Raw genomic sequence first — 55,560 nt, forward strand, 5'->3', positions numbered from 1 at the left:
CAGCGCCCTGAACCGGATCGAGGCCCACTCCGAGACCTCGGTGATGATCGGCGACCGGATGGACACCGACATCATCAGCGGCCTCGAAGCCGGCCTGCGCAGCATCCTGGTGCTGTCCGGCTCCACCGGCGAACACGAGGTCGAGCGGTTCCCCTACCGCCCCACCCGCATCGTCGAGTCCATCGCCGACGTCGTCCCACTGATCGCCGCGCTGTCCTAGCGCACCCGCGTCAGCGCACCGGTTTCAACGCACGGTCGTCACAGCACCTGGGAGAGGAACTGCTGCAACCGCGGTGACTCCGCCGCGGTGAACAGCTTCTCCGGTACGCCGGCCTCCACCACCACGCCGCGATCCATGAACGCGACCTGGTCGGCCACCTGCCGGGCAAACCCCATCTCATGGGTGACGACGATCATCGTCATGCCCGCCGAGGCGAGGTCGGCCATCAGCCCGAGGACGCCCTTCACCAGTTCGGGGTCGAGCGCCGAGGTCGCCTCGTCGAACAGCATCACCTCGGGCTTCATCGCCAGCGCCCGGGCGATCGCAACCCGTTGCTGCTGGCCACCGGAAAGGTTGCCGGGTCGCGCCGACTCCTTCTCCTTCAGGCCGACCAGCTCGAGCTGCACCCGTGCCGCCTCGACCGCGCCGTCGGTGGTCAGCTTCTTGATCTTGCGCAGCGGCAGGGTGATGTTCTCCAGCACCGTCATGTGCGGGAACAGGTTGAAGTGCTGGAACACCATCCCGATCCGCCGGCGCAGCACGTCCGGGTTGGTCCGCAGCACCGATTCGCCGCCGAGTTTGATGTCGCCCGCCGACGGTTCGAGCAGCCGGTTGGTGGCCCGCAGCAACGTCGACTTGCCGGACCCGGACGGCCCGATCACACAAGCTGTCTTGCCGGCCGGTACTGCGAGGTCGACCCCGCGCAGCACCTTGTTGTTGCCAAAGGCAAGCTCGATACCGGTCAGTTCCAGGCTGGCCGCGGCCTCAACGATGGTCGGCATGAGTGAGCTCCTCGACCTCGAGTTCGGCAGGACGGCCCTCGCGCAGCCGCTTGTCGAAGTAGTTGACCAGGTGCGTCAGTGGCACCGTGATGATCAGGTAGAAGATGCCCGCGAGCAGCAGCGGCGACAAATTGCCGTTGGTCGCCGCGGCGTCCTGCCCGATCCGGAACAGCTCCCGCTGACTGGCGAGCAAGCCCAGGAAGTAGACCAGGCTCGACTCCTTGATCAGGGCAATGAACTGGTTGACCAGGGCCGGCAGCACCCGGCGTACGCCCTGCGGGATGACGACCAGCCACATCCCGGAGGTGTAGCTGAAGCCGAGCGCCCGCGACGCCTCCAGTTGCCCCTTCTCGACGCTCTGGATGCCGGAGCGGAAGATCTCGCCGATGTACGCCGCCGCGATCAGCGACAGGGCAAGGATCCCGAGCGGGTAGGGATTCGGCCCCCACCACTGCCGGGTGATCGGCGACAGTCCCTGGCCGATCAGCAGGATGGTCAGGATCGCGGGCAGGCCGCGGAAGATGTCGGTGTAGATCTTCGCGGGCCACCGCAGCCACCATCTGCGGGACAGCCCCATCACCGCCACGACCATGCCGAGCACAGTGCCCAGCACGACCGAGGCGGCGGCGAAGATGAGGGTGTTGACCAGCCCCACCTTCAGCATCTCCGGCAGGACTGCCTTCATCGACTCCCAGTCGAGGAAGGTGTCGTTCAGGGTGGACCAGATGTCCATCAGCCGGCGGCAGGGGCGCTGCTGCTGGCCTTCGGCGCGGTGAACTTCACGCTGCCACTACCCGGCTTGAAGGTCTCCGGCACCGGACGACCCGGGTAGTACTGCTCGACCAGCTTCGTCCAGGTGCCGTCGGCAATGACCTCGTCGAGAGCCTTGTTGACGGCCTCGCGCAGCTTATCGTTGCTCTTGGCCACGGCGAACGCGGTCGGCGCGGAGCTGAGCTCCTTGGCGGCCAGGATGACCACTCCGCCACCCTGCTCCTTGGCCATCTTCTCGCCGATCTCGGCAGGCGAGATCCAGGCGTCCGCAGTACCGGCCTTGAGTTGGCCGACAGCGGCGTTGTAGTTCGGCACCCGGACCGGGTCGAGGCTCTTCTGGGTGGCGTAGTCGTCCTGGACGGTGCCCTGGACCACGACCACGCGCTTGCCGCCGAGCTGGTCGAACTTGCTGATCCCCGACGTCTTGGTGGTGTTCAGCCCGAGGTAGCCGAAGTCATATCCATTGCTAAAGGCAACCGTCTTCTTGCGGGCCTCGGTGATCGTGATCGACGAGCTGCCGAGGTCGAACTGGCCGCCGTTGACCTGCGACAGCAGCGCGGAGAAGTCGGTGCCGACGAACTCGGGCTTCAGGTTCAGCTTCGCCGCGACCGCGGTGATCAGGTCGTTGTCGAACCCGGTGAACTTGCCGTCCTTGAGGTACACGTTCGGCGGCGCGTCGGTGAGGGTGCCGATCCGCAACGTGCCCGACTGGATCAGCCCCAGATCGGGGCCGGAGGCATCGGTCTTGTCATCACTGCCGCAGGCTGCCAGCGCGACGGCCAGGGTGACGGCCGTACCAAGAGCGGCAAGACGGCGGAAGGCGCTGAAGGCGCGCACGGGTATCTCCTTTGAAAAAAGCGATTCGGGAACAGTGGGGATGGCCCACCGCACGACGCTAACGCCGCCGGCCAGCGACGCATTCCGCCGTGACACCGGATGAGACGGCCCCGGAATGTCTACTCGACGCGTGGTATATAAGGCGCTTCACCGACGACGCTCGTAGTCTGCCGCGGCGTCACCGCTCCGCCCCGCACCGTGATGAGATGTCAGCAAAAATGGGGGCCAACGACAACTAACACCTGATCAGCCGAGTGGGCTGAGAGATAGAGATAGAACTCATCGCGAGTCGGCAGAGGATGCGCGGTGTGTCCGATCGCGCTGATCCGGCATTACGTCTCGTCGCCCAGCACGGCTCGCAACTCCCTGACGAGCAGGTCGATCGCGAGTGCATCTTGCTCTGGCGAGAGCGGACCGAGGTCGCGAGGTGTGCGGGCATCGTGGCCGATTGCTTCGGCGAGGAGTGCCCACGGCCAACCGAGCGATCCTGCGTTGCAGCGCTCCGACACTCGAGATTGCATCCGCTGATCGATGCTCTCTGCCTGGGCCATGTCGAATCCGATCACCAGCGCGATCGCGCGCTCGTATGTCGGTCGCCCGACCCACATTCCGAGCCTGTTCTGCACGACAGAGACAATGAACGGCCAGGTCAGCGGTCGGTTGTGAACCTTTGGTGCGTCTTCCATACTCCGGTTCTACACCGTCCAGCCTGCTCGGACTGCCACGATCCTTGAACCCCGTCGCGCCGTCGAGGAATCAGCGGTGACGTTCGTAGTGGGCGAGCGCGTCGTCGGTTCGGCCCGCGCCGTACGTGAGCAGCAGTTCGGCGAGCGCGGGGGATTGATCGGCGATCAGCTTTGAGGCCTGCAGTATCTCGTCGGCCGAGGCCACGCCGCGGAGCAGGTTCTGGATCTCTCGTACTACGTCGCGCGGGCTCGGGCGTTGTGTGGTGGGTGGTGGCGTCGAGGTGAGGTCAGCGCCGGCCGGCGTGATGCTGGTCGGCCTGGTGAAGGCGCCGGTGCTGCCGCTGATCTCGGTCAGCTCGAGCGCGATCTGCGCCTGCTCGAGCCCTTGCTCGTTGATGCGCGCCACGAGCAGGTCGAGTCGCTGCAGGCGCGAGACCACGGCAGGATTGCCGATCTTCACCCGTTGGCCGCTCATCAGCTGGGACAGCATCGGCGCGGACAGTCCGATCGTCTCCGCCAGCCGGGCCTGGGTCAGGCCGAGCGTGCCGCCGATCCGGCGCATCAGGGTGCCCAGGGGTTCGCCGTACAGCTCCGTCTGCTGCCGTAGGTTGTTCTCGGTCTGCTCCACCTCCTCATCTTCGCAGCTGCGAAGATGGAAATCCAGTCGGCTCAGGCTTGACATTCGCGATAGCAAACTGCAAAGGTTGCGATAGCGAATCCACCTGGAGGAAACAATGATGCGATCGCAGGGACTCCGCCGCCCCGCGGCCCTCGCGCTGCTCGCCGCCGTGCTGCTCACCTGCCTTCCGGCCGGTGCGGCGCAGGCGGACCCCGAGCCGGGCGACAACGGCAAGCTCGTCCTGGTGCTCGACTCGTCGGGCTCGATGAAGGAGCCGGCCGGCGACGGCAAGACGAAGATCGTCGCGGCCCGGACGGCGCTGACCCAGGTGGTCGGCAAGCTCCCTGAGAACGCGCAGGTCGGTCTGCGGGTCTACGGCGCGACCGTCTTCAAGAAGGGCCAACCCGGGGCCTGCACCGACACCCAGCTGACCGTGCCGATCGGCACCGGCAACCGGCCGCAGCTGCTCGGCGCGATCTCGAAGTACAAGCCGTTCGGCGAGACCCCGATTGGCTACTCACTGCAAGAGGCCGCGAAGGATCTCGGCCCGAGCGGCCCGCGCACGATCGTGCTCGTCTCCGACGGGGAGGCGACCTGTGCCCCGGATCCGTGCGTGGTTGCCCAGCAGATCGCCAAGCAGGGCATCGACCTCAAGATCGACGTGGTCGGCTTCCGCGTCAGTGCGGCGGCGCGCAGTCAACTGCAATGCGTCGCCCGGGTGGGCCGCGGCGACTACTACGACGCCGACTCCACCATCGACCTCGAAGCCGGCCTGGATCGCCTCTCCACCAGAGCTTTCCGCCCCTTCCGCATCTCCGGTACGCCGGTGGTCGGCGCGGCACAGCAGGAAGGCGCGCCCGTCCTTGCCCCCGGCCACTACTCGGACTCGTTCACCGGAGCGCCGACGGCCAAGTACTACGTGATCAAGCGGACCATCCCCGGCTCGACGCTGCGTGCAGGCGTCAGCTTCCGTCGCCCGGTCAGTGGCGGCCTGATCGTCCAGGCAGAGGTCAAGCTGAACACCACCGAAGGCAAGAACTGCGGCTGGAGCTATCCGAGCGCATTCGAGGGCGACCAGGGGCTGGCGACCGGTACGGCGTCGAGCTGGTCTGACTGGCAGAAGCCTTGCTCGGAGTCCCCGCAGATGGTGCTCACTGTCTCGCCAGGCAAGGACTCCGGCCCTCTCAAGGGCGCTCCGTACGAGCTGCGGATCAACGAGGAGCCACCGGTCGCGTCGACCACGAACCTGCCGGCCCAGGCAGGCGACCCACAATGGGTCTCCATGCCCGGTACGACGCCGCGCGAGGTCACTCCCGGATCGAGCTTCGCGGACGCGCCGCTGCTGGAAGCCGGCAGTTACAAGACCACGCTGATGCCCGGCGAGCTCCAGCTGTACCGGGTGAAGGCGGACTGGGGACAGCGGCTCCAGGCGCAGGTCACCGTGCCCCAGATGGTCGGTGCGCTCGCCGAGGCCACCAAGGACTTCCATTACCTCGACCTCGCTCTGATCTCGCCCATCGGTGAGGACGTCTACTCGGTCTTCGCCAAGGAGGCGCCCGGTAGCGGCAAGCGCGCTGTGCTGACCAAGAGCGGTCTGGTCCAGGGCATCACGACGAAGGAGATCCGCTATCTCAACCGCGACGGCGCCAACAACCAGGACAAGGGGACGGCGACACCCGGCGAGTACTACGTGGCGGTCTCGCTGAACCGGAAGGACAACGACAAGGCGTTCGCAGTACCGATGACGCTCACCGTGGCCACGCAGGGCACGGCAGGCACCGGCAAACCGGAGTACGTGGACGGCGCCACTCCCGTGATCGGCGAGACGGCGACCCCGACTCCGACGCCGACCTCGACCCCGAGCTCCACTCCGTCGGGCGAGCCGTCCGATGAGAAGACCGAGGCCGGGGGACCGGTGAAGGACAACGGCAGCTCGTCCAACGACAGCGACACCCCCGTCGGTCTGATCGCCGGCCTCGGCGGCGGCGCACTGCTCCTGGTGCTCGTCGGAGCCTGGGCCGCCTTCCGGCTCCGCAACCAGCCGACCCCCGCGGCTGCTCACGCGCAGCAACCACACTCGCAGTACCCGCACAACCAGCAGAACCACTACCCGCCGCAGAACAGCTGGCCAAGCAACCCCGACGGCCCGCAACCTCCCTCGGGTCACTGATCCCACCCGCTGACTCCCTCGACTGATTCCCGCCAGTTGCGTCCGGCTGCGCCACCCGCAGCCGGACGCTTCCTCCGGTACCTTCTTGCGGGTGGAGGCGTTCGCGGGGCGGTACAGGCTGATCGATCTCGTCGGGACCGGCGGGATGGGGTCGGTCTGGCGAGCGTGGGATCTCCGGCGCCACGGGTACGTCGCGGCGAAGGTGCTCGGCCAGCACGACGCGGCGACGCTGCTGAGATTCGTGCGAGAGCAGTCGCTGCGCATTGACCATCCACACGTGGTCGCACCGCATGGCTGGGCCGCAGATGACGACAAGGTCGTCTTCGCCATGGACCTGGTCCGAGGCGGATCGGTCGCCACCTTGCTCGGTGATCACGGCCCATTGCCGGCGTCGTACGTCGCGGTGCTGGTCGATCAGTTGCTGCACGGCCTGTCCGCGGTCCACGCCGCCGGGATCGTGCACCGAGATCTGAAGCCGGCCAATCTCTTGCTCGACGCAACCGGTACGGCGACCCCGCGGCTGCGCCTGTCCGACTTCGGTATCGCCGGCCTCCTCGACGAGCCCCGCATGACCCGCCACAGCACAGTCCTCGGTACTCCCGGCTACATCGCGCCGGAGCAGTTGGCAGGAGCCGATCCCGATCCCCGGCAAGACCTCTACACGGTCGGCGCCGTAGCCGCCGAGCTCCTCACCGGCGACCGCCCGAGTATCTACGGCAGCCTCCCCGCAGGCGAGTCTGACGACGCCCTCTGGGATTTGATCCGCCTACTCACCGAGAAGGACCCGGCGGCCCGCCCCGAGTCCGCGGCCGCTGCTGGCCGGCTGCTCGCCAAGACCGACCTGATTCCGCGTCCTGGCGTGACTCCATGGACCGATCAGTCAGACCCACCCGAAGTCTTCGACCAACTCCCGCCGCTCCCGGCTGGCTGGGAGCCCAATGGTCCTGCTGTGCGCCCCTCGACTGGCCCGGCCGGACCCACGGCGTCCGCCCCGGCTGCGAGTACTTCGACCGGGTCGGCCGGACCGACAGCGTCCGCCCCGGCTGCGAGTACCTCAACTGGCCCGGTCGGACCTACGGCGTCCACACCTGCCGCATCCACGTCGTCCACCCCTGCGGCATCCACGGCTGCCGGTTCTGCAGTTCCACCCTCGACCGGCTCTGCCGCGCGTACTTTGACTGGCTCTGGCGCCGCCGCTGCGTCGCCTGTGGGTCTCGCCGCATCCGCATCGATCACCTCCGCCGCACCGGGCTCGAGTGCAGCCTCCGTTACACCGGGCTCAAGTGCAGCCTCCGTCGCACCCGGCTCCCGCGCAGCCTCCGTCGCACCCGGCTCCCGCGCAGCCTCCGTTGTACCCGGCCTCAGTCCGGCATCCGCTGCACCCGGCTCCAGCGCGGCACCCGCCGGACCTACGTTCGTCGCCGAGCCTGCGCGGGCCCAGCGAGTAGGTCAGCCTCGACGAGGCGGTCTGTTCTGGCTTGCAGTTGCCAGCTTCGGCGGTGCGGCAGCACTCCTCGCAAGCGCGCTCTACCTCCTACTGCGCTGACCGCAACGTACGCATCTTCGACCGAGCCCCGCAGCGATCCATCGAGCACCACCGCCGCCGGTGACTGCGACTGCTGTCCACGAAAAGCAGCGTGCAGGTGGGATCTTCACACTGCCCCCTCGCTCCCTCGCTCCCTCGCTCCCTCGCCCCCTCGCCCCCTCGACGCCGCGTCGACCCAACCCACCCACCCCGCATTGCCCAGCCCAGCGCGCCTGCATCGCGTCGCCTGCACCGCGGCGACCGACGTAGCAATCCGGCTCCGGCACGCAGCGTGGCCGACACCTCTGTGGTCCGAGTGGGCACAACGCTCCAGCCCGAGACGCGTGTACGGGTGGGCCGAGGCACTAGCCCGGGGAATGGCGGATCAGCTAGCAACCCGCGTACCTCGCAAGCGGTTCGGGTGGGCGCAACGCTCCACCCGGGATGTGAGTTCGGGTGGGCTAGGCACCGGCCCGGGGATAGCGGATCAGCTAGCAACTCGCGTACCCCACGAGTGGTTCGGATGGGGCGAGGCACCAGCCCGGGGAACAGCGGATCAGCTGCCAACTCGCGTACCCCGCGTGTGGTTCGGGTGGGCACAACGCTCAAGCCGAGACCTGAGTACGGGTGGGGCGAGGCACCGGCTCGGGGAATGGCGGATCAGCTAGCAACCCGCGTACCCCGCGTGTGGTTCGGGTGGGCACAACGCTCAAGCCGAGACCTGAGTACGGGTGGGGCGACGCACCAGCCCGGGGAACAGCGGATCAGCTACCAACCCGCGCACCCCGCGAGTGGTTCGGGTGGGCACAACGCTCAAGCCGAGACCTGAGCACGGGTGGGGCGACGCACCAGCCCGGGGAACAGCGGATCAGCTACCAACCCGCGCACCCCGCGACCGGTCCGGGCCGGCACAACACCCAAGCCGCAACACCGAGCACGAGTGAGCCAACACCCCGTACCACGATGTGACCCACCCCCTAGCGTGATTTCTCCGCCGTGGCACACTTCAAGTACGAGTGAAACCCACTCGCGTGCTCCGGGGTCGGTGTAATTCCGAGCCGGCGGTTACAGTCCGCGACCCGGTCGAAGCAACATCTCGGCCGGTTGACCTGGTGGAATTCCAGGACCGACGGTGAAAGTCCGGATGGGAGGCGCACGCGATCGGCGTTTGCGCTCCGACGTCCGGACGCGGCTGAAGCGAGCCGTTTTCCGAGCGACGGGTCCGCGCGTGCGCCGGTTGTCATGGCCCCGGTGGTGCGTCCGTGACAACGAGGGACCTGTCAGTGAAGAACGCTTCGCCGATCGACATCGCCTGGATGCGTCGTGCCGTCGAGCTCGCCGCGCGGGGTGTCGGCAGCACCCATCCGAATCCGGTCGTCGGCTGTGTCATCACCGGGCGCGACGGTCATCCGGTCGGTGAGGGATTCCACGCCTACCCGGGTGGTCCGCACGCTGAGGTCGAGGCGCTGCGGATGGCGGGCGACCGGGCTCGCGGCGGTACGGCGTACGTGACGCTGGAGCCGTGCAACCACACCGGCCGGACCGGGCCGTGTGCGGATGCCCTGATCGCGGCCGGCGTCGCGCGGGTCGTGTACGCCGTACCGGATCCGAACAAGCAGGCGGCGGGTGGCGCCGAGAAGCTTGCCGCCAAGGACATCCGGGTTGAGCAAGGGATTCTTCAGGACGAAGCCAAAGCCGTGAATCACGTCTGGCTGCACAGCGTGCGCCAGGGCCGGCCGTTCGTCACCTGGAAGTTCGCCACCACTCTCGACGGCCGCTCGGCGGCGAAGGACCGGTCGAGCAAGTGGATCACCGGGCCGCTCGCCCGCGCTGACGTGCACCGGCTGCGGGCCGAGTGCGACGCGATCGCGGTCGGCACCCAGACCGTGCTCACCGACGACCCCGAGTTGACCGTTCGGGACGAGCAGGACAAGCCCGCTGCCAGGCAGCCGCTGCGGGTCGTCGTCGGCGATCGCGAGATCCCGAAGACGGCCAAGGTGCGCAACGACCGCGCCGAGACGCTGCTGCTCCCGACGCACGACCCCGCCGAGGTACTGCGCCAGCTGGACGACCACCAGAAACGGCACCTCTGGCTCGAGGGCGGCCCGACGCTGGCCGCCGCGTTCCTGCGTGCCGGACTGGTCGACCAGATCATCGCGTACGTCGCGCCGGCGTTCCTCGGTTCGGGCTTCGCCGCGATCGGCGACCTGGGCGCGGAATCTATCGACCACCTCCGACGCTTCAACCTTGCGGACGTCACCCGCCTCGGCGACGACGTCCGGCTCACCCTTACTCCGCTGGGAGGCAAGTAGATGTTCACCGGAATCATCGAGGAGCTCGGCACGGTCGAGTCCCTGGACCTGCTGGACGGCGACGCCGCCCGGCTCACCATTCGCGGCCCGAAGGTGACCGAGGACGCCGGTCACGGCGACTCGATCTCGGTGAACGGCTGTTGCCTCACGGTGATCGAGCACGGCGACGGCACCTTCACCGCGGACGTGATGCGCGAGACCCTGCTGCGGACCAGCCTCGGCGGCGCCGAGAAGGGGTCGAAGGTCAACCTGGAGCGCGCGGTCACCGCGCACGCCCGGCTCGGCGGTCACATCGTCCAGGGGCATGTCGACGGTGTCGGCACGATCGCGAGCCGCGAGCCCGCCGAGCACTGGGAGCTCGTCCGGATCGCCACTGCGCCGGAGATCCTCAAGTACGTCGCGGAGAAGGGTTCGATCGCCGTCGACGGGGTCTCGCTCACGGTCACCGATGTGGACGACTCCACCGGAACCTTCGGGATCAGCCTGATCCCGACCACGCTCGAGCTGACCGTGCTCGGCGGCAACAAGGTCGGCGACACCGTCAACCTCGAGGTCGACGTGATCGCCAAGTACGTCGAGCGTCTGCTCCAGAATGGAGGCACCGAATGAACGTCTTCGACTGGTTGCTGCACTCGCAGGTCACGATCGGCAGCTCGCCGGTGCTGGTCCGCGAGATCGTCGGCAACGTCTTCGGGCTGGGCAGCGCGCTGTTCGGCATGCGCCGGCTGGTGGCGGCCTGGCCGGTCGGCATCATCGGCAACGTCCTGCTGTTCACGGTCTTCGTCGGCGGGTTGTTCGACACCCCGCAGGACAAGGATCTGTGGGGCCAGGCCGGACGCCAGGTCTTCTTCGCGCTGGTCAGCCTCTACGGCTGGTACCGCTGGTACCAGACCCGCCACGCGGGCGCGGCGACCGGAGTACAGCCTCGCTGGGCGACCACCCGGCAGCGGCTCGAGCTGCTCGGTGCGGCCGTCGTCCTGTACGCGATCGCGTACCCGGTGCTGAAGGCGCTCGGATCGTGGGGACCGCAGTGGGACGCGTGGATCCTGACCGGTTCCATCCTGGCGACGTACGGGATGGCGCGCGGGTTCGTCGAGTTCTGGCTGATCTGGATCGCCGTGGACGTGGTCGGCGTACCGCTGCTGGTGCAGGCGAAGTTCTACCCGTCCGCGGCGATGTACGTCGTCTACGGGCTCTTCTGTGTCCTCGGATTCGCGTCGTGGTGGCGGATCCAGAATCGCGAGACGGCTGCGGCCACTCCTGAGCCAGTAACGGTGGGCTGACCGATGGGCGAGGTACTGAAGCTCGACACGATCGAGCATGCGATCGACGAGATCCGGGCGGGGCGGCCGGTGATCGTGGTGGACGACGAGGACCGCGAGAACGAGGGCGACCTGGTCTTCGCGGCCTCCAAGGCGACGCCGGAGCTGCTGGCGTTCCTGATCCGCTACAGCTCCGGGGTGGTCTGCGTCCCGATGGAGGCGGCCGAGCTGGACCGGCTCGGCATTCCGTTGATGACGCCGCACAACCGGGAGCGGCTGCGGACGGCGTACACGATCTCGGTCGATGCCCGCGACAACGTGACGACCGGCATCTCGGCGGCCGACCGGGCCCGGACGATCCGGGTGCTGGCCGACTCCGCGTCGGAGTCGTACGACCTGGTGCAGCCGGGGCACATCTTCCCGCTGCGTGCCAGGGAAGGCGGCGTGCTCGTACGGCCCGGGCACACCGAGGCGTCACTCGACCTGGCCCGGCTCGCGGGGCTGCGGCCGTCCGCGGTGATCGCCGAACTGGTGAACGACGACGGGACCATGAAGCAGGGCGAGGATCTGCGCACCTTCGCCGATGAACACGGCCTGGTTCTCGTCTCGATCGAAGACCTGATCCAGTACCGGCGGCGGACCGAGACCCAGATCAAGCGGGTCGCGACCACGACGCTGCCGACGCAGTACGGCGACTTCATCGCGCACGGCTACCGGAACACGATCGACGGGACCGAGCAACTGGCGCTGGTGCGCGGTGAGCTCGGCGACGGGCCGACGCTCGTCCGGCTGCACTCGGAATGCCTGACGGGCGACGTCTTCGGCTCGCTGCGATGTGACTGTGGCCCGCAGCTCGACGAGGCGATGCGTCAGGTCGCGGCCGAGGGTGGCGTCGTCGTCTACCTGCGTGGGCACGAGGGCCGGGGGATCGGGCTGCTGCACAAGCTGCAGGCGTACGAGTTGCAGGACGCCGGCCGCGACACGGTCGACGCGAACCTGGATCTCGGGCTGCCCGCGGACGCCCGCGACTACGGCACCGGCGCGCAGATCCTGGCCGACCTGGGGATCACCTCGGTGAAGCTGCTGACGAACAACCCGGCCAAGATGTCGGGCGTTCAGCGCTACGGCATCGACGTGGTCGAGCGGCGCGGGATCTCGATCGACCCGACCGAGCACAACCTGCGGTACCTACGGACCAAGCGTGACCGGATGGGTCACCACCTGCCGGACGGTCAGGACGAGCACCTGCCGACCGGCACTGACGAGAACGGAGCCCTCTGATGTCGGGGAGCGGAGCACCCACCATCGAAATCCCGCAGGCTGAGGGAGTCCGGGTCGCGGTCATCGCGGCGCAGTGGCACCCGAAGGTGACCGATTCGCTGGTCGCCGGCGCCGAGCGGGCGCTGGCCGACTCCGGTGTCACCGACTACAAGGTGATTCGCGTTCCCGGCTCGTTCGAGTTGCCGGTCGCGGCGTTGCACGCGGCCAAGGGCGGGTACGACGCGGTTGTTGCCCTGGGCGTCGTTATTCGTGGCGACACTCCGCACTTCGAGTACGTGTGCCAGGCGGCGACCGACGGGCTGATGCGGGTGTCGGTCGACACCGGCGTACCGGTTGGGTTCGGTCTGCTCACCTGCGACAACGATCCGCAGGCATTGGACCGGGCCGGGCTGCCGGACAGTCGCGAGGACAAGGGCTACGAGTCCACCCAAGCAGCCCTTGCCACATTGGTCGCGACCCGCGCTCTTTAGCCGTTGCTGGTCCTGGTGTGGCGCATCTTCCAGTTGCTGTGCCAGGACCGGCCGTTGTCGGTGGAGAAGAGTTGCTCCCAGGAGGCCTGCTGAGCGCCGGGCGTCCAGACGAAGCGGACGTCGATGGGCTGCCCCTCCCAGACGTCCGGGCCCTCGAAGATGCCTTGACCGTCGTCGGCGAAGGAACCGATCACCGGTGACTCCAGCTGGCCGCGCAGGCTGTTGATCCAGTGGATCGACCAGGTCTTGGACTTGGGGTTGAACAGCCGGAACGTCGCACCCCGGAAGCCCTCGGTCGGGAACCAGCCCTCGTCGAAGCTGATCGCGCCGTCGAAGTACGTGGTCACCTTCATCTTCGACGGCACCTCGTACCACTCGGCCGGCTCGCCCAGCGCCGGCCGGCGACGCTCGTTCAGCATGTCCCATTCGCCGACCAGGAAGTCGAAGTCGCTGGTCAGCTTGGGAGTGTCGACCCGCGGCGGCGCGGTGTCGCGACGGGTGAAGTCCATCTGCCAGTTGACCTCCCACGTCTCGCCGCCGTCGTCGGAGAAGGACTGCTCCCAGTGCGCCGTCGTCTCGGTGACGTCGGACCAGGCGTAGCTGACCAGGATCGGCTTGCCGTCCAGCTCCTCCTCGCCGGTCAGCCAGCACGACGTGCCGTCCTCGGACCAGCGGCCGCGCACCGGCGGCTGCAGCTCCATCGTCGTGCTGCTGACCCAGTAGATGGTCCATTCCTTGGTGGAAGGGTCAAACAACCGCAGCGACAGCCCGTACGACGCCTTGGCCGGGAACTGCATCTCGTCGATGCTGATCGCGCCGTCGAAGAAGGTCTGCGCGCTGCAGGTCCCGGCGTACTCCTGCCAGTCGTCACTGCCGACGAAGACCTTGTTCAGCGTCCGGTGCCGGACGTCGAAGTGCCCGTTGAGGAAGTCGAAGTCGGCGGTTTCCTTGGTGAATGTGCTCATGGAACGAGCCTGCCGCCTAAACCTGACAGCGAGTGGCAGTGTTCGGCGCTAACCTCGGAACATGCGTTCGAGCCGGCTGCTGCAGATCCTGTTGCTGCTCCAGACGCGCCGCCAACTGACCGCGCGGGAGCTGGCCGAGGAGCTCGAGGTCTCGCTGCGGACCATCTACCGCGACGTCGAGGCGCTCGCTGCCGCCGGAGTCCCGGTGTACGCCGACCAAGGGCGGGCCGGCGGGTATCGCCTGGTCGACGGGTACCGGACCAAGCTCACCGGGCTGAACGAAGGCGAGGCGGCCGCGCTCTTCCTGGTCGGAATGCCTGGACCGGCGGCCGCGCTGGGGCTGACCGAGCAGACGAGTGCGGCCGAGCTGAAGCTGCTCGCCGCGTTGGCGCCGGACCAACGTGATCGCGCAGGCAGGCTGAAGAACCGGTTCCACCTCGACATGCCCGCGTGGTACCGGGACGCGGAGGATTCGCCGTACCTGTCGTCGGTCGCGTCGGCGGTGCTCGAGGATCGCCGGATCAAGGTGATCTACCGGCGCTGGGAGGCGCCGCGCGAGGTGGAGCGGACGCTCGAGCCGTACGGGCTGGTGCTGAAGAACGGCAGTTGGTACGTCGTCGCCGCGACGCCCGGGGGAGTGCGGACGTACCGGGTCTCCAACATCCTGCAGCTCGCGCCGACCGAGGAGGCGTTCAGCCGGCCCGACGGGTTCGATCTGGCCAAGTTCTGGCAGCAGCATCTGGATCGCTTCGAGGAGCAGCGGTTCACCGGCGAGGCGGTGGTGCGGATCGCGCCTCAGTTGGTCGCGCGGTTGGCCGATCTGTCCGCGACCTTGCTGTTGAAGGCGGTCAGCGACACCGGCGCGGAGCCGGCCGAGGACGGCAGCATCACGGTTGCCGTACCGATCGAGTCGATCGGCAACGCCGCGACCCAGCTGATCCGCTTCGGCGACCTGCTGGAGGTCATCGAGCCGCCCGAGCTGCGAGCAGAGCTGAAGCGCCTGGCCGGGACCGTCACGGCGCTGTATTCCTGACCCGGAAGTCCGGGGAACGAGACCTGAACGCAACCTCGCACAGGCCGCCCTCTAGGCTGGGGCCGCGATGAAGACCTTTGACGAACTCTTCGCCGAGCTGGGCGAGAAGGCACTGACCCGACCGGAAGGCTCCGGCACGGTGGCAGCGCTGGATGCCGGCGTGCACACGATCGGCAAGAAGCTGGTCGAGGAGGCCGCCGAGTCCTGGATGGCCGCCGAGCACGAGGGCAAGGACCGGGCCGCGGAGGAGCTGAGCCAGCTCCTCTACCACGCGCAGGTGATGATGCACGCGCTGGGCCTGAGCCTCGACGACGTGTACCGACATCTGTAGGAGCGCACTGCAGACCCGGTTCACATCTCACAGATTGGCCTTCCCATGCTGCGCGTCGCAGTACCCAACAAGGGCTCGCTGAGCGAGGCCGCCACCTCCATCCTGGCCGAGGCCGGCTACCGGCAGCGCCGGACCACCAAGGACCTGTCGCTGACCGACCCGGACAACGGGGTCGAGTTCTACTACCTGCGCCCGCGCGACATCGCCGTGTACGTCGGCGAGGGCACCCTCGACGTCGGCATCTCCGGCCGCGACCTGGTGCTCGACTCGCACGCCGACGCCGACACCATCCTGGAGCTCGGCTTCGGCGGCTCGACCTTCCGGTTCGCCGGCCGGCCGGGCGTCGCGCAGTCGGTCAAGGACCTGCAGGGCAAGCGGATCGCCACCTCCTTCGCGGGCATCCTCAAGGACCACCTGGCCGAGAACGACGTGGACGCCTCCGTGGTCAAGCTGGACGGCGCGGTCGAGTCGGCGGTCCAGCTCGGTGTGGCCGACGTGATCGCCGACGTGGTCGAGACCGGTACGACGCTGCGCCAGGCCGGCCTGGAGGTGTTCGGCGACGTGATCCTCAAGTCCGAGGCCGTGCTGATCCGCCGGCACGGCGTCGAGCAGCCGGCCGGGCTGGAGCAGTTGGTCCGCCGGCTGGAAGGCGTCCTGGTCGCGCGCAACTACGTGATGATGGACTACGACATCCGCGCCGAGGCGGTGGAGGCCGCGAACGCGGTCGCGCCGGGACTCGAGTCGCCGACCGTCTCGCCGCTGCATCGCGAAGGCTGGGTCGCCGTCCGGGTGATGGTGCTGCGAGCCGACGCACAGCGGATCATGGACCAACTCTGGGAGGTCGGGGCGCGTGCCATCCTCACTACGGACATCCACGCCTGCCGGATCTGACGCGATGGCCCCGAAGACGTTGTGGACGTTCCACCCGTGGGCGATCGCGATGATGGCCGGCGCGATGGCGGTGTCGATCGTCGCCGTCTTCGGGGTGATCTGGTTCCAGCTGTCGGACGACGCGCGGGGCACCTTCACCTTGTTCCAGCGAGTCACCCTGCTGGCGTTCTTCGGGACCGTGCTCTATCTGCTGTACCGGATGGCGACGGTGCGCGTCACGGCGTACGAGGACTCGCTGAAGGTACGGAACGTGTTCCGCACGTACAAGTACGACTGGAACGACGTGAAGGGCCTGCGGTTCCGCTCGGGTGACCCGTGGCTGCAGCTGTTCGATGCCGAGGGCAACCGTCTCGGCGTGCTCGCGGTGCAGGCGTCGGAAGGCGCGCGAGCGGGCAAGGCGGCCAAGGAACTGGCCGCCGTCGCCCGCTCCCACGGCGCGGGTCAAGCAGACTAGATACTGACCCGGAAGCTGGTGACGTGCTCGTCACCAGGCTTCAGGACCACCAGGTCGTCGCCGCTCACGAAGGCGTCCGGCGGACACGTCATCGGCTCCACCGCCAACCCGACCCGGTCCAGCGCGTTCGCGGTGTAGAGCTGCATCCAGCGGGTGTCGCTGATCAGCCGCGCCGAGTTGCCCGTCGCCGGGTCGGTCAGCCTGACCTCCCAGGTCGCCGGCAGGTGCGTGAACGCGTTGTCGATGTCGAGGTCCTGCAGCTTGCGCGCCTGCCCGAAGTCGTACGGCGAATCGGCGACCGTCCGCAGACCGACCGGGCTCAGCCGATCCGGCGTCACCTCGAGCCAGCTGTCGGCCGTGAACTCCAGCTCGCACTCGTCGATCTGCCGCCCGACGGTCAGATAGGGATGCGTGCCGTACCCGTACGGCGCATCGCCGGTCCCCACGTTGATCGCGCGGGCCGTGACGCTTAAACCGTTGGTCGGGTCGAGCTGGTAGGCGAGGGTCAGGGCCAGCTGGTGCGGGTACCCCGGTTGCCCGTGCAGCCGGTAGCCGACCTCGACGTACGCCGCGTCGCTGCCGTCGTCCAGTCGCGCCCAGTTGGCCCAGCGGGTCAGGCCGTGGATCGCGTTGCTGCGGGCGGGCTCGGTCAGGTAGAGCTGCTGGTCGACGCCTTGGAAGGTGTACTTGCCGTCGGTGATCCGGTTCGGCCACGGGAACAGGTGCTGCCCGATCCCGGCTCTGGCGGGTTGGTCCTCGGGGTACCCGATCAGCACGTCGCGCCCGGCGTACGAGAGACCGCGGAGGCCACCTCCCACGCTCACCACGGTCCCGGAGTACTCCCCGGCCTGAATGGTCCATTGCTCACCTGACGGAAGAACGCTCATGAGCCCATCCTTGCTCACGCCCGGAGCAGGGTCTTGGCAGGTTCGCGGGTCGGCTGACAGCCTGGGGCGCATGGAGACGGTGTACGAGGCCGCGGGCGGGGCCGACGGGATGCAACGACTGGCGCACGCGTGGCACGAGCGGGTGCTGGCCGACGAGGTGGTGAGCCATGCGTTCAGCCACGGATTCCATCCGGAGCACACCACCCGGCTGGCGGCGTACTGGTCCGAGGCGCTCGGCGGGCCGCCGGCGTTCACGCAGCTCGGCGGCACCGAGACCGCTGTGGTCCGGATGCACAGCGGCAACGGGCCGCACGAGGAGATGGATCGGCTGGCGATCGCTTGCTTCGATCAGGCGCTGGTCGACACCGGGCTGGCCGCGGACGATCGGCTGCGCGGCGTGCTGCACGACTACTTCGCCTGGTCGACCAACGAGACGCTGAGCCGGTACCACGGGTCGGCGGACGACGTACCGGCTGGGCTGAGCATCCCGCGGTGGTCCTGGGACGGGTTGGTCACGACGCCGCCGAGTCGTTCGCCCAGTTGACCGAGCTGGCGATCAGCTCCAGCTCAGGATCATGCGGTACTGCGGGATTGCCGTCGACCACGAGATTCGCGCGGGCGCGGGTGTTCTCGGCGGCGAAGTGGTCGCGCTCCCAGCGCATCCAGTCCAGCCAGTGGTCGCGCAGCGCCTCGCCGTCGCGCTCGATCCCACGGTCGAGCCGGACCTCGTTGCTGGTCTCGATCCAGATCTTGAGCGACTGCCACGCGTCGGCGTCACGGTCGGCCGAGGTGACGCCCTCGACGATCAGCAACTCGATGGTGGCCGGCACCAGGTGCAGTTCGGCGTACGCGTTCGCGTTCCAGTCGTAGCGGCGGTACCGGCCCTCGCGGCCGTCGGCGAGCCGGGTCAGCACGTGGTCGCGGAGCAGGGCGAAGCCTCGTACGGCGCCGTCCCAGCCGTCGTACAGGTCGTCCATGTGCAGTACCCGGGTGTGCAGGCCGCGCGCCTCCGCACGCGCGGCGATGCGGTCGGCCAGGGTGCTCTTCCCGGATCCCGCCGGGCCGTCGATGCTGATCAGCCGGGTTCTGCCGAGCCGGGCAGGCGCTGCCTGGACGTGCTCGAGCAGGCTGTCGATCGTCAGGGGTGCAGTGGTCTGAGGGGTCTCGCTGGTCAGGCGATTAGTTGATTCCATGGCGCTTCAGGATGTCCTCGATCTCGTCGAACTCCGACGAATCCTGACCCTTCGCTGCCTTGGGGGCCTTGGCAGGCTTCGGGGTCTTCGCGGGGCGACCGGCACTGGCCGGCGGGGGGCCGCCGGCGGTCAGTTCGCCGATCGCGTCAGAGGCCGGCCGGGTGGCCGTTTGGGGCTGACTGGCCTTCTCCCTGTTCCCGCCGCGGCCCTTGGCCACACCGGAGACGACGTAGAGCACCACCGAGACGCCGAACAGCGCCACGCCGGCCCATACGGTCGGGGAGAAGATCAGGTGCGTGACCCAGCTGCTGACGGACTTCACCACGTCCCAGATCAGCTCGAGCAGCCCGGTCAGGTACAGCGAGACGGGAAGCAGCGACCAAGCCACGCCACGGACCCCGGAAGCGAGTCCGCGGCGCCGCCAGGCGGCCCAGGACCCGATCAGGCCGAGCAGGGTGAGGCCGACACAGAACGGCAGCAGCGTCAGATCGTTGAAGTCAGGCACCTGTCCAGGCTCGCACACCTGCGCCGGGAACCAAGAGGGGAAAGGCCCTGACCCCACCCTGAAACCGGACCCCGGGACGGCTGAGCGGAGAATGGGCCCGTGCAACCAGAACGGCGTCTCGCTTTCACCGGATTCGACGACGACGACGGCTCGGCCGACGTCGCGCTCAGCCAGGCGCTGACCGCGCGGGACCAGGGCGCGATCCTGGCGGCGCTGACCAAGGCCCGGCTGCTGGTGCCGGTGGTCGCGATGCTCGGCGAGGTCGAGTACGACGAACGCGGGCTGGCGCACGACAAGACCTCGGACATGGCCGTCGCGCTGCTGCGGGGCCAGGACGGGCGGAACGCGTTGCTCGCCTTCACGAGCACCGAGAGCCTCGCGCTCTGGAGCCCGGAGGCACGCCCGATGCCGGCGCAGTCGCAACTGGTCGCGACCGCCGCGATCCAGGAAGGCGCGGCCGCGATCGTGCTCGACGTGGCGGGGCCTGCGCCCGCAGTACTGGAGACGGATGATGTACGCCGTCTTGCCGCCGGCCTCCAGGTGATCAAGCTGGAGGACGGCGGCTACGGGTGGATCAGCCAGCCGGAGAGTTGACCGCGTCCATCGGCTTGGGACGCATCGCCAGACGGCCGGCGATCCCGGTGACCGGCAGGACCAGGAGCAGGACGAGCACGATCCAGCCGAGCAGTAGCCAGATCGGTCCGGACGGGATCGGCCAGCCGCGGGTCGCGATCGCGATCGGGAAGATGCTGAACGCGGCCGCGACCAGCCCCAGGACGAGTCCGAAGGCCGCGATCACCAGATTCTCCAGGTAGAGCATCTTGCTGACCTGCCGGCGGGTCGAGCCGGTCAGCCGCTGCAGCCCGAACTCCCGTCGCCGGTCCAGCACCGCGACGGCGATCGTGTTGATCGAGGCGATCGCGGTGTAGGCGATCGCGATCGCGGCGAGCAGATAGCTGATCCACGCGTCGATCCCGAGCCCGGCGTCGTACTCGGCCGACAGCAGGTCGCGGTCGCCGATGGTTGTCCCGGGCCACTTCTGCAGGTCGATTGCCCTGGGCTCCTTCGTGGTCAGCACGATCTGGCTCGGCAACCCGGCCGTGGTGTGCGCGGCCAGCAGTGCCGAGGGCAACAAGATCGACTCGTACCCCGAGGTGCCGTCGACCAGCGCGACGATCTTCACCTTGACCAGCGTGTCGTCGCCCAGCCGGATGCCGAGTTGGTCGCCGACTCCGACCTTGAGGTGCTTGGCCGCGCCAGGAGGCAGCGCGACCGTGTCTCCGGTCAGTTGCTCCAGCGATCCTGATCGGGCTCTCCCCTTGTAGACAGGGCCGTTCAGTCCGAGCAACGGCCAGGGGTCGCTGGTGTGAGTGGTGTCGTACGGCTCCTCGATCCAGCCCTTGCTCCGGACCAGCTCCGAGGCCGCCGTGACTCCCGGCGTACTGCGGACCTGGTCGAACAGTCCGGCCGGGATGCCGCCGGTGTCGCTGGTGATGACCGTGCTGGCGGCGAGGTTGTCCGTGTACGCCTCGACGGCCGCCTTCTGCTGCGTGGTCTGCGAGTAGATGTTGCCCAGAGCAATCGCTGTCGCCAGCGTGATCGGGACCAGGATCGCCGCGAACTGCACGGCCCGGACCCGGAGGTTGATCGCGGCGAGCACGCCGGTGGTTCCGGCCCGGCGTTCGAGGAAGGCGGTGACCCGGCCGGTGAGCATCGTGCGGATCACCAACGGGCCGAGGACAGCGACCGCGATCGACCCGGTGAGCACAGCCGGTCCGCCGATCGCGGCGGCGTTGGTGGGGCTCATGAAGATCGTCGAGAGGCCGACTCCGACCGTGGCCGCGGCGAACACCGCACCGATGATCAGCCGGACCCGGCTGATCGCGACCGGCGGTACGGCAGCCTCCGTCAGCGCCTGGATCGGGCGGATCCGGGCCGCGCGGCCGGCGGCGAAACCGACTGTCAGCCGCAGAATGACCAGCGTCAGCACCGCGGCACCGGCGTACGGCAGCGGACCTTGGTCGAAGCGCAGCGCCGCCGGGACCACGCCGTTGCTGTTCAGCAGGCCGAAGATCCAGCGCCCCATCGGGCCGCCCAGGAGCAGGCCGGCGGTCAGCGCGACGACCGCCACCAGCATCGTCTCGGCCACGACCATCTTGTGGACCTGGTCAGGGGTCGCGCCGCTGGCTCGCAGCAGAGCCAGTTCGCGGCGGCGTTGCCGGACCGACAGGCCGATGGTCGCGGAGACCACCAGGGCCAGCACCACCGCGACCATGCCGCCGAAGACGCCGGACAGGATGATCAGCGGGAGGCTCGTCGCGATCCCGGCGAACTCGGCCGCGCCGCGATCGTCGCCGGTCAGGGCGGAGACGCCCGCGGGGAGGTCGAGTCGCTTGGCGAGGTCGGCGGGCGCCGTACCAGGGGTCGGGAAGACGCCGATCGCGTCGACGCGGGCGGGGGAGTCGGCTGGGGCGAAGAAGATGGAGGGGACGTCGACGTCGCGCTGGGGTGCGGCGAGTCCGGCGAGGACGAACTCGCGGCTGGTTCCGCTGACGATGACGTTGAGCTGGTCGCCTGGTTTGGCGCTGCCGGCGAGGCGTTGGTCTAGGACGACCTGGCCGGTGGCGGGCGCAGTACCGGTGGTGAGCTTGTACGGCGTGAGTGCGGCCGAGGTCCAGGCGTGGCCGATGAGCGTGTCCTTGCCGGGAGCAAGCACTGCGGGGAAGGAGACGTCGGGGACGGCTTTGGCGACGCCTGGAGTGGTGGCGAGCTTGGCGACCAGAGTGGGGTCGACGCCGTGGCGCTCGGGGTACGCGACGGAGCCGGAGCCGTTCGTCGGGTGGTAGGCGGGACGGCCGGTGACGACGATCGGAGCGGCTGCCAGGCGTTGGGGCGAGGCGTTCAAGCGCAGACCGGTCTCGAGGAGGCCGCCGGCGGCGGAGATCAGCGAACTGCCGAGCACCACCGCGACGAAGATCGCGAGGAAGGCCGCGGTGCGGAACCGCAGGCTGGAGAGGGCTAGCCGGATCATCGTGGTCTCCCCGTGGTGGTGAGGCGGGCGAGGTCGGTGAGTTCGGTGGCGATCGATTCGGGGGTGCGGGCCGGGGAGGTGGAGACGATCCGGCCGTCGACCAGAAAGAGCAGGTTGTCGGCGTACGAGGCGGCGACCGGATCGTGGGTGACCATCACGATGGTCTGGCCCGCGGCGCGGGACTGGTCGCGGAGCAGCGCCAGCACCTCCGTCGCCGTCTGGGAGTCCAGCGCGCCGGTCGGCTCGTCCGCGAACAGGACCGCCGCCGAGCCGGCCAGCGCACGAGCGATCGCGACCCGTTGCTGCTGACCGCCGGACAGTTCGCTCGGGCGGTGCCCGACTCGCTCGGTCAGGCCGACCCGCTGGATCACGTCGGCGACCCAGGTCTCGTCCGGTGCGCGGCCGGCCAGCGTCAGCGGCAGGACGATGTTCTGCCGCACGGTCAGCGCGGGCATCAGGTTGAACGCCTGGAAGACGAAGGCGACGTGCTCGCGGCGAAGCTCGGTCAGGGCGGTCTCGTCGAGGCCGCGCAACGGAGTACCGGCGAGGTGGACCTCGCCCGATGACGGCTCGTCCAGGCCGGCGGCGCAGTGCAGCAGCGTGCTCTTGCCGGAGCCGGACGGGCCCATCACCGCGGTGAAGGTGCCTTCGGCAAACGTGTGGCTGACCCCGCCCAGCGCGGTGACCGCGCCGGGCCCGGCTCCGTAGACCTTCCGTACGTCGGTCAGCTGGACGGGGGCGGTCATCGCAGGACCTGCGGGTCGAGCTGGGACTTGCGGTGGTAGGACTCGTTGGCCCACCAGAGGATCGCGACGCCGAGGCCGAGACCGACGTCGGACCACAGCCACCAGGGCCAGTCGAGGTGCCCGAAGACCGCAAGCGCCAGCCAGATCACGAACTGGATCGCGCAGACTGCCAACCAGCCGACCGTGGCGACCCGCAAGGCGAGCGTCAGCGGGTTCGGCGGTACTGCGTCGTGCAGCCCGGCCAGCACCTCCCGGAGCTGGCCGCGTCGGTGCGCGTCATCGAGCATCAGGTGCCGGTCGGCGGCCTGCGGGGCGGACAGCACGCCCTGGCGGGCCGCGCTGTCGATCTTGGTGTGGGCCGACTGTCGGTCGGCTGGGCTGAGTTCCTGCTCGTCGGGGGATAGCAGCGGGCCGAGGGTTGCCTGGAGTGTGTTCATGAGAAAAAGCGTAGGGATTGAACAGTTATGGCTGGATGGTCCTGGAACCCGTTTCGAGGGTAGATCTAGGCCTACTGCGAACGAGGCGCCCGGTACGGAAGGATGGGGGCATGACTGACCCGCCGGTGCAGCTCCCGCCCGGCCTCGCGTTGGCCTGGGGTGTGCTGCCGGTGCAGCGGCGGGGACCGAAGCCGGCCTTCACGGTCGACCAGATCGTGGCCACCGGGATCGAGTTCGGCGACAGCCAGGGCTTCGAGGCGATCTCGCTGCAGAAGATCGCGGCGCGACTCGGGGTCAGCACCAACGCGCTCTACCGCTACGTCAGCTCCAAGGACGAGCTGATCGTGCTCGTCGCCGAGAAGGCCTGGGGTCGCGCACCGGCGCACATCTCGGCTGCGCCTGACTGGCGGTCCGGCGGCAGGGCGTGGGTGAAGGCCCAGGTCGACCGGTACGCCGACCGCCCGTGGTTGCTGGAGGTGCCCATCCGAGGGGCGCCGGCCACGCCCAACTTGCTGCACTGGCTGGAGACCCTGCTGGAGGTGATGGCCGATACCGGCTTGAGCCAGCACGACGCACTGGGGTGCGCGTTGCTCTTCGACGGCTATGCGCGCAGCTACGCGAGCCTCGCTCGCCAGTTGGGAGCCAGCGACTCGGCTCCGGTCGAGTCGGCCGCCGTCGGCGAGTTCCTGGTACCGCGGTTGCAGGCGGCCGGTTATGACCGGATCTTCGCGATGTACACGAACCAGGAGTACGAGGACACCCTCGACGACGACTTCGACTTCGGCTTGGATCGCATCCTGGACGGCATCCAGGTGTTGATCGACCGGCAGGAGTAGCTCAGCCGGGCAGGATGATCCGGACGGGCCCGGCGGCCCGTGCCTGGGTCCAGGCGAGGTGGAAGGGGCTGCCTGGAGCCAGCTCCGCGCGGCGATCTGGTTGCGTACGGGGGGTGATGGCTGCCTCGAGGCTGCTGGCTGGTCGGGGCTCCACGCCGTTGGCGCGGACCTCGGCGATCACGTCGGCAAGCGCCTGCGCGGCAGGCTTGCGCTGGTGGTCGACGGTGAAGAGACCCAGGTCGTACTCGCGGTCCGGGAAGTCGAGCAGCCGGCGATCGATGTCGTGCGACGACCACCAGGTGATGCCCCACAGCGCTGGGTTGTAGACCACCAACTCGACCGTACGCCGGGTGAACTCCGCTTGGAGCTCCACCGGGATGTCCGGACCCGGTACGCCGATCTCCTGCAGCCAGACAGGTCGTGAACTGTCCAGTGAAGTCGCGGCCGCCAGCTCGACCAGGTAGTCCGCGTGGGTCAGCGTCGCCGGGCCGAGCGGGCCGTCCACCCGGGAAACGCCGTTGAACACCCACGAGTGGACGGTGCTCAGCTCACCCAGGTCGACGACATCGGCCGGGAGGAACGGGTGGTCGGACTTGTACCAGGCGTCGTCGAACAGCGAGTGCAGCGCGAGGACCTCCGGCGCGGCCTTCTTCACGGTGAGCAGCAGGTCTTGGGCCCAGCGGGTGGAGGCTTCCGGGGTGGTCGAGCTGTCCGGCCAGAGGTTGTTGACCTCGTTGCCCAGGGTGATCGCGAAGACGTTCGGCTTGGTGGCGACCGCGCGGGCCACCGCGTCGACGTACGTGGTCAGGCCGTCGCGGACCGTCTCGCTCTCGAACAGGCTGCTGCGGTGCCAGGTCAACGTCCACGACGGCAGGAAGTCGAAGCTGGACAGGTGTCCCTGGATCAGGTCGACCGCAACGGTCAGGCCGTGCTCGGCGGCGGCGTCGATCAGGTCCAGCAGGTCGTCGATCGCGCGCTCGCGGATGATCGCCCGGTTCGGCTGGATCCAGGGCCAGATCGGGAACACCCGGACGTGGTCCAGGCCGAGCCCGGCCAGGTCGGCGAGGTCGCGGCGGACCGCCGCCGGGTCGTAGTCGAGCCAGCTGTAGAACCACCCGGACGACGGGACGTAGTTCGCGCCGAACCTGGGCGTGGCGGGATCCGAGAGCATGCCGACGATGCTAAATCGGTTTAGCAAAAACCGCCAGTCAGGTCAGTGCGCCGGGGGAGCGGTGGACTCGCGGACGGTCAGCACCGGGTCGGCGGTGCGCAGGTTGATCATCGTGGCCGGGTCGGCGATCACGTCCAGCAGCACCTCGGCGGCCTGGCGGCCGAACTCGAAGGTGTCCCGGGAGAGCGCGGTCAGGGCGGGGTGCATCAGCTGGGTCAGGATCGAGTCGTCGAAGGCGACGATGGACAGGTCGCCGGGGACCGAGACGCCCATCTCCATCGCGACGCCCAGGCCGGCCACTGCCATCACGTCGGAGTCGTAGACGATCGCGGTCGGGCGGTGGGACTGGGAGAGCAGTTTGCGGGTGGTGGCGGCGCCCTCGGCATCGCTGAAGTCGGTGGTGAGTGAGGGGGCGTCGATCAGCCCGAGCCGGGGTGCGGCGTCGCGGACGGCGCGGATCCGGCGCTGCGTGTGCTGGAAGTTCGGCGTACCGGCGACGTGGGCGATCCGGCGGTGGCCGAGCGCGGCGAGGTAGTCCACGATCGCGAGCATCGCGTCGCGGTCGTCGGCCCAGACGGAGGCGAGTGCGCCCTTGCCGCCGCGGCCGCCGATCACGACGGCGGGCAGTTCGAGCGCCCGGAGCGCGTCGATCCGCGGGTCCTTCACGGTCAGGTCGACCAGGATCACGCCGTCCACCCGGTGCTCGGACGCCCAGCGCTTGTAGACCTCGATCTCGGCCTCGGTGTCCTCGACGATCAGCAACTGCAGCGAGATCGAGCGCGCGGACAGCCCGGACTGCAGCCCGGAGACCAGATGGGCGAAGAACGGCTCGACCCCCAGCGTGCGGGCCGGCCGGGCGATCACCAGCCCGACGGAGTCGACCCGGGAGGCGCCCAGCGCGCGGGCGGCGCTGTGCGGCCGCCAGCTCATCTGCTCGGCGATCTGCAGGATCCTGGCCCTGGTCGCGTCGCTGACCCCGGGCCGCCCGTTCAGCGCGAACGACACCGCACCCTTGCTGACGCCGGCCTTGTCGGCGATGTCCGCGATCGTCGGTCGTGCCATCGGAGCCCCTCCCTCACCTGTACGTCCCCTTGACAGCGGATTCTACGATGTGGATAGTGCAGGAGCTATACCGGTTTATCACCTCAGGAGAATTCCATGCGTAGTCGTCGTCTGACCGGGGTGGCAGCGCTCGCTGTCGCCGCCCTCACTCTCGCTGGTTGTGGCCTCGGTTCCGCCGACGACACGTCGTCGGGCAGCAAGCCGACCGTCGACGCCAACGCGCAGGTGACGGGCGAGGTGAGCTTCCAGACCTGGGCGCTCAAGCCCAAGTTCACGTCGTACGTCGAAGGGGTGGTCAAGGCCTTCGAGGCGAAGTACCCCGGGACCAAGGTGACCTGGCTGGACCAGCCCGGTGACGGCTACGACAAGAAGGTGCTGAGCCAGGCCTCGGCCGGCCAACTGCCCGACGTGGTCAACCTGCCGCCGGACTTCGCGCTGCCGCTGGCCAAGCAGAACATGCTGCTCGACGTCGGCGCGGCCGACCCGAAGATCGCCGAGGAGTACGTCGAGGGCGGCGTCGCGGCGTACAAGTACCAGGGGCAGGACGGCACCTTCGGCTACCCGTGGTACCTGAACACCGACATCGACTACTGGAACGCGACCAAGTTCGCGGCCGTCGGCCTGGACGCGAAGAACCCGCCGAAGACCTTCGACGAGCTGCTCGCGGCCGCCAAGGTGATGCACGACAAGTCGGGCGGCAAGGAGTACATGATGAGCCGCCTGCCCGGCATCGGCGACTTCACCAACGCCGGCGTCAAGGTGCTCTCCGACGACGGCAAGTCGTTCACCTTCAACACCCCCGAGGCCGTCGCGCTGCTGGACAAGTACGCCGCCGCCTACAAGGCCGGCTACCTGCCGCGCGACATCCTGACCCAGGAGTACCTGGGCAACTCCAAGCTCTTCACCCAGAACAAGGTCGCCTGGACCACCGGCGGCGGCAACGCGATCGTCGACATGCAGAAGGACAACCCCTCGCTGAAGGGCAAGGTCGTCCCGTCGCCGGCGCTCGACACTCCGCCGCTGTACGTGCAGGGCCTGTCGGTCTCGGCCAAGACCAAGAACCAGGCGGCCGCGATCGCGCTGGCCCGCTTCGTCACCAACGCCGAGAACCAGGCCGCGTTCGCGAAGATCGTCAACATCTTCCCGTCCACCAAGGCCTCCGCGCAGGACCCGTACTTCTCCAAGTCCGACGGTACGCCGGAGTCCGACGCCAAGGTGCTCGCGTTCGAGTCGCTGGCCAAGGCCAAGGCGCTGCAGCCGGCCGTGATCAGCGGGGCCACCAACGACTTCATCAACCAGCAGATCTCGCTCGCGATCTCCGGCAAGGTGACGTCCAAGGCAGCTCTCGACGCCGCGGTGGCCAAGGCCAACCAGCTGCTCGCGTCCTGATCGATGCGCTACCACCGCTGGTTCACGCCCTGGGTGCTGGTCGTCCCGGCCCTCACCTGGTTGCTGGTGTTCAACCTCTGGCCGTCGATCAACACCGTCATCCTGTCGTTCACCAACGCCAAACCGATCGGCGGCGGCACCTTCGTCGGGCTGAAGAACTTCGAGGCCCTGCTGCACGACGAGCAGTTGCGCTGGGCGCTGCTGAACAGCGTCATCTACATGGTGGTCTGTCTGCCGTTCCTGACCATCCTGCCGCTGCTGCTCGCCGTGCTGGTGGAGAAGAAGCTGCCCGGAATCACCTTCTTCCGGACGGCTTTCTACACCCCGGTGGTCGCCTCGGCCGTGGTGGTGGCGCTGATCTGGCAGTGGATCCTGGACGACCGCGGCCTGGTCAACGGGCTGGCCGAGAAGCTCGGCGTGATCTCCGGGCCGCTGCCGTTCCTCAGTGACCAGTGGCTGCTGCTGTTCAGCGCGATCAGCCTGACGATCTGGAAGGGCCTCGGGTACTACATGATCATCTACCTGGCCGCCCTCGGGAACGTCGGCCGCGAGCTGCACGAAGCGGCCGCGGTGGACGGCGCCTCGGCGTTCCGCCGGTTCACCAACATCACCATCCCGGGCGTGCGCGGGACGATGATCCTGATCTCGATCCTGATCGCCGTGTCGGCGCTGCGGGTCTTCTCCGAGCTGTTCATCCTGAGTGGTGGGAAGGGCGGTCCGGGTGGCCGGGACAACTCGGTGGTGATGCTGATCCAGCAGTACAGCCAGGGCTTCGAGGGCAACCTCGGCTACGCCTCCGCGCTGTCGATCGTGCTGTTCTTCGTCACCGTGGTCCCGATGCTGGCGCTGGCCCGGCTGAACAAGAAGGCGGCGGACGCATGAGCATCGTGACCGACCCGGCCCGGCCGGTCGCAGTACCCGACGACCCCGGTACTCCGCCCCGCCGGCGCCGCCGCAGCACCCTCGGCTTCAACTCCGTCTCGCCGACCGAGAAGGTGGTCCGGTACCTGCTGCTGGCGTTCGTGCTGCTGATCACGATCGGCCCGTTCCTGTGGCAGCTGTCCACCTCACTGAAGGGTTCGGGGGAGGACATCTACACCCGGATCCCGCGGTTGCTGCCGTCCCAGCCGACCTTCTCGCACTACGGGGAGGTGGCCGACACCATCCCGGTGTGGGACTACATGCGCAACTCGCTGCAGGTCGCCGTACTGGTGGTCGGCGGCAACATCGTCGGCTCGACGCTGGCCGGCTTCGCGTTGTCCCGGCTGGAGTTCCGGTTCCGCAAGATCGTGCTCGGGCTGTTCCTGGCGACCCTGGTGCTGCCTGGCGAGGTCACGATCATTTCGCAGTACGTGACGGTGCGGGAGCTGGGTCTGGCGAACACCCTGTTCGGGGTCGCGCTGCCGGGCATGATCGGCGCGCTGAACGTGCTGCTGATGTACAACGCGTTCCGCTCGCTGCCGGTCGAGGTGGACCAGGCCGCGGTGGTCGACGGCGCGAACGTCTGGCAGCGGCTGCTCTACATCGGGCTGCCGTCGGTGCGCGGGACGATCAGCGTGGTGGCGATCTTCGCCTTCATCGGCGCCTGGGACGACTTCCTCTGGCCGCTGATCGTGCTGACCGACCCGGACAAGTACACCCTGACCGTCGGGCTGCAGTACCTGTCCGGCACCTTCAGCAACAACCCCCGGCTGATCGCGGCCGGCACCATGATCGCCTTCATCCCGATCGTGATCGTGTTCGCGGTCTGCCAGCGATTCTTCTTCAAGGGCGTCGAGGAGGGCGCCGTGAAGGGGTAAGTACCCATTGCAATCCGCCCATTGCAAGGAGTCCGACATGTCCCCCAGCCCGCTCTTTCCTTCCTTCCCTTGGTTGCGTAAGGCAATCACCTGTGTGGCTGCCGCCGTCCTCGGTGCCGCCACCCTGACCGCACCAGCAGCCCACGCCGGTCCGACGGCCGACAGCAAACGGGTCGTCGTCTACTACCAGACGCAGTACCTCAACGGGACCTACGTCTCGCCCAAGGCGATGACCGACAACGTCACCGGCGTCACCAACGTGCTGGTCGGCGCGATCCACCTCAACACCGACACCGTGCACCTCAACGACGATCCGCCCGAAGCCGCCAAGTTCACCCAGATGTGGGCCGACCTGCACGCGATGCAGGCCAAGGGCGTCAAGGTCTCGGCCTTCGTCGGCGGCGCGGCGCAGGGCAGTTTCCAGCGGCTCGACACCGAGTTCGCGAAGTACTACCCGCGGCTGAAGAGCCTGGTCACGACGTACGGGCTGGACGGTCTCGACCTGGACGTCGAGGAGAACATGTCGCAGGCCGGCATCAACCGGCTGGTCGACCAGCTGACCACCGACTTCGGCACCGGCTTCATCATCACGCTGGCGCCGGTCGCGACCGCGTTGAGCGGTGGCGGCAACCTGTCCGGCTTCAACTACGAGACGCTCGAGCGTGACCGCGGCGCGAAGATCGACTGGTACAACGCGCAGTTCTACTGCGGCTGGGGCTCGATGGCGAACACCACCGGGTACGACAACATCATCAACCGCGGCCTGTTCACTCCCGCCAAAGTGGTGGCCGGTGTGGTGACCAACTCCGCCAACTGCGGCGGCTACGTCGCCCTGCCGACCCTGAAGAACACGCTGGCGGCGCTGGTCGCGAAGTACCCGACCTTCGGTGGCGTGGACGGCTGGGAGTACTTCAACTCCGACCCAGGCGGTACTGCGGCACCGTGGCAGTGGGCGCGCGAGATGACGTCCGCGATGTCAGGCGGTTCCACCGGCCCGGTCAACCTCGCTCTGAACAAGCCGGCCACTGGATCGGCTGCCTGCGCGACCACCGAGGGCCCGGCCAAGGCAGTCAACGGCAGCGTCTCGGGTGGCAACGCCGACAAGTTCTGCTCACTCGCCACGACGAAGTACCTGCAGGTCGACCTCGGCTCCTCGCAGCCGCTCGGATCGGTCGAGCTCTCGCACGCCGCGGCCGGCGGCGAAGCGGCCTCGTTCAACACCCGCGCGTTCACGGTCCAGACCTCCACCAATGGCACGACCTGGACCACCCGCGCTACGGTGACCGCCAACACCGCGGCCGTCACGACCCACTCGGTCGCCGGCGTCACCGCCCGCTACATCCGGCTCAACATCACCACCCCGACCCAAGGCACCGACCCCGCAGCCCGCATCTACGAGCTGAAGGTCTTCGCCTAGCAGTCCCCTGAGCGGCTCAGCCCCTTTCCTGCTGGGCCGCTCAGGCCTTCTCCGGCGCTAGGTTGAAGTGATGGACCGGCACCGGCAACTCCTGACCGCGCGAATCTGCTGGATCCTGGCGCCGCTGCTGTACTTCGGGTCGCAGGTGTTCGTCGCCAGCGCCTGGCCGGTGCCGTACGAGGTCCTGCACCACACCGTCAGCGACCTGGGCTGGACCACCTGCACGATCGAGCAGCGACCCAGCGGCGAACTGGCGTCGTGCTCGCCGCGGCACGCCTGGTTCAACCTCGGCGGCATCCTGGTCTGGATCCTGCTCGCGGCCGGTGGCATCCTGCTCCGCCCCCTGTACTCCGGTCCGTCGGCGGCCCGCGGGATCGTCGTCCTGTGGACCGTCGTCGCGGCCTTCGGCATCGCCACCTGTCTCGTCCCCGGCGACGTGAACCTCGCGCTCCACTCGCTGCTCGCGGTCCCGGTGTTCCTCGGCACGATCGTGGTGCTGTTCCTCAGCGCGCGAGCCTTCCGCGGCTCGGCGCCACTCTCCGGACGGGCGGCACTGGTGACCGCCATCGTGTCGCTGCTCGGCCTCGTCGGCCTGGTCCTTGCCCTTGGCGGACTCGGCCCGGTCGGCCTCGCCGAGCGCGTCGCCGCCGAAACCGTCTATCTCTGGGTCTTCCTGGTCGGTCTCCTGGGCTACTTGGGTGGCCGGGGGAAGAAGAAGCTGGTGCGGGCCTGGTAGTCGGCGTAGCCGGGGCGGTCGGCCATCTGCTTCTCCAGCAGTCGGCCGCCGGTGACGACGACGAGAAAGTAGGCCATCGCGAGCGGGGAGAACGCGGTCAGTACGCCGGGCCAGGCGGAGGCCGCGACGAGGTACAGGCCCAGCCAGACGGCGAAGTCGCCGAAGTAGTTCGGATGCCGGGTCCAGGCCCACAGGCCGCGGTCCATGATCTTGCCGTGGTTGTTCTCGTCGGCTTTGAAGGCCTTGAGTTGCTGGTCGCCGACGGCCTCGAAGGTCAGGCCTGCGGCCCAGACGAGCACTCCGGCGACGACTACCGCGGGGATGCCGTCGCCGGTCGACGCGGAGACCTGCAACGGCAGTGAGACGACGAACATCGCCAGACCCTGCGGGACGAACACCCGGCGTACGGCCTCGGCCTGGCGCCGGCCGGGCGGCGCGTTCTCGAGCAGGCGCTCGTACCGGGGATCCTCGCCGCCACCACGACTCCGTACTGCGAGGTGGATCGCCAGCCGTCCGGCCCAAGTGATCGTCAGTACTGCCAGCAGGACCCGTCGCCACAGGACGCCGTCACCAAGCGCCAGCCCGACCAGTGCGATCAGGGCGAACCCGATCGCCCAGGCGACGTCGATCACCGACACCCGGCCCACCCGACGGGAGATCGCCAGGGTGACGACCAGCAGCACCAGGATCGCCGCGATCGAACCACCGCACACCAGCAGGAAATTGCTCATCCCGAGTGTCGGCTACTACTCGGCGACCGGCAGCGGCTTCGTGTACTGCGGACGCGCGGCGGCCGTCGGGTGGACCTCACCGGTGTACTTCTCACCCGGGCCAGTGCCGGGCTCGTCGGGGATGGTCGAGGCTTCCTTGAAGGCGAGCTGCAGCGAGCGCAGGCCGTCGCGCAGGGGAGCGGCGTGGTGGTGGCCCAGCGACGGGGCGGAGGCGTCAAGCAGACCGGCCAGCGCGTCGATCAGGGACCGGGCCTCGTCCAGGTCGCGGTGCTCGGGCAGGTCCTCGGCCAGGCCGAGGTGGACCGCGGCGGCGCTCATCAGGTGCAGGGCGGCGGTCGAGATGATCTCCACGCTCGGCACCTCGGCGATGTCGCGCGAGATCGTCGACAGCGGGTCCACCCGGGACTCCTCGGAGACTGCTTCAGGGGCTGCATCAGCGGCTGGTGCGGGGGTGGTTTCCGGCGGAGTGGAGACTTGGTCGGTCATGCTGTTACTCTTGCATGGCGACCGACCCGGTCCGACGGTGACCCCTGAGCGGAATACTCGAGGGACACCAGCGGTTCAGGTCTTGAGCGGAGGGCCACCTCCCACCCAGCTGATGAACAGTCGGCGGGTCCCGGTCACGCTGAAGTTCCCGGCTCCGGCCGGCGGACCGCAGCGAATTGTACGGCGTGCCTTCCCGGCGACGGGGTTGCACAGCCGTCGATCTGGGAATTGGGCCTTCGTGTGATCACACGGGGGCCTTTGTCTTTTCCGGCCCCGGGGTGGACACCGGGTGGCACCAGTAAACGAACAACCCAGGAGGACCCATCACCATTGAACTGCGCGTCAACGAGCGCATCCGCGTACCTGAGGTGCGCCTGGTCGGACCGAACGGTGAGCAGGTAGGCATCGTCCGGATCGAGGACGCACTTCGGTTGGCACAGGAAGCCGATCTCGACCTGGTCGAGGTTGCGGCCACGGCACGCCCGCCGGTCTGCAAGCTGATGGATTTCGGCAAGTACAAGTACGAGACCGCGCAGAAGGCGCGCGAGTCCCGCCGGAACCAGACCAACACCGTCATCAAAGAGATGAAGCTGCGGCCGAAGATCGACCCGCACGACTACGAGACCAAAAAGGGTCACGTCGTCCGGTTCCTGCGCGGCGGTGACAAGGTCAAGATCACCATCATGTTCCGCGGACGTGAGCAGTCCCGGCCCGAGCTCGGGTTCCGGTTGCTGCAGCGGCTGGCCGAGGACGTCAGCGAGCTCGGCTTCGTCGAGTCCTCGCCGCGTCAGGACGGCCGGAACATGATCATGGTGCTCGGGCCGCACAAGAAGAAGTCCGAAGCGCGCGTCGACGTCGAGGCCGAGAAGGCCAAGAAGCTCGCCGAGCACGAGGCCGAGCAGGAGGCCGAGCGTCAGGAACGTGCCGCTCAGCTGAAGCAGTACGAGGCCGAGCAGGCCGCCGGCGCGACGAAGAAGCCGAAGGGTCCGGCAGACAACCTCGATCCGGAGTGACGTGTCGCTCCGGCCGCGGTAGCGGTCCGGCCCGCCGGAGCAGTCACGATCGAGTCAACAAGAAAACCAGGAGCACATAAGCCATGCCGAAGATGAAGACCCACTCGGGGATGAAGAAGCGCGTCCGTGTCACGGGTTCGGGCAAGCTGCGTCGCGAGCAGACGGGCAAGCGTCACCTCGCCGAGGCGAAGTCGACCAAGCGCAAGCGTCGCCTGTCCGGCACCGTCGAGGTCGCGTCCTCGCACGTCAAGAAGGCCAAGAAGCTGCTCGGTATCTGAGTCTGCTCCTCGCAGTCCTCAGTGCAGCCCACCCCCGAACACCCCCGCCGGGTGGATCACCTTCTCCGGCGCAGATCTACAAGGAGTAACACCTCATGGCACGCGTGAAGCGGGCGGTCAACGCCCACAAGAAGCGTCGCGTGGTTCTCGAGCAGGCCAGCGGTTACCGCGGCCAGCGCTCGAGGCTGTACCGCAAGGCCAAGGAGCAGGTCACCCACTCGCTCGTCTACGCCTACCGCGACCGCAAGGCCCGCAAGGGTGACTTCCGCAAGCTGTGGATCCAGCGGATCAACGCCGCGGCGCGCGCCGAGGGCCTGACCTACAACCGCCTCATCCAGGGTCTTCGCCTGGCCGAGGTCGAGGTCGACCGCAAGATCCTGGCCGACCTGGCCGTCAACGACCCGGCGGCGTTCTCGGCGCTGCTGGCGCTGGCGAAGGCGGCCCTGCCGGCCGACGTGAACGCGAAGAGCGACGCCGCGGCCTGAGCTGCGACGACCTCTCTTAGCGATTTAGCACCCCGGTAGCTGACGAAGTGGCGAGCCCTGGTCTGCTGACCGCACAGTCCGTGCGGATCAAGCAGGCCCGGAGGCTCGCCACTCGTGCGTTCCGGCGCAAGTCCGGCCGCTTCCTGGCCGAGGGCCCGCAGGCGGTCCGCGAGGCGCTCGAACACCGCGAGCTGGTGGTCGAGGTCTACGCCGAGCCCGACGTCGCCACCCGGCACCGCGATCTGCGCGATCTGGCTCAGCTCGCCGACGTCCCCTGGTACGACGTGAACCGCGCCGCGATCGAAGCGCTGAGTGAGACGGTCACCTCCCAAGGTGTCGTCGCCGTCTGCCAGCTGGTCGACGTCCCCCTCGAAGCCGCCGTACTGCGCACCGCGCGGCTGGTCGCCGTCGGCGTCCAGGTCCGCGACCCCGGCAACGTCGGCACCCTGATCCGTACTGCGGACGCGGCCGGCGCCGACGCCGTCGTACTGTCGGCCGAATCAGTCGACCCGCACAACCCGAAGGCCGTCCGGGCCAGTGTCGGCAGCCTGTTCCACCTGCCGATCACGGTCGAGGCCGACATCGTCACGGCCGCCAAGTCCTGGCGCGAGCAGGGCCTGCAGGTCCTCGCCGCCGACGGCTACGGCAGCTCCGACCTCGACGACTGCATCGACGACGGCACCCTGCAGAAGCCGTCGGTCTGGCTGTTCGGCAACGAGGCGCACGGCCTGCCCGACGGCTTCGACGCGATCGTCGACCGCTCGGTGAAGGTCCCGATCTACGGCCGCGCCGAGTCCCTCAACCTGGCCACCGCGGCGGCCGTCTGTCTCTACGCCTCGGCCCGCGCGCAACGGCGATGACAGGACTGCCGTTCGAGGTTCCGGGACGGTTCTGGCGGGGGAATCTGCACACTCACTCGGACCTCTCCGACGGAGCCCTGTCACCGCAGGAGACCGCGCGGCTGTATCGGGAGGCCGGCTACGACTTCCTGGCGATCACCGACCACTTCCGGCCGGAGTACGGGTTTCCGGTCACGGACACCCGGCCGTTGCGGTCGGAGGGATTCACCACGCTGATCGGCGCCGAGCTGCACGCGCCGCGCACCGAACTCGGGCAGTCCTGGCACATCGTGGCCGTTGGTCTGCCGCTGGATTTCGAGCCGCCGAGCAGGACCGAGACGGGACCTGAACTCGCCCGCCGGGCCCGCGCCGCCGGGGCATTCATCGGGATGGCTCATCCATCGGCTTCGCTGCTGACCGCGATCGATGCCGAGAGCCTGGACGCGGCCCACTCGGTCGAGGTCTACAACGCGCTCGCCGACCGCGAGAACCGCGGCGACAGCTGGCACCTCACCGACGTCCTGCTGAACCGCGGTCACCGGCTGACGACGTACGCCGCGGACGACGCGCACCTGCAACCCCAGGACCCGCCACCGTGCCAGGCCTGAGTGCAGGTCCGCGCGGAGACCCTCGAACCGGACGCACTCCTGACCGCCCTGAAGGCCGGCCATTTCTACTCCAGCACCGGCCCCGACCTGTATGACGTCCGGATCGAACGCGACCTGGCCGTCGTGCGCTGCTCACCCGCGACGAAAATCCTGCTGTCCGGCGGCGCGCCCGGTGCAGAAGTTGCCCAGGGCACCGATCTGACCGAGTGCTCGCTGCCACTGGCGTACTTCCGCGGCACCCATTGCCGCATCACCATCGAGGACGCCACCGGCGGCCGCGCCTGGACCAACCCGATCCACCTACCGCCTGTGGATAACTCGCTCCGCTGAGTGCCCGAGCCGTGCGAGGCTTTCGTAACGCTTTGCCGACGAAAGGATTTCCGCATGCTGTGGCCGGCCCTGCAGGCTCGACACCCGAGCTGGCGCTGGCAGCGACATGGTCGGCCGTCTCGGCGACAGTCGGTACGTGCCGCTTGCACACGACGAGCGCTACCCGTCGATGGGCGCTGATCTGCTACACGCCGACGAACTCCGCTCCGGCAAGTACCAGCTGTCCGCGCACCGTGCGGTTCGGATGGACACAGACGAAGCCACGCGGCTGGTCCGCCTGATCGCGACCGGCGAGCTGATGGGCGCTTGGTCCTACGGCTCGAGCGACAACGCATCGGAATGCTGGCGCTCACGCCGGAGTCGCGAGGTCCCGCGCCGCCCATCGACCCGGCCGGCGCGGTGCTGCCGATCATCGGGATGGCGGCGGTTAGGTGGGCGATCAACTCTGTCCGATGGACGGGTCGGGGTCAGTCGGGCGCTCGCGGGCGCGGTGGTCGCGTGGGTGACTCAGACGACAGGCGAGGGGATCGGCCATCGTCGTACCCGGTACGGGGCAAACCAGAGCAACTCACCGATGCCTACCACCAGGTTCTCCGCCAGCAGAGCTTGCGTGACATCCGACGGAATACGATTCGCCGGAACACCACTGAGCAGTTGATCGATGGCCTCCAGATACCGGGGGTCGTGGACCGTGAACCGGGCCAGGTTCTCCCACCGGCGGTCTCGGATCTGCAGAAAGCCGGGACCGGCTCGGTAGATGCACTTGCAGAGGTAGTACTTGGCCCGCCACAGGTCCAGTACCTCGGTCGGCCGGTCGACTCCGGTCAGTTCGGTCGGTGGATAGAGGTGGCTGAGTACCTTCCAGTCGAACCACGCTGATTCGAGGTCGACGCGCCAGTCGATGGCCAAACCGTGGCTGGTCAGGTCCCGCACTGTCGTCAGCGCCTTCACCGCGGCGCCGGCATCGGCGAAGTCGACAGCCGCCGCCAGTGCGACGTGACGTGCTCCGTGGCCGACCAGGTCACCATCGGCGTACACGGACTCGGCGAGGCGCATCCCGTCGAGTTGCCGTACTTCGTTGTCGTGGTCGAGCCAGACACCTGCCAGTGCGGCGTGATCGGCCCTCATACAGGACTCACCGCCGCCCGCGCGGCCTTCTTCGGCTTTTGTGAGCTCCAGTACTTGATGCGCAGCATTCTCTGATTCGCTTCCTTGACAGCCACTTGGATCAGCTGTCCGCCCTCGAAGAAGAGCAGACCGAGTTGCCGCCACTGGGCGATCAGCTCGTCCACGGCGTCGGCTGACGGCTCGATCGTCGCCAGCTCCGCGTGCAGGAACCGCGCCGTTCGCGGCTGGTCAAGGAGCCGGAAGAGGCTGAGCTCCATCGGCGTTGTCAGCTCCTCGACCGACCAGGGAAAGTCCGATCGCCGGCTGACGAGGACGATTCGGTCCCCGAAGTCGGCGTAGGTCAGGCGGCTGTCCAGGTAGGAGTCCCGCCACCGCGTCACTGCCTGGCCGAGACTCTCGGCCAGTTCGTCGCCGATGCCCTGGGGCGGGGTCTCGAAAAGATAGGCGAGATCCTCGAGCTCCGACGGTGGCAGGTCGTACGTCATCGCGTACTGCGGTCGTGGCCGGCGTTCCGCGAAGCCCAGCTCAGGGCGGTTGAAGTGGGGGCTGAATCGTTCGAGGGCGATCCGGCCGGCATCACCCGGCGGAAGATGGTGCAGGGCCGGCAACTGGGCAATGACCTCCTGGTAGTCGCTGTCGCGTTCACCAGGAAAGCCGTACAGGTAGTTCCAGCTCACGGTGAGCCCGGTTGACTCCGCGTCACGCAGCAGCCGGACGTTCTGGCAGCCGCGGACACCCTTGTCCATCAGACTCAGCACGCTGCTGTTCAGGCTCTCGATACCGGGTTGCACATGGGTGACCCCCGCCCGCACCAGCGACTGGAGTTGGTCGAACCGGAGATTCGACTTGATCTCGTACATCAGTCTCAGGTCGTAGCCCGAGTTCGTCAGCCGGGGGATCAGCGACTTCAGGTACCCCATGTCGAGAATGTTGTCGACGACGAACATGTCGAGGACCCGATGACGACGTGTGAGCCTGATGATCTCCTCGTAGAACGCTTCCGGGTCCTTACTGCGGAACTTCATCAGCGAACCGTTGAGACCGCAGAAGGTGCAGTGGTGCTTCTCCCCCCACCAGCATCCCCGGGCGCTCTCCACCACCAGCTTCGGTTCTACCCACCGGTGAGCTACCGATGTCGCGAGGCGGGCGAAATAACGGTCGTAGTTCGGCGAGACGATGCTGCTCGGCGGCATCGGCGAACCGCTCATCGGGTTGGCCACCGATGTGCCGGTGGTGTCCCACCAGCAGGTCCCCTCGAGGTCGCGGAAATCGGTACTGCCGGACTGGAGATCTTCCAGGAGACGACGAAAAACGGACTCGCCCTCACCGCGGACCACGAAATCGACGCAGCTGAAGTTCCTGTGCAGCGCAGCGCCCTGCTCGCCGTCGCAGTTGGCGCCGCCGAACACCGTGACCACTCCGGGGCGTAGCTGTTTGACACGTTGCGCGGTCGCGAGTGCCGCGGTGTTCTGCTGAAAGGTCGAGGTAAAGCCGACGACATCCGGATCAGTGGCCAGGATCAGATGAGCGACGTGGTCGACGAAATCCGGCGCCAGCTCGTGGAGCCGTAGTGTGAGGGCCAGCTCCTCCGGTGTCACGGAGTCCTTGAAACGCCGGCTGAACTCGGCCGGCCGCCCCTTGACGTTGGTCGAAAGAGCTGACGAGAAAACCCAGTCACCGTGTCCGGAGAAGTACGTCTTCAGCGAGTGGTGCTGGTAGTCGGCGAGCGTGAAGGGCGACCGTTGGGTGATCCAGTCGACGAACTCCAGGTTCGCGTGGACCACGTCGACCGCGCAGCCCGGCACGTCCGCCACCAGGTTGTGCAGAATGCCCACTGCCAGGGACGGTACGTCGATCGACGCCCACGGCATGTTCACCAGAGTGACCTTCATCCGAGTACCTCCGCGATGTGGTGATCCAGCAGGCCTCCCAGGCCCGGTGGCGTGACGGCCGGGATGAGGCTCAGCCCCAATCCCATTCCTTGTCCTCCCGGACGTCGCCCAGGGGATCGTTCTCGATCACGTCCTTGTCCATCGCACCTCCCTAGTCACTAGTCGCAGTCGGTGGCGCCGGCGAATGCCCGCCGTAGCTCACCGCAACGGGGTGTTCCCGTCGATCCACTGTGAACTTGGCGCACGGGAAGTACCAGTGCCTGCCCCGGCTCCCGGGACGACTTGCAGCTTCTGACATTGCTGCGAAGGCCCCCGGACAGAGGGCCGCCCGGCAGGTGCCGGGGTGCCCTGTGGATGACCGATTCACGCTCCGGGGCGTTGGGTTCTTAGACTGCGTGGAGCAGTTTCAGAAATCAGCGACCCCGGGAAGAGAGTCATGTCCGGTCCCAACAAGAACTACGACCCCGTCGAGGTCACTCCTCTGCATGCCGACGAGGTCGAGCGGGCGCGCGACGAGGCTCTGGATGCCTTCGCGAAGGCGGCCGACCTGGCCGGGCTGCAGGAGGCCAAGAGCGCGCATCTGGGGGAGCGGTCGGCGATCTCGCTGGCCAATCGCGAGATCGGTGCGCTGCCGCCGCAGGGGCGCAAGGAGGCCGGTCAGCGGATCGGGTCCGCCCGCAAGGTGATCAACGAGGCGTTCGCGGCCCGGCTGACGGTGCTGGAGGCCGAGCACGAGGAGCGGATGCTCGCCACCGAGCGGGTCGACGTGACGCTGCCGTGGCACACGCCCGAGCTCGGCGCTCGGCACCCGCTGTCGCTGATCTCCGAGCAGGTCGCCGATGTCTTCAGCGCACTGGGCTGGGATGTCGCCGAGGGCCCCGAGATCGAGGCCGAGTGGCTGAACTTCGACGCGCTGAACTTCCAGCCCGACCACCCGGCCCGGCAGATGCAGGACACCTTCTTCGTCGACCCGCCCGGGTCCGGGACGGTACTGCGGACGCACACGTCGCCGGTGCAGGCGCGGTCGATGCTGACCCGCAAGCCGCCGATCTACGTGATCTGCCCCGGCCGGGTGTTCCGCACCGACGAGCTGGACGCGACCCACACGCCGGTCTTCTACCAGGTCGAGGGCCTGGTGGTGGACGAGGGCATCACGCTCGCGCACCTGAAGGGCACCCTGGACCACTTCGTCGTGTCGATGTTCGGCGAGGGGCTGGAGGCGCGGCTGCGGCCGAACTTCTTCCCGTTCACCGAGCCGTCCGCCGAGGTCGACCTGAAGTGCTTCGTCTGCCGCGGCGCGTCGGTCGGCAACCCGGATCGCCCCTGCCGCACCTGTGGCAGCGAGGGCTGGATCGAGTGGGGCGGCTGCGGTGTGGTCAACCCGCGCGTGCTGCAGGCCTGCGGCATCGACCCCGAGCGGTACTCCGGCTTCGCGTTCGGAATGGGCCTGGAGCGGACGCTGATGTTCCGCAACGGCGTCGAGGACATGCGGGACATGGTCGAGGGTGATGTGCGGTTCAGCCGCCAGTTCGGGATGGAGATCTGATGCGGGTCCCACTGTCATGGCTTCGGGAGTACGTCGAGCTGCCGGCCGGGGTGACCGGTCGTGAGGTCGGCGAGAAGCTGGTCCGCGCGGGCCTCGAGGTGGAGACGGTCGACGAGGCGGGCGGCGGTCTGACCGGCCCGCTCGTGGTCGGCAAGGTGCTCAGCTTCGAGCCGGAGCCGCAGAAGAACGGCAAGACCATCCGCTGGTGCTCGCTGGACATCGGCAACGACGAGCCGCAGTGGGTCGTCTGTGGAGCCAGCAACTTCGAGGTCGGCGACCTGGTGGTCGTCGTGCTGCCGGGTGCGGTGCTGCCGGGCGGGTTCGCGATCTCCGCGCGCAAGACCTACGGACACGTCTCCAGCGGGATGATCTGTTCCTCGTCTGAGCTCGGGCTGGGCGATGACGGCACCCACGGCATCGTCGTGCTGGAGCCGGGCGAGGCCGAGGTCGGCACCGACGCGATCGAGCTGCTCGGGCTGCGCGACGACGTGCTCGACATCGCGGTGACGCCGGACCGGGGTTACTGTCTGTCGATCCGCGGTGTCGCCCGCGAGGCGGCCACGGCGTACGGGGTGGAGCTGAAGGATCCGGCGGCATTGACGCTGACCGGCGCGGAGACCGGTGGGTATCCGGTGCGGGTCGACGACGCCGAGGCGTGCAGTGTCTTCGTGACGCGCACGGTGACCGGGATCGACCCGGCGGCGCCGTCACCGCGGTGGTTGCAACAGCGGCTGGTGATGTCGGGGATGCGGCCGATCTCGATCGGTGTCGACGTCACCAACTACGTGATGCTGGAGCTCGGGCAGCCGATCCACGGCTACGACAAGGCCCGGTTGACCGGCGACATCGTCGTACGGCGCGCAACGGCCGGCGAGAAGCTGATGACGCTGGACGACCAGACCCGTGAGCTGGACGTTGAGGACCTGCTGATCACCGACGACTCCGGCCCGATCGGTATCGCCGGAGTGATGGGTGGCGCGTCGACGGAGATCTCCGCGTCGACCACCGACGTCGTGATCGAGGCGGCGCACTTCCACCCGATCGTGATCGCACGCTCGTCGCGCCGGCACAAGCTGTCCTCGGAGGCGTCGCGCCGGTTCGAGCGCGAGGTCGACCCGCAGTTGCCGCGGTACGCCGCGCAGCGCGTCGCCGACCTGCTGGCCGAGCTGGCCGGCGGCACGATCCTGCCGGACGAGACCGTCATCGACGGTCACCTGCTGCCGAAGCGGGTGACCATTCGCGCCGACCACGCGGCCCGGGTCGCCGGTGCGCCGATCTCGGTCGAGGAGACCATCAAGCACCTCCGGTCGGTCGGCTGCGAGGTTGCCCAAGGCAACGAAGGGACACCGGCGGCGCTGGCCGTCGGGACCAGCCTGCTGGCCGAGTCGGTGGCCCTGAGCGGTGCGCCGCTGACCGTCGATCCACTCGCCTCGGATGGCGCGCTGCTCACGCTGACCGCACCTTCGTGGCGGCCGGACCTGCGCGACCCGAACGACTTTGCTGAAGAGGTCATTCGGCTCTTCGGGTTCGACAACGTGCCGTCGGTGTTGCCGAAGGCGCCGGGTGGCAAGGGTTTGACCGTTGCCCAGCAGCGGCGACGCCGGATCGCCACCGCGCTGGTCGGGGCCGGGCTGACCGAGGTCGTCTCGTACCCGTTCGTTGGCGACGCCGATTTCGACGCGATGGGGTTGCCGGCCGACGACGCTCGCCGGACGACGGTGAAGCTCGCCAACCCGCTCTCGGACGAGGAGCCGTCGATGCAGACGACTCTGCTGCCGACGCTGCTGCGGACGGCCGAGCGCAACGCCGGTCGTGGCGCCACTGATCTGGCGATCTTCCAGACCAGCTTGGTGTTCCTGCCGCGCGCGGACTCGAAGCCCGCGCCGCTGCCGTCGGTCGCGCAGCGTCCGAGTGACGACGAGATCCAAGCTTTGTACGACGCACTGCCGGATCAGCCGCTCCACCTCGGAGTCGTGCTGACCGGGTCCCGCACTCCCACCGGTTGGTGGGGCAAGGGACAGCCCGCGGGTTGGGCCGATGCAGTGCAGGTCGCGAGGGCTGTTGCCGCAGTGGTCGGCGTCGAGCCGGTACTGCGTAACGTCGAGCTGGCCCCTTGGCACCCCGGCCGCTGCGCCGAGGTGTCGGTCGGCGGCAAGGTCATCGGGCATGCCGGTGAGCTGCACCCGAAGGTGTGCCAGGCGTTCGGGCTGCCGGCCCGGTCAAGTGCGGTCGAGCTCGACCTGGACGCGCTGATGGCGGCCGGTCCGTCGTCGGTCGTGGCGCACACCTTCTCGTCGTACCCGGTCGCAAAGGAAGACGTCGCGTTGATCGTCGGCGCCGAGGTCGCGGCTGCCGATGTCGAGGCGGCGCTGGTCGAAGGAGCGGGGGAGCTGCTGGAGTCGATCCGGCTGTTCGACCTGTACACCGGCGAGCAGATCGGCGAGGGCAAGAAGTCGCTCGCCTTCGCGCTTCGCTTCCGTGCCGCGGACCGCACCCTGACCGAGACTGAGGTCAGTGCTGCTCGGCAGGCAGCAGTGCAGGTGACTGTCGATCGCTACGACGCAGTACAGCGCGTCGGCTGACCGATGAGTAGTCCGAGGGTTGCGGTTGCTGCTCCTAACGCTGCCGCGGCCGAGGCCGGGGTTCGGTTGGCGGCGGAGGGCGGCAATGCGGTCGATGCCGCCATCGCCGCGACGCTGGTCACGATGGTCAACGAGATCGGTGTGGTCTCGCCGGCCTCGGGCGGCTTCGTCACTTTGCAGGTCAAAGGTGGCGAGGCAGTGACCATCGACGGCTGGGTGGAGATGCCCGGCCGTGGGGTGCCTGAGCACAAGTTCGGCAAGGGTGTCTGGGATGTGACCACCGACTACGGCGGTGGCACGACCACCACCATCGGGCACGGATCGGTGGCGACGCCGGGCGGGATGAAGGCGCTCGATCTGGCGCATCAGCGGTCGGGCAAAGCGCCGTGGAGCGAGGTGGTCCGGCCCGCGATCGAGGTTGCGCGCAAGGGCTTCCCGCTCAGCCGGACCTCGGGCTACTACCTCGGCTACACCCACGAGATCATCTTCGGCTGGCACCAGCCCAGCCACGGGGTCGTGCACGACGACGACGGCCAGGTGATCAAGGCGGGCTCGATCGTGGTGATCCCTGAGCTCGCCGAGGCGCTCGAACTGATCGCCGACCAGGGTGCCGAGACGCTTTACACCGGCGAGCTGGCCGAGCTGCTCGTCCGCGACATGGCCGCCAACGACGGCATCCTGACGGCGGAAGACCTCGCGGCGTACGAGGCGATCGTCCGGCCGGCGCTGATGGTCCGGCAGAACGGCTGGCGTCTGGCGACCAATCCGCCGCCCGCGGTCGGTGGTGTCGCCGCAGCCGCGATGCTCGCGCTGCTCGACGGCGTACCGGGGCAAGGCGCCTGGAATCCGGCCGAGCTGGAGCGCCTGATCGACGTGCAGCACGCAGTACTCGGGCGTCGGCTGGCCGAGCTGGCCGAAGAGGACGTGCGTCAGCTGGAAGGGCAGAAGCTGCTCGACCTCGCCTCGGCCGGCGATCTGCGCGCGCTCGGCTCACCCAGTACTGCGACCGTCTCCGTGGTCGACGACGAAGGCGACGCCTGCGCGATCACCGTCTCGTCCGGTTACGGCTCCGGCGTGATGACGCCAGGCACCGGCATCTGGCTCAACAACGCGCTCGGCGAGCAGGAGCTCCTGCACGGTGGCCCGCACAGCCTCCCGCCCGGCACCCGGCTCACCTCCAACATGGCGCCCAGCGTCGCTCGCCGCGACAGCGACGGCGCGGTGCTGGCGATCAGCTCACCCGGTTCCGACCGGATCCCGACCGCGATCGCGCAGGTCTACGCGCTCTACACGCACGGCGGGCTGACCCTGCAGGAAGCCGTCGAGCACCCGCGGCTGCACGTCCGGGTCCGTGAGGACATCGTGGTCGACTACGAGGACGATCTGGCCGAGTCGGGCTTCGCCAGCAACCTGCCGACCCGCCCGATGCCACCGCACTCGATGTACTTCGGCGGCGTCGCCGCGGCCTTCTGGGACCCGGTCGACGGGTTGCTCGCAGTAGGCGACCCACGACGTACCGGAGCCGTCGCCGTCTCACCTCCCACCTGACACCTGCTACTTTCACCACCTGCCAACTCCCAGTTCAGTCGTGGAGGACCACCGGACATGCCGGATCCCGAACTCTCCGTCGTCGTGCCGATGTACGACGAGGAAGAGGTACTGCCGATCTTCTTCGAGCGGATGCGTCCCCTGCTGGACGGACTCGGCATCAGCTACGAGGTGGTCGTCGTCGACGACGGCAGCCGGGACGCGACCGCTCCGATGCTGCTCAAGGCCGCCGTCGACTGGCGTGAGCTCCGCGTCGTCCGGCTGCTCCGCAACTCCGGGCACCAGGCCGCGCAGTCGGCAGGCTTCCGCCGCGCCCGCGGCAAGTTCCTGGTCACCATCGACGCCGATCTGCAGGATCCGCCCGAGGTGATCGCCGAACTGCTGGCCGCCGCGCGGGAGCAGGACGTCGACGTCGTGTACGGCGTCCGCTCCGACCGCTCGAGCGACTCCTGGCCGAAGCGAACGACCGCGCAGATGTACTACCGGCTGATGAGCCGCCTGGTCGGCAAGGACATCCCGTTCGACGCGGCCGACTTCCGGCTGGTCTCGCGCCGGGTCGTCGACGCGGTGAACGCGCTGCCCGAGGACGGGCGCGTGTTCCGATTGGTGATCCCGTGGCTGGGGTTCCCGAGTGCTGAGGTCCCGTACGTTCGCGCCGAGCGGGCGGCGGGCGTCACGAAGTACAACTGGTCGAAGATGTTCCGGCTGGCGTTCGACAGCGTGACTGCGTTCTCGGCGGCGCCGCTGCGGCTCGCGACCTGGTTCGGGCTGCTCGGCGGCTTGTTGTCCGGGCTGTTCGCGGTCGGCGCGCTGGTGATCAAGCTGTCCGGCAACAGCGTCCCCGGCTGGACGTCGACGGTGCTCGCCGTCACCGTGATCGGCGCGATCCAGTTGCTCTGCCTCGGCTTGCTGGGGGAGTACGTCGCCCGCTTGTTCCAGTCGAGCCAGGGGCGGCCGCAGTTCCTGATCGGTTACGACAGCCTCGACGATGCCGGGCACGAAGCCCTTGACGAGGTCCCTGCTAGATGACGCGTTCCCTGCCGCGGCTGTTGCCGTGGTTGCTTCCGTACGTCGTCACTGTGCTCGCGCTGATCTCTCTCGATGTGCCGGTCGCCCCGATTGCGAAGTACACCCTGTACTTCGCGCTGGCGGTGGCGGCGCCGGGAATCCTGATCCTGCGCGCGCTGTGGCGGAGTACGGGCAACTGGGCCGAGGACTTCGGACTCGGGTCAGCGGTCGGGATGACGTATCAGCTGGCCGGTTGGGCGATCTTCACCGCGCTCGGCTGGCAGCGGGCGCTGATGATCTGGCCGGCCGTGGTGCTGGTCGCCTTCGCTGCGGTGCCTCAGCTGAGGAAGCACTGGCGCATTCGAGACCCGAAGCCGCTACCGCTGCTGTGGACCTGGGGCATGGTCATCGCCTCGGTGGTGCTGCTCGGCGGGACAGTGCTGGGGGCGATGAAGTATCACCCGGCGCCCCCGGACGGTACGTCGTACTACCAGGACCTGCTGTATCACCTGTCGATGCTCAACGAGTTGACGCGTTCGGTACCGCCGGAGCTGCCGCAGGTCTCGGGGGAGTCGCTGGAGTACCACTGGTTCGCCAATGCCGACATGGCGGCGGCAGTGGACATCACTGGGTTGTCGCCGATCGTGGTGCTCTACCGGCTGTGGCTGCTGCCGCAGTTGCTGGTGGCGCTGCTGGTGTGCGCGACGCTGGCCCGGACGGTCAGCCGCGCGTGGTGGACCGGCGTACTGGCTGCTGCTGCGTTGGCCGGGCCGCAGTTGTTCCTGTTCATCGACACGGCGGTGAATCTGTCGCCGCCGCTCAGCTTGCTCAGTCCGTCGCAGACGTTCGGGATGGTAGCCGGTACTACGGCCGCGGTGTTCCTGATCCACCTGTTGTTCAAGGGTGAGACGGGGAAGGGCTTGTGGCTGCTGGCGTTCACGGTCGCGGTTGTCGGTGGTGGGTCCAAGCCGACTACCTTGCCGATCCTGGTTGGTGCTGTGGGATTGCCGGCGCTGTTCCTGTTGATCCGGGATCGGCGGTTGCCGCTGCGGTTTGTTGCCGCTGGGTCGCTGCTGGTGGCTGCGGCCGTCGGGACGATGGTCACGGTCGCGGGGAGCACCAGCGGGTCCGGGCTGCAGTTGCTGGCGGTGATCAAGACGCAGGGTGGGTATGCGGCGGCTACTCGCGATACGACGTTGGCTGGTGAGGGTGGGGTGATTCTGCCTGCGCTGACGTCGGGGCATGTGCTGTCGGTGCTTGGGGTGCTCGTTGTCGGGGTGCTGTTGTTGTTCGGTCAGCTGTTGGCGGTCGTGGGGTACGGGCTGCTGGGGAAGCGGGAGTTGCGGCGGGATCCGGTGGGGTGGTTCCTGCTGGGCGCGTTGATCGCTGGGTGGGCGGGGTTCCTGGTGGTGGATCATCCGTCGATCAGTGAGGCGTACTTCGTGCACAGCGCGGTGCCGTTCAGCCTCGCGGCCGCCGGTTGGTTCGCTGCTGTCATTACCCGCTCGTACTCCGGTGAAGGCAGACGACAGACACTTCTTAAATTAAGTTTTGTAGCTGTGGTGCTGGGTGCGCTCTTCGCGTTCATCTTGCTGACCACCGACGCGTTCCCGAAGGGCTCTCACCTGCAACGCATCGCACTGGTCGGACGACCGCTGCTCGTGGTGATCGGCGTCGCCATCATCCTGATGCTGCTCTGGTTGTTGCTGGTGAAGCGACTTCCCCGGCTCGCGGGGCTCGGCGGGTTGCTGATCCTGCTCACCATGCTGGTGGTGCCCTCGGCAAGGACCTTCGAGCAGAACCTGCATCTCAACGGCGGCAAGCAGGCGCAGACCTTCACCTCGGCGACCTGGTGGGTCTACCCCGACGAAGAAGCCGCCGCGCTCTGGCTCGCCAAGAACTCCGAGCCGGCGGACATTGTTGCCAGCAACACCTGGTGCCGCCCGGCCGGCAAGCAAGGCCCAGGCTGCGACGCCCGCGGTTACATCGTCAGCGGGATCGCCGGCCGCCGCACCTTCCTCGAAGGCTGGGGCTACACCTCCCAGGCAATGGTCAACCACGGCGTCGGCGGCCGGCGCTACAACCAGCAGCCGTCGCCCTGGCCGGACCGGGTCGAGCTGACGAATCAGGCGATCTACGACCCGACTCCCGAAGTACTGCGGCTGCTGCGCGAGCGGTACCACGTCCGCTGGCTGTACGCCGATCTGTTCGGCGGACCGGTCTCGCCGGAGCTCGACAAGCTGGCCATACTCCGACACAGCTGGCAGCGGGTCCGGATCTACGAACTCACCGGCTGATCCCGCGTAACATCGGACCTGCGTAGCGCGTTAGCTCTACGCTGGCCCGCTCGCCCCGAGGCCGACGCATGCGGAAACGTGAGTGCTCGGGAGGGCGTGGGTAATGACGAGGTCCGGCCACCGGCGGCCCGCCGTCCTCGCAGCGACCTCGCTCAGCCTCGCGCTGATCGGCACCGTCGTGATCAGTCCGGCGATCGCCTATCAGGTGCCGTCGGCCCCCTTTGCCCAGGGCAACACCGCGACTGCGACGATGCCCGGTTCCGGTCTCACCCAGACGATCACGGTGACCGGCCAGACCGAGTTGCTCGACGCAACCACCGCCGGAGTCCGCGGCAGCACCGCCAAGACCTACGAGCCGGCCATCGCCCGCACCACTCCGGCCCAGGACCTGCTGGTCAACACCGGCAGCTGCGCCGCGATCGGCACCTGCGGCGGCCGTGGCACGCTGACGATCACCTTCTCCCAGCCGGTCCGCAACCCGGTTCTGCACCTGGCCGGCCTCGGCGGATCCGTCAGCCAGTCCGGCAACAACCGGATCAGCGCCCAGTCCGAGCTGCACTCGGTCCTCAGGCTGACCACCGCCGGCCTCAGCCTCACGAAGGTGGGCCAGGGCAACAACCTGGCCGTCGGCTCGGACACGATCACCGCGCTCAACCCGGACGCCGGCCCGAACTGCGTCAACACCGACACCGGCGCGGGCCCCGACTCGGCGGCCACCGCGGCCTGTGGTTCGGTCAAGGTGAACGGCATCGCGAAGTCGATCACCTTCGATCTCACCGCCGTCTTCACCAAACACCCGAAGCTGCCCGCGTTCAACACCTCCTCGTCGGCCGACGCGTTCTCGATCGTCGCCTCGGCCGGCGAGGACTTCGGTGACGCGCCCGCGTCGTACGGCGCGGCCTGGTCGGTGCTCGGCGATCTCCGGCTCGGCGACGACGCGACCGAGGACAACGCGACTGTTGCCAACGGCACCACCGGCCCGGCGACTCAGGACCAGGCCGACGACGGAGTCGTCTTCAAGCCGCTCGTGACCGTGGCGAAGAACTACTCGGCCACCGTCGCGCTCAGCGAAGCGAGCAAGGCCGGTCATGTCTGCGGCTGGATCGACTTGGACCGGAACGGCAAGTTCGACCCGGCCGAGCGGGCCTGCGCGACCTTCGCCGCGGGCCAGACCACGGCCACGCTGACGTGGGCGACGCTGCCCAAACTGACCGCCGGTACGACGTACGCGCGAGTGCGGGCCGGCTACACCACGGCCCAGGTGATCGGCGCCGCGGACAGCGGCGAGGTCGAGGACTACCCGCTCGTGATCGCGCCACCGCCTCCGCCGATCGCGCTCGACGACACCGCGACCACGCCGTACAACACCAACCTGACCACCGAGGTGCTCGGCAACGACCGGCCCGGTGATCCGGCCAGTCCGCTGAAGCCCGGCACGCTCTGCCTGGTGAGTGGCGACAAGTGCGGCGTGATGGTCAACGTGGTGGCCGAGGGCAAGTACGTCGCGAAGACCGACGGCAAGGTCGCCTTCGAGCCGGTGCCCGGGTTCTTCGGACCGGGCAAGCCGGTCACCTACCAGATCACCGACACCAACGGGACCAGCGCGACCGCGAAGCTGACCGTCACGGTGGCGCTGCCCGCGAAGCCGGTGGCCGTCGCGGACAAGGCGACCACCCTGCAGAACGTCAGCATCGCGCTGAAGCCGCTGGCCAACGACACCGCGGCACCCGGCGCCACCCTGGTCGACGGTTCCCTCGTACTCCGGGATCCGGGCGACGCCGCCTTCACCACCGCGGCCGACGACTTCACCAAGAAGGTGACCGTCCCGGGCGAAGGCACGTACGTGGTGAAGCCCGACGGAGCAGTCGACTTCATCCCGCTGCCGCAGTTCACCGGAGTCGCGACAACCCTGGGGTACCGCGTCACCGACAGCACGCGTCAGATCGCTGAGTCGACCTTCGCCGTCACGGTCACGCCGGTGACTCCGAAGGCGGCGGGTGACTCGGTCACCACTGCCTTCGACACCAGCGTCGACATCCCGGTCCTCGACAACGACCTGCCGGGCACCCCCGAGGCGCCGCTGAACCCACTCACGCTCAAGCTCGTCGATCCGGTCGGTGGCAAACTCGTCGACCAACTGACGGTGCCACAGCAAGGCGGGTACGTCGTTGCCGACGGCAAAGTGACCTTCGAGCCGGGGCACGGGTTCCGGGGGATCACCACCCCGGTGAGCTACCAGGTGCTGGACAAGAACGGCACGCCGACCCGGGCCGAGCTCACCGTGTCGGTCGACGCTCCCGGGCCGCCGGTCGCGAACCCGGACCGGGTGACGATCCTGCAGGGTGGCTCGGTCTTCGTGAAGGTGCTCGACAACGACAAGCCCGGTCCGACCGGCTCCGCGATCGTGCCGGGCACCGTGCGGCTCATCCCATCGACGCGGGACGCCGAGCCGGTGACCACGCTGGTCGTCGCCGGGCAGGGCAAGTACACGGTCAAGCCCGACGGCCGGGTGCTGTTCGAATCGATCCCGGCCTTCAGTGGCAAGGCGACGCCGATCGGCTATCAGGTGGCCGACGGCAACGGTGCGATCGGCAAGGCGACACTGGCGCTCGAGCTGATCAAGGTGCAGCCGGACGCGGCGGACGACACCGCCAGTACGGCGTACGACCAGCTGGTGACAGTGGACGTGATCGCCAACGACACCGCCGGGGACCCGGCCGTGCCGCTGGTGCCGAGCAGCATCAAGCTGATCGACCCGATGACCCGGTTGCCGCTGACGACGGTGGTCGTCGACGGCGAGGGCACCTTCAAGGTGGTGGCCGACGGCAAGGTGCAGTTCGACCCGCTGCCGACGTACACCGGGGTCGCGACGCCGCTCACCTACACGATCTCGGACGTGAACGGCACGCTGGCGCCGGCCACCCTGACGATCACGGTGGCCAAGCCGCCGCCGCCGTCCGCGAAGCCGGACACCGCGACCACCAAGCAGGACGAGCCGATCACGCTCGACCCGCTGGTCAACGACGAGCCGGGGCAGGGCACCGGGCTCGACCCGCTCAGTGTGGTGCTGATCGATCCGGCGGACGGTTCGCTGAAGAAGGTCGTCACGATCGTTGGCCAGGGCACCTATCACGTGAACCCGGACGGCACCGTCGGGTTCGATCCGCTGCCGGCCTTCACCGGCGCCGCGACGACGCTGAGGTACCGCGTCTCCGACTGGTTCGACCAGCCGACCCGCTCGACCGTCACGGTCACGGTGACGCCGATCGTCCCGGTCGCTGAGGACGACACCGTCACCTCGCCGTACGGCGCGACCGCGACGGTGAAGGTGCTCGGCAACGACAAACCGGGCGACCTCAGCGCGCCGCTCGTGGTCGGTAGCCTGCTGCTGAAGGATCCGGTCGACGGACTGTTCAAGGCCGCGGTGACGATCAAGGGCGAGGGCGTCTACACCGCGCAGGCCGGGACGGTGGTGTTCGTGCCGGTCGCGGGCTTCAGCGGACCGGGCACCGCGCTGACCTACCAAGTTGCCGACGACAACGGCACGCCGACGACCGCGACGGTCTGGATCACGGTCGGGCTGCCGCCGGTCGCGCAGGCCGACAACGCCTCGACGGTGCAGAACGTCACGGTCACCGTGAACGTACTGGCGAACGACGAACCGGGCACCGGCGCGAAGCTCGACCCGGCCTCGGTGGTCATCAGCGCTCCCGACGTCCCCAAGACCGCGGCCGGCTTCGGCAAGACGGTCACGGTTCCAGGTCAGGGCACGTATACCGTCCAGCCGAGCGGCGCGATCCAGTTCGATCCGGTCCCGGCCTTCAGCGGTCAGGGGCGGCTGATCCAGTACAAGGTGGCCGACTCGCAGGGCAACACCGCGTCCTCGACGCTCGGCGTCGCGGTCACCGGGGTGCAGCCGTTCACCGTCGACGACTCGTCGATCACCCCGTTCAACCAGCCGATCACGCTGAACGTGCTGGCCAACGACAAGCCTGGCGATCCGAGTGCTCCGCTGGTGCCGGCGAGTCTGCTGCTGCAGGACCCGGCCGACGCCACGAAGTACCTGAAGACGGTCACGCAGGCGGGCGAAGGCACCTACACAGCCAAGCCGGACGGGTCGGTCACGTTCGTGCCGGCGAAGGACTACCAGGGCATGACCTCGCCGGCGATCTACCGGGTCAGCGATGCCAACGGCACTGCGGCTGACGGTCTGCTCTTCCTCACGGTCGGCAAGGGACCGGAGGCCAAGCCGGACACCGGTACGACGAAGCAGAACATGACCGCAGTGGTCGACCTGCTCGCCAACGACAAGCCCGGCACGGACGCCGAGCTGGAGAAGACGTCGGTCGAGCTCTACGCAGGTAAGGCGTGGGTGAAGCTCGCGACGATCGCCGGGCAGGGTTCGTTCAAGGTCGACGCGGTGAGTGGCAAGGTCACCTTCGACCCGCTGCCGACCTTCAGCGGGCCGAGCTCGATCGCCTACCGGGTGACGGACACGGCGAAGAACAAGGCGACCTCGACGGTCACGGTGACGGTCGCGCCGATCGTTCCCGATGCCGCGGACGACGCGGCGACCACGTCTTTCGACACCCCGATCACTGTGCCGGTGCTGGCGAACGACAAGCCTGGTGACGCCAGCGCGCCGCTCGACCCGGCCAGCGTTCGGCTGGTCGATTTCGCGACCGGTGACCCGGTGACGAGTCTGCGAGTCGTTGGCCAGGGCACCTATACGGTTCAGCCCGACGGCGGGATCCGGCTCCAGCCGTGGGGCGGTTGGACCGGCCCCACGACGCCGGTGACCTACCAAGTCAGCGACGCCAACGGAAGCGCCGGTACTGCGATGCTGGTGGTGACCGTCGGCGCGAAGCCGGTGGCTCTGCCGGACGTGGCGACGACCAAGCAACATGTGACGGTCACCTTCGACCCGCTGGTCAACGACAAGCCCGGCGCCGGTGCGACCCTCGACCCGGCCACGCTACTGCTGGTGAACGCGGCCGGCGATCTGGTCGACCGGGTGTCCGTGCCGGGGCAGGGCAGCTATGTCGTTGCCAAGGGCAAGATCAGCTTCAGTCCGGTGCCGGCCTTCGTGGGCAGCAGCCGGCCGGCGGCGTACGAGGTGAAGGACTCCGACCGGAACGCGGCCCGCTCGACCGCCTCGGTGACCGTGCTGCCGGTGCGGCCGATCGCGGCGGACGACAGCGCGAGTACGCAGTACGGGCTGGGGGTGGTGGTGACGGTGCTCGGCAACGACAAGGCCGGCGATCCGTCGGCCCCGCTGGTGCCCGAATCGGTGGTGTTGCGCGATCCGGCGGACGGCAAGGACAAGACTTCGGTGACGGTCCCGGGTGAGGGCACTTTCGTGGCCCGCCCGGACGGCGCCGTCGGCTACACCCCGGTGAAGGGCTTCACCGGAACCACGAGATCGCTCACCTACCGGGTGACCGATGCGAACGGGACGTCGGACACGGCTCGTCTGGAGATCACCGTCGGTGGTCCCAGCGGGGCGAAGGCCATCCCGGACAGTGGTACCGGCAGTCTCGGCAACCCGGTGGTCGTCAACCCCCTGCTGAACGACGCCGCGACAGTGGGCGCGGCCTGGGACCTGGGCAGTGTGTGCCTGGTGACCGGGCCGGCCACCTGTGAGAAGCGGGTCGCAGTACCGAACGTCGGAGTGTGGACGGTCGGTGGCGACGGGTCGGTCAGGCTCGTCCCGGAGCGGGGCTTCACTGGTACGGCGAAGCAGACGTACCGGGTCACTGACACGGAGGGCGTGACAGTGGACTCGCAGGTGAAGGTGGCCGTCGGGGCCCAGCCGGCCTCGCTGACCACCGTGAACAGGGCCGCAGGCGGACTACCGGACACCGGTGGACCGTCGGCGCTGCTGCTGACGCTTGCCGGATTACTGGTCGGCCTGGGCGTCACACTGATGCGGATAGCTCGCCGGAGCTCTACAGATCAGTGACGAGCATCAGTTCGTCGCGGTAGTCATCCGCAGCAACCCGTACTGCGCGGGGATGGCTGCCGACAACCCGGTAGCCGAGCTTGCCGTAGAACTCCTCCAGGCTGTTCCCGTCGCGGATCGTCAGCTGCAGGTGCTCCAGCCCAAGGTCTACCGCGGACTGCCGCAGCCCGCTCATCAGCACCCGCCCAGCGCCACCACCCTGGTACTTCGGGTGCACCATCACCCGCAGCACCGTGCGCCAGTGCAGGTTGAGCGCGCTGTCCCGGCCGACCAGCAGGCCCATCCCGACGTACCGCTCGCCGTTGTGCAGGACGCCGAGCAGATCCTTGCCCGCGGCCACCCGGTCGAGCGCGAGGTCGAGCGTCTCGGCCACCAGGTGCACCGGCGCCGGCGCGGTGAAGCCGACACTGCCGCCGGCATCCGTCGCGGCGATCCAGGTGTCCAGCAGATCGGCCCGCAGCCCCGGATCCGAGACGTTGTCCGGATCGATCACCAAGTACTCCACCGCTGCCTCCTAAATGCGACTGACTTGCAGGAAGCTTAACTGGCAGAATCTCTCCGGTGGCGACCCAGGTGATCGTGTTGAACGGCGGTTCCAGCTCCGGCAAGACGGGGATCGCGCGCTGTTTGAAGGCTGTTCTGCCGCAGCCGTGGATCAGCCTCGGAGTGGACGACCTGGTCGATGCGCTGCCACCGGGCCTGCTGGACACGGGGTCGGGGATCGCTTTCGGGGACGCCGGGGAGGTCGAGGTCGGGGCGGGGTTCCGCGAGATCGAGGCCGCCTGGATGGCCGGCGTCGCCGCGATGGCACGGGCCGGGGCGCGGATCGTGTTCGACGACGTCTTCCTGAGCGGCGCCGGGTCGCAGGAGCGGGTGCGGACCCAGCTGGACGGCCTCGAGGTGTTGTGGGTCGGAGTGCGGTGCGCGCCGGAGATCGCGGCTGGGCGCGAGATCGCGCGCGGTGACCGCACCGGCGGAATGGCCGAGTTGCAGGCCTCCGTCGTGCATG

At 68.4% G+C, this 55,560-nt stretch carries 53 protein-coding genes and 1 riboswitch (2 of these 54 cut by a window edge); of the genes, 33 read left to right on the forward strand and 20 right to left on the reverse strand.

Going from position 1 to position 55,560, the window contains the following annotated elements; genetic code table 11:
* Nucleotides 1-220: the end of an HAD-IIA family hydrolase gene (locus tag AB0P21_RS24170; protein ID WP_363699408.1), read on the forward strand. It extends 572 nt beyond the left edge of the window; only the last 220 of its 792 coding nucleotides appear in the window; its start codon lies off the left edge, out of view; it ends in the stop codon at nt 218-220.
* Nucleotides 221-258: 38 nt separating this feature from the next.
* Here the strand turns inward: AB0P21_RS24170 and AB0P21_RS24175 are convergent, their stop codons facing one another.
* The 5 genes from AB0P21_RS24175 to AB0P21_RS24195 form a co-directional block, all read right to left on the reverse strand.
* The gene (locus tag AB0P21_RS24175) at nt 259-1,002 is read right to left on the reverse strand and encodes an amino acid ABC transporter ATP-binding protein (protein WP_363699409.1); all 744 of its coding nucleotides are present in this window, start codon (nt 1,000-1,002) and stop codon (nt 259-261) included.
* A complete protein-coding gene (locus AB0P21_RS24180) occupies nt 986-1,735 on the reverse strand; it encodes an amino acid ABC transporter permease (protein WP_363699410.1) in 750 nt (249 codons plus the stop codon). The genes AB0P21_RS24175 and AB0P21_RS24180 overlap by 17 nt, the downstream gene beginning before the upstream one ends.
* Entirely contained in the window at nt 1,735-2,610 is an 876-nt protein-coding gene (locus tag AB0P21_RS24185; protein ID WP_363699411.1) for an ABC transporter substrate-binding protein, read from the reverse strand. The genes AB0P21_RS24180 and AB0P21_RS24185 overlap by 1 nt, the downstream gene beginning before the upstream one ends.
* A 332-nt stretch (nt 2,611-2,942) precedes the next feature.
* Entirely contained in the window at nt 2,943-3,296 is a 354-nt protein-coding gene (locus tag AB0P21_RS24190) for a hypothetical protein (protein ID WP_363699412.1), read from the reverse strand.
* A 70-nt stretch (nt 3,297-3,366) separates the two neighbouring features.
* Nucleotides 3,367-3,924: a DNA-binding protein gene (locus AB0P21_RS24195; protein WP_363699413.1), complete on the reverse strand. Its 558-nt coding sequence runs from the start codon at nt 3,922-3,924 to the stop codon at nt 3,367-3,369.
* A gap of 106 nt (nt 3,925-4,030) precedes the next feature.
* Here AB0P21_RS24195 and AB0P21_RS24200 point away from each other — a divergent pair, with 106 nt between their 5' ends.
* Together AB0P21_RS24200 and AB0P21_RS24205 are read left to right on the forward strand one after the other, a co-directional pair.
* Complete coding sequence (locus AB0P21_RS24200) at nt 4,031-6,085, forward strand: VWA domain-containing protein (protein WP_363699414.1); 2,055 nt, start codon at nt 4,031-4,033, stop codon at nt 6,083-6,085.
* A 91-nt stretch (nt 6,086-6,176) separates the two neighbouring features.
* Nucleotides 6,177-7,631, forward strand: coding sequence for a protein kinase (locus tag AB0P21_RS24205; RefSeq protein ID WP_363699415.1), 1,455 nt, complete (start codon nt 6,177-6,179; stop codon nt 7,629-7,631).
* Here the strand turns inward: AB0P21_RS24205 and AB0P21_RS24210 are convergent.
* Nucleotides 7,620-7,826, reverse strand: coding sequence for a CGNR zinc finger domain-containing protein (locus AB0P21_RS24210; protein WP_363699486.1), 207 nt, complete (start codon nt 7,824-7,826; stop codon nt 7,620-7,622). The two genes, AB0P21_RS24205 and AB0P21_RS24210, sit on opposite strands and share 12 nt — an antisense overlap.
* A gap of 811 nt (nt 7,827-8,637) precedes the next feature.
* Nucleotides 8,638-8,771: riboswitch (FMN riboswitch) on the forward strand.
* A 122-nt stretch (nt 8,772-8,893) separates the two neighbouring features.
* Here AB0P21_RS24210 and ribD point away from each other — a divergent pair.
* Genes ribD through ribH form a run of 5 tightly spaced genes read left to right on the forward strand, consistent with a single transcriptional unit; the run spans nt 8,894 to nt 12,935 of the window.
* The gene (ribD, locus tag AB0P21_RS24215; protein WP_363699416.1) at nt 8,894-9,922 is read left to right on the forward strand and encodes a bifunctional diaminohydroxyphosphoribosylaminopyrimidine deaminase/5-amino-6-(5-phosphoribosylamino)uracil reductase RibD; all 1,029 of its coding nucleotides are present in this window, start codon (nt 8,894-8,896) and stop codon (nt 9,920-9,922) included.
* Nucleotides 9,923-10,531 carry a riboflavin synthase gene (locus AB0P21_RS24220; protein WP_363699417.1) on the forward strand — a complete coding sequence of 203 codons (609 nt, stop codon included), beginning with the start codon at nt 9,923-9,925 and terminating at the stop codon, nt 10,529-10,531.
* A complete protein-coding gene (gene pnuC, locus AB0P21_RS24225) occupies nt 10,528-11,205 on the forward strand; it encodes a nicotinamide riboside transporter PnuC (RefSeq protein ID WP_363699418.1) in 678 nt (225 codons plus the stop codon). Before AB0P21_RS24220 ends, pnuC begins: the two co-directional genes overlap by 4 nt.
* Nucleotides 11,206-11,208: 3 nt before the next feature.
* A complete protein-coding gene (locus AB0P21_RS24230; RefSeq protein WP_363699419.1) occupies nt 11,209-12,465 on the forward strand; it encodes a bifunctional 3,4-dihydroxy-2-butanone-4-phosphate synthase/GTP cyclohydrolase II in 1,257 nt (418 codons plus the stop codon).
* On the forward strand, nt 12,465-12,935 hold the full coding sequence (gene ribH, locus AB0P21_RS24235; protein ID WP_363699420.1) for a 6,7-dimethyl-8-ribityllumazine synthase: 471 nt from the start codon (nt 12,465-12,467) through the stop codon (nt 12,933-12,935). The genes AB0P21_RS24230 and ribH overlap by 1 nt, the downstream gene beginning before the upstream one ends.
* On the opposite strand, the gene AB0P21_RS24240 is transcribed toward ribH, so the two are convergent.
* The gene (locus AB0P21_RS24240) at nt 12,932-13,900 is read right to left on the reverse strand and encodes a hypothetical protein (RefSeq protein WP_363699421.1); all 969 of its coding nucleotides are present in this window, start codon (nt 13,898-13,900) and stop codon (nt 12,932-12,934) included. The genes ribH and AB0P21_RS24240 overlap by 4 nt on opposite strands.
* 61 nt (nt 13,901-13,961) lie before the next feature.
* On the opposite strand from AB0P21_RS24240, the gene AB0P21_RS24245 reads away from it, so the two are divergent.
* From AB0P21_RS24245 to AB0P21_RS24260, 4 genes are all read left to right on the forward strand, one after another.
* The gene (locus tag AB0P21_RS24245) at nt 13,962-14,933 is read left to right on the forward strand and encodes a WYL domain-containing protein (protein ID WP_363699422.1); all 972 of its coding nucleotides are present in this window, start codon (nt 13,962-13,964) and stop codon (nt 14,931-14,933) included.
* Between the two features lie 67 nt (nt 14,934-15,000).
* Nucleotides 15,001-15,264 (forward strand): phosphoribosyl-ATP diphosphatase, encoded by a 264-nt coding sequence (locus AB0P21_RS24250; RefSeq protein ID WP_363699423.1) that lies wholly within the window; start codon nt 15,001-15,003, stop codon nt 15,262-15,264.
* A gap of 45 nt (nt 15,265-15,309) precedes the next feature.
* Complete coding sequence (gene hisG / locus AB0P21_RS24255; protein ID WP_363699424.1) at nt 15,310-16,155, forward strand: ATP phosphoribosyltransferase; 846 nt, start codon at nt 15,310-15,312, stop codon at nt 16,153-16,155.
* Between the two features lie 4 nt (nt 16,156-16,159).
* Entirely contained in the window at nt 16,160-16,609 is a 450-nt protein-coding gene (locus AB0P21_RS24260) for a PH domain-containing protein (protein WP_363699425.1), read from the forward strand.
* On the opposite strand, the gene AB0P21_RS24265 is transcribed toward AB0P21_RS24260, so the two are convergent.
* Nucleotides 16,606-17,496: an aldose 1-epimerase family protein gene (locus tag AB0P21_RS24265; protein WP_363699426.1), complete on the reverse strand. Its 891-nt coding sequence runs from the start codon at nt 17,494-17,496 to the stop codon at nt 16,606-16,608. The genes AB0P21_RS24260 and AB0P21_RS24265 overlap by 4 nt on opposite strands.
* Before the next feature lie 70 nt (nt 17,497-17,566).
* On the opposite strand from AB0P21_RS24265, the gene AB0P21_RS24270 reads away from it, so the two are divergent.
* On the forward strand, nt 17,567-18,040 hold the full coding sequence (locus AB0P21_RS24270; protein ID WP_363699427.1) for a group II truncated hemoglobin: 474 nt from the start codon (nt 17,567-17,569) through the stop codon (nt 18,038-18,040).
* Here the strand turns inward: AB0P21_RS24270 and AB0P21_RS24275 are convergent.
* Both AB0P21_RS24275 and AB0P21_RS24280 read right to left on the reverse strand, forming a co-directional pair.
* The gene (locus AB0P21_RS24275) at nt 18,009-18,689 is read right to left on the reverse strand and encodes an AAA family ATPase (protein WP_363699428.1); all 681 of its coding nucleotides are present in this window, start codon (nt 18,687-18,689) and stop codon (nt 18,009-18,011) included. The genes AB0P21_RS24270 and AB0P21_RS24275 overlap by 32 nt on opposite strands.
* Nucleotides 18,676-19,194 carry a hypothetical protein gene (locus tag AB0P21_RS24280; RefSeq protein ID WP_363699429.1) on the reverse strand — a complete coding sequence of 173 codons (519 nt, stop codon included), beginning with the start codon at nt 19,192-19,194 and terminating at the stop codon, nt 18,676-18,678. The genes AB0P21_RS24275 and AB0P21_RS24280 overlap by 14 nt, the downstream gene beginning before the upstream one ends.
* Nucleotides 19,195-19,293: 99 nt before the next feature.
* On the opposite strand from AB0P21_RS24280, the gene AB0P21_RS24285 reads away from it, so the two are divergent.
* Nucleotides 19,294-19,788: an SseB family protein gene (locus tag AB0P21_RS24285; protein ID WP_363699430.1), complete on the forward strand. Its 495-nt coding sequence runs from the start codon at nt 19,294-19,296 to the stop codon at nt 19,786-19,788.
* On the opposite strand, the gene AB0P21_RS24290 is transcribed toward AB0P21_RS24285, so the two are convergent.
* From AB0P21_RS24290 to AB0P21_RS24300, 3 genes are read right to left on the reverse strand one after another with little or no spacing between them, the layout of a single operon-like run.
* Nucleotides 19,769-22,225 (reverse strand): ABC transporter permease, encoded by a 2,457-nt coding sequence (locus tag AB0P21_RS24290; RefSeq protein ID WP_363699431.1) that lies wholly within the window; start codon nt 22,223-22,225, stop codon nt 19,769-19,771. The genes AB0P21_RS24285 and AB0P21_RS24290 overlap by 20 nt on opposite strands.
* Nucleotides 22,222-22,971 (reverse strand): ABC transporter ATP-binding protein, encoded by a 750-nt coding sequence (locus AB0P21_RS24295; protein ID WP_363699432.1) that lies wholly within the window; start codon nt 22,969-22,971, stop codon nt 22,222-22,224. Before AB0P21_RS24295 ends, AB0P21_RS24290 begins: the two co-directional genes overlap by 4 nt.
* The gene (locus tag AB0P21_RS24300) at nt 22,968-23,408 is read right to left on the reverse strand and encodes a hypothetical protein (RefSeq protein WP_363699433.1); all 441 of its coding nucleotides are present in this window, start codon (nt 23,406-23,408) and stop codon (nt 22,968-22,970) included. Before AB0P21_RS24300 ends, AB0P21_RS24295 begins: the two co-directional genes overlap by 4 nt.
* Before the next feature lie 110 nt (nt 23,409-23,518).
* Here AB0P21_RS24300 and AB0P21_RS24305 point away from each other — a divergent pair, with 110 nt between their 5' ends.
* Entirely contained in the window at nt 23,519-24,244 is a 726-nt protein-coding gene (locus AB0P21_RS24305) for a TetR/AcrR family transcriptional regulator (protein WP_363699434.1), read from the forward strand.
* A gap of 1 nt (nt 24,245) precedes the next feature.
* Here the strand turns inward: AB0P21_RS24305 and AB0P21_RS24310 are convergent, their stop codons facing one another.
* Together AB0P21_RS24310 and AB0P21_RS24315 are read right to left on the reverse strand one after the other, a co-directional pair.
* Nucleotides 24,246-25,415, reverse strand: a complete 1,170-nt coding sequence (locus AB0P21_RS24310) for a glycosyl hydrolase (protein WP_363699435.1) — start codon at nt 25,413-25,415, stop codon at nt 24,246-24,248.
* A 42-nt stretch (nt 25,416-25,457) separates the two neighbouring features.
* Nucleotides 25,458-26,477, reverse strand: coding sequence for a LacI family DNA-binding transcriptional regulator (locus AB0P21_RS24315; protein ID WP_363699436.1), 1,020 nt, complete (start codon nt 26,475-26,477; stop codon nt 25,458-25,460).
* Between the two features lie 96 nt (nt 26,478-26,573).
* On the opposite strand from AB0P21_RS24315, the gene AB0P21_RS24320 reads away from it, so the two are divergent.
* The 5 genes from AB0P21_RS24320 to AB0P21_RS24340 all read left to right on the forward strand — a co-directional run bounded on the left by AB0P21_RS24320 (nt 26,574) and on the right by AB0P21_RS24340 (nt 31,818).
* On the forward strand, nt 26,574-27,866 hold the full coding sequence (locus AB0P21_RS24320) for an extracellular solute-binding protein (RefSeq protein WP_363699437.1): 1,293 nt from the start codon (nt 26,574-26,576) through the stop codon (nt 27,864-27,866).
* Nucleotides 27,867-27,869: 3 nt separating this feature from the next.
* Nucleotides 27,870-28,748 carry a sugar ABC transporter permease gene (locus AB0P21_RS24325; protein WP_363699438.1) on the forward strand — a complete coding sequence of 293 codons (879 nt, stop codon included), beginning with the start codon at nt 27,870-27,872 and terminating at the stop codon, nt 28,746-28,748.
* Nucleotides 28,745-29,665 (forward strand): carbohydrate ABC transporter permease, encoded by a 921-nt coding sequence (locus tag AB0P21_RS24330; protein ID WP_363699439.1) that lies wholly within the window; start codon nt 28,745-28,747, stop codon nt 29,663-29,665. Before AB0P21_RS24325 ends, AB0P21_RS24330 begins: the two co-directional genes overlap by 4 nt.
* Before the next feature lie 37 nt (nt 29,666-29,702).
* Nucleotides 29,703-31,082 (forward strand): discoidin domain-containing protein, encoded by a 1,380-nt coding sequence (locus AB0P21_RS24335; protein ID WP_363699440.1) that lies wholly within the window; start codon nt 29,703-29,705, stop codon nt 31,080-31,082.
* Nucleotides 31,083-31,152: 70 nt separating this feature from the next.
* Nucleotides 31,153-31,818 (forward strand): DUF998 domain-containing protein, encoded by a 666-nt coding sequence (locus tag AB0P21_RS24340; protein ID WP_363699441.1) that lies wholly within the window; start codon nt 31,153-31,155, stop codon nt 31,816-31,818.
* Here AB0P21_RS24340 and AB0P21_RS24345 read toward each other — a convergent pair.
* Together AB0P21_RS24345 and AB0P21_RS24350 are read right to left on the reverse strand one after the other, a co-directional pair.
* Nucleotides 31,773-32,549, reverse strand: a complete 777-nt coding sequence (locus tag AB0P21_RS24345) for a DUF1295 domain-containing protein (RefSeq protein WP_363699442.1) — start codon at nt 32,547-32,549, stop codon at nt 31,773-31,775. The genes AB0P21_RS24340 and AB0P21_RS24345 overlap by 46 nt on opposite strands.
* 15 nt (nt 32,550-32,564) lie before the next feature.
* Nucleotides 32,565-33,035: a DUF1844 domain-containing protein gene (locus AB0P21_RS24350; RefSeq protein WP_363699443.1), complete on the reverse strand. Its 471-nt coding sequence runs from the start codon at nt 33,033-33,035 to the stop codon at nt 32,565-32,567.
* Between the two features lie 323 nt (nt 33,036-33,358).
* On the opposite strand from AB0P21_RS24350, the gene infC reads away from it, so the two are divergent.
* The 6 genes from infC (at nt 33,359) to AB0P21_RS24380 (ending at nt 36,588) form a co-directional block, all read left to right on the forward strand.
* Nucleotides 33,359-34,048, forward strand: coding sequence for a translation initiation factor IF-3 (gene infC / locus AB0P21_RS24355; protein ID WP_363699487.1), 690 nt, complete (start codon nt 33,359-33,361; stop codon nt 34,046-34,048).
* A gap of 83 nt (nt 34,049-34,131) precedes the next feature.
* The gene (gene rpmI / locus AB0P21_RS24360) at nt 34,132-34,326 is read left to right on the forward strand and encodes a 50S ribosomal protein L35 (RefSeq protein WP_328327140.1); all 195 of its coding nucleotides are present in this window, start codon (nt 34,132-34,134) and stop codon (nt 34,324-34,326) included.
* A gap of 95 nt (nt 34,327-34,421) precedes the next feature.
* Nucleotides 34,422-34,811: a 50S ribosomal protein L20 gene (gene rplT / locus AB0P21_RS24365; protein WP_363699444.1), complete on the forward strand. Its 390-nt coding sequence runs from the start codon at nt 34,422-34,424 to the stop codon at nt 34,809-34,811.
* Between the two features lie 47 nt (nt 34,812-34,858).
* On the forward strand, nt 34,859-35,671 hold the full coding sequence (locus tag AB0P21_RS24370) for an RNA methyltransferase (RefSeq protein ID WP_363699445.1): 813 nt from the start codon (nt 34,859-34,861) through the stop codon (nt 35,669-35,671).
* Nucleotides 35,668-36,258 (forward strand): PHP domain-containing protein, encoded by a 591-nt coding sequence (locus AB0P21_RS24375; RefSeq protein ID WP_363699446.1) that lies wholly within the window; start codon nt 35,668-35,670, stop codon nt 36,256-36,258. The genes AB0P21_RS24370 and AB0P21_RS24375 overlap by 4 nt, the downstream gene beginning before the upstream one ends.
* On the forward strand, nt 36,259-36,588 hold the full coding sequence (locus AB0P21_RS24380) for a hypothetical protein (RefSeq protein WP_363699447.1): 330 nt from the start codon (nt 36,259-36,261) through the stop codon (nt 36,586-36,588).
* Between the two features lie 507 nt (nt 36,589-37,095).
* On the opposite strand, the gene AB0P21_RS24385 is transcribed toward AB0P21_RS24380, so the two are convergent.
* Nucleotides 37,096-37,716, reverse strand: coding sequence for a DUF5825 family protein (locus tag AB0P21_RS24385; protein ID WP_363699448.1), 621 nt, complete (start codon nt 37,714-37,716; stop codon nt 37,096-37,098).
* The gene (locus AB0P21_RS24390) at nt 37,713-39,608 is read right to left on the reverse strand and encodes a RiPP maturation radical SAM C-methyltransferase (RefSeq protein WP_363699449.1); all 1,896 of its coding nucleotides are present in this window, start codon (nt 39,606-39,608) and stop codon (nt 37,713-37,715) included. Before AB0P21_RS24390 ends, AB0P21_RS24385 begins: the two co-directional genes overlap by 4 nt.
* Nucleotides 39,609-40,044: 436 nt before the next feature.
* Here AB0P21_RS24390 and pheS point away from each other — a divergent pair, with 436 nt between their 5' ends.
* The 6 genes from pheS to AB0P21_RS24420 all read left to right on the forward strand — a co-directional run bounded on the left by pheS (nt 40,045) and on the right by AB0P21_RS24420 (nt 54,551).
* Complete coding sequence (gene pheS, locus AB0P21_RS24395; RefSeq protein WP_363699450.1) at nt 40,045-41,154, forward strand: phenylalanine--tRNA ligase subunit alpha; 1,110 nt, start codon at nt 40,045-40,047, stop codon at nt 41,152-41,154.
* A complete protein-coding gene (gene pheT, locus AB0P21_RS24400) occupies nt 41,154-43,736 on the forward strand; it encodes a phenylalanine--tRNA ligase subunit beta (protein WP_363699451.1) in 2,583 nt (860 codons plus the stop codon). Before pheS ends, pheT begins: the two co-directional genes overlap by 1 nt.
* A 3-nt stretch (nt 43,737-43,739) precedes the next feature.
* The gene (locus AB0P21_RS24405; RefSeq protein ID WP_363699452.1) at nt 43,740-45,284 is read left to right on the forward strand and encodes a gamma-glutamyltransferase; all 1,545 of its coding nucleotides are present in this window, start codon (nt 43,740-43,742) and stop codon (nt 45,282-45,284) included.
* Nucleotides 45,285-45,341: 57 nt separating this feature from the next.
* Entirely contained in the window at nt 45,342-46,313 is a 972-nt protein-coding gene (locus AB0P21_RS24410; protein ID WP_363699453.1) for a glycosyltransferase family 2 protein, read from the forward strand.
* On the forward strand, nt 46,310-48,589 hold the full coding sequence (locus AB0P21_RS24415) for a hypothetical protein (protein WP_363699454.1): 2,280 nt from the start codon (nt 46,310-46,312) through the stop codon (nt 48,587-48,589). The genes AB0P21_RS24410 and AB0P21_RS24415 overlap by 4 nt, the downstream gene beginning before the upstream one ends.
* Nucleotides 48,590-48,692: 103 nt before the next feature.
* A complete protein-coding gene (locus AB0P21_RS24420; RefSeq protein WP_363699455.1) occupies nt 48,693-54,551 on the forward strand; it encodes an Ig-like domain-containing protein in 5,859 nt (1,952 codons plus the stop codon).
* Here AB0P21_RS24420 and AB0P21_RS24425 read toward each other — a convergent pair.
* The gene (locus AB0P21_RS24425; RefSeq protein ID WP_363699456.1) at nt 54,538-55,056 is read right to left on the reverse strand and encodes a GNAT family N-acetyltransferase; all 519 of its coding nucleotides are present in this window, start codon (nt 55,054-55,056) and stop codon (nt 54,538-54,540) included. The genes AB0P21_RS24420 and AB0P21_RS24425 overlap by 14 nt on opposite strands.
* Nucleotides 55,057-55,112: 56 nt before the next feature.
* Between AB0P21_RS24425 and cpt the strand changes: the two genes are divergently transcribed.
* On the forward strand, nt 55,113-55,560 hold the 5' portion of the coding sequence (cpt, locus tag AB0P21_RS24430) for a chloramphenicol phosphotransferase CPT (protein ID WP_363699457.1). Its footprint extends 86 nt past the window's final position; only the first 448 of its 534 coding nucleotides appear in the window; it begins with the start codon at nt 55,113-55,115; its stop codon lies beyond the right edge, outside the window.

The sequence above is a fragment of the Kribbella sp. NPDC056861 genome (assembly GCF_040687575.1).
Lineage (GTDB): Bacteria > Actinomycetota > Actinomycetes > Propionibacteriales > Kribbellaceae > Kribbella.

Coding starts and splice junctions, on each gene's coding strand:
- AB0P21_RS24175 (WP_363699409.1), bottom strand. CDS start 1,002: ATGCCGACCATCGTTGAGGCCGCGGCCAGCCTGGAACTGACCGGTATC.
- AB0P21_RS24180 (WP_363699410.1), bottom strand. CDS start 1,735: ATGGACATCTGGTCCACCCTGAACGACACCTTCCTCGACTGGGAGTCG.
- AB0P21_RS24190 (WP_363699412.1), bottom strand. CDS start 3,296: ATGGAAGACGCACCAAAGGTTCACAACCGACCGCTGACCTGGCCGTTC.
- AB0P21_RS24200 (WP_363699414.1), top strand. CDS start 4,031: ATGATGCGATCGCAGGGACTCCGCCGCCCCGCGGCCCTCGCGCTGCTC.
- AB0P21_RS24210 (WP_363699486.1), bottom strand. CDS start 7,826: ATGCGGGGTGGGTGGGTTGGGTCGACGCGGCGTCGAGGGGGCGAGGGG.
- AB0P21_RS24220 (WP_363699417.1), top strand. CDS start 9,923: ATGTTCACCGGAATCATCGAGGAGCTCGGCACGGTCGAGTCCCTGGAC.
- pnuC (WP_363699418.1), top strand. CDS start 10,528: ATGAACGTCTTCGACTGGTTGCTGCACTCGCAGGTCACGATCGGCAGC.
- AB0P21_RS24230 (WP_363699419.1), top strand. CDS start 11,209: ATGGGCGAGGTACTGAAGCTCGACACGATCGAGCATGCGATCGACGAG.
- ribH (WP_363699420.1), top strand. CDS start 12,465: ATGTCGGGGAGCGGAGCACCCACCATCGAAATCCCGCAGGCTGAGGGA.
- AB0P21_RS24240 (WP_363699421.1), bottom strand. CDS start 13,900: ATGAGCACATTCACCAAGGAAACCGCCGACTTCGACTTCCTCAACGGG.
- AB0P21_RS24245 (WP_363699422.1), top strand. CDS start 13,962: ATGCGTTCGAGCCGGCTGCTGCAGATCCTGTTGCTGCTCCAGACGCGC.
- AB0P21_RS24250 (WP_363699423.1), top strand. CDS start 15,001: ATGAAGACCTTTGACGAACTCTTCGCCGAGCTGGGCGAGAAGGCACTG.
- hisG (WP_363699424.1), top strand. CDS start 15,310: ATGCTGCGCGTCGCAGTACCCAACAAGGGCTCGCTGAGCGAGGCCGCC.
- AB0P21_RS24260 (WP_363699425.1), top strand. CDS start 16,160: ATGGCCCCGAAGACGTTGTGGACGTTCCACCCGTGGGCGATCGCGATG.
- AB0P21_RS24265 (WP_363699426.1), bottom strand. CDS start 17,496: ATGAGCGTTCTTCCGTCAGGTGAGCAATGGACCATTCAGGCCGGGGAG.
- AB0P21_RS24270 (WP_363699427.1), top strand. CDS start 17,567: ATGGAGACGGTGTACGAGGCCGCGGGCGGGGCCGACGGGATGCAACGA.
- AB0P21_RS24275 (WP_363699428.1), bottom strand. CDS start 18,689: ATGGAATCAACTAATCGCCTGACCAGCGAGACCCCTCAGACCACTGCA.
- AB0P21_RS24290 (WP_363699431.1), bottom strand. CDS start 22,225: ATGATCCGGCTAGCCCTCTCCAGCCTGCGGTTCCGCACCGCGGCCTTC.
- AB0P21_RS24295 (WP_363699432.1), bottom strand. CDS start 22,971: ATGACCGCCCCCGTCCAGCTGACCGACGTACGGAAGGTCTACGGAGCC.
- AB0P21_RS24300 (WP_363699433.1), bottom strand. CDS start 23,408: ATGAACACACTCCAGGCAACCCTCGGCCCGCTGCTATCCCCCGACGAG.
- AB0P21_RS24305 (WP_363699434.1), top strand. CDS start 23,519: ATGACTGACCCGCCGGTGCAGCTCCCGCCCGGCCTCGCGTTGGCCTGG.
- AB0P21_RS24310 (WP_363699435.1), bottom strand. CDS start 25,415: ATGCTCTCGGATCCCGCCACGCCCAGGTTCGGCGCGAACTACGTCCCG.
- AB0P21_RS24315 (WP_363699436.1), bottom strand. CDS start 26,477: ATGGCACGACCGACGATCGCGGACATCGCCGACAAGGCCGGCGTCAGC.
- AB0P21_RS24320 (WP_363699437.1), top strand. CDS start 26,574: ATGCGTAGTCGTCGTCTGACCGGGGTGGCAGCGCTCGCTGTCGCCGCC.
- AB0P21_RS24325 (WP_363699438.1), top strand. CDS start 27,870: ATGCGCTACCACCGCTGGTTCACGCCCTGGGTGCTGGTCGTCCCGGCC.
- AB0P21_RS24330 (WP_363699439.1), top strand. CDS start 28,745: ATGAGCATCGTGACCGACCCGGCCCGGCCGGTCGCAGTACCCGACGAC.
- AB0P21_RS24335 (WP_363699440.1), top strand. CDS start 29,703: ATGTCCCCCAGCCCGCTCTTTCCTTCCTTCCCTTGGTTGCGTAAGGCA.
- AB0P21_RS24340 (WP_363699441.1), top strand. CDS start 31,153: ATGGACCGGCACCGGCAACTCCTGACCGCGCGAATCTGCTGGATCCTG.
- AB0P21_RS24345 (WP_363699442.1), bottom strand. CDS start 32,549: ATGAGCAATTTCCTGCTGGTGTGCGGTGGTTCGATCGCGGCGATCCTG.
- AB0P21_RS24350 (WP_363699443.1), bottom strand. CDS start 33,035: ATGACCGACCAAGTCTCCACTCCGCCGGAAACCACCCCCGCACCAGCC.
- rpmI (WP_328327140.1), top strand. CDS start 34,132: ATGCCGAAGATGAAGACCCACTCGGGGATGAAGAAGCGCGTCCGTGTC.
- rplT (WP_363699444.1), top strand. CDS start 34,422: ATGGCACGCGTGAAGCGGGCGGTCAACGCCCACAAGAAGCGTCGCGTG.
- AB0P21_RS24375 (WP_363699446.1), top strand. CDS start 35,668: ATGACAGGACTGCCGTTCGAGGTTCCGGGACGGTTCTGGCGGGGGAAT.
- AB0P21_RS24385 (WP_363699448.1), bottom strand. CDS start 37,716: ATGAGGGCCGATCACGCCGCACTGGCAGGTGTCTGGCTCGACCACGAC.
- AB0P21_RS24390 (WP_363699449.1), bottom strand. CDS start 39,608: ATGAAGGTCACTCTGGTGAACATGCCGTGGGCGTCGATCGACGTACCG.
- pheS (WP_363699450.1), top strand. CDS start 40,045: ATGTCCGGTCCCAACAAGAACTACGACCCCGTCGAGGTCACTCCTCTG.
- pheT (WP_363699451.1), top strand. CDS start 41,154: ATGCGGGTCCCACTGTCATGGCTTCGGGAGTACGTCGAGCTGCCGGCC.
- AB0P21_RS24405 (WP_363699452.1), top strand. CDS start 43,740: ATGAGTAGTCCGAGGGTTGCGGTTGCTGCTCCTAACGCTGCCGCGGCC.
- AB0P21_RS24410 (WP_363699453.1), top strand. CDS start 45,342: ATGCCGGATCCCGAACTCTCCGTCGTCGTGCCGATGTACGACGAGGAA.
- AB0P21_RS24415 (WP_363699454.1), top strand. CDS start 46,310: ATGACGCGTTCCCTGCCGCGGCTGTTGCCGTGGTTGCTTCCGTACGTC.
- AB0P21_RS24420 (WP_363699455.1), top strand. CDS start 48,693: ATGACGAGGTCCGGCCACCGGCGGCCCGCCGTCCTCGCAGCGACCTCG.